Raw genomic sequence first — 57671 nt, 5'->3', positions numbered from 1 at the left:
TTTGCTGACCGTCCGGCAGCGCTGGATAAGTCTCGCTATGAAGCTTACGAACAGTTTTTATATAACAACAAGTTGCTCAAAAAAATCACACCGCTGACAAATTATGCGGTTGAACTGCAGTGAGTAACCCTACCGCTGACGGAACATTTTCCGTCAGCAAACCCAACGAAGCGGTAATTACCACCTGCTGATTTGTTTACCAGAAATTACACTTTTCTTGCGTTTACTGCGTTAAAAATAAGCAATATAAATCATATGGTTATCATTGATTTCAGCAATGTAAAAATAACGTAAAAATACCTCAATAAATAAAACGTTGAATGCAGATTTAAAAAGCCATATATTGTGCGCGCTTTATGAATGGCGATTCATTTTCTTAAACCAATTATTCAACCAGAGCTCAACCGTAGCGCTGGTTGTGGGAGTGATATGATGACGGATAAAGTCCGTATTGATACTTTAAGTGCAGATTTATTGGACGCTAACAACGAAACCTTTTTGGCCCGTCAGGCTGAATTCGAATCGAACGTCAGGAGTTACCCACGTAAGCTGCCGCTGGCGATTACTAAAGCGGAAGGTGTGTGGTTAACCGATGCGGATAACAAACAGTACCTGGATTGTCTTGCCGGTGCTGGGACCCTGGCCCTTGGCCATAACCACCCTGATGTGCTGCAAAGCATCCAAAGTGTCATTACCAGCGGCTTGCCGTTACATACTCTCGATCTGACCACCCCGTTAAAAGATCGCTTCTCCGAATACCTGCTCTCTTTGCTGCCTGGCGAAGGGAAAGAATATTGCCTGCAGTTCACCGGCCCGTCCGGCGCTGACGCCGTGGAAGCGGCCCTGAAGCTGGCGAAAAAATACACCGGTCGTTCTTCCGTTATCAGCTTCTCCGGCGGCTATCACGGGATGACCCACGGTGCGCTGTCGGTGACCGGTAACCTGTCACCGAAAGAAGCGGTTAACGGCATGATGCCGGAAGTGCAGTTTATGCCGTATCCGCACCAGTACCGCTGCCCGCTGGGTATCGGCGGTGAAGCCGGTGTGAAAGCACTGACTTACTACTTCGAAAACCTGATCAACGACGTGGAAAGCGGCGTGCGTAAACCGGCGGCGGTCATTCTTGAAGCCGTTCAGGGTGAAGGCGGCGTGAACCCGGCTCCGATTGAGTGGCTGCAGCGCATCCGTAAAGTAACTCAGGAACACGGCATTCTGCTGATCATCGACGAAGTTCAGGCTGGCTTTGCCCGTACCGGTAAGCTGTTTGCCTTCGAACACGCCGGCATCGAGCCGGACATCATCGTGATGTCAAAAGCCGTTGGCGGCGGTCTGCCGCTGGCCGTTCTGGGTATCAAGAAACAGTTTGATGCCTGGGAACCCGGTCACCACACCGGCACCTTCCGCGGCAACCAGCTGGCGATGGCAACCGGCCTGACCACCCTGCGTCACCTGAAAGATAACAACATCGCTGGCAAAGTTGCGGCACAGGGCGAGTGGCTGAAAGGCAAACTGGCCGAGATGCAGAAACGCTACCCGGTGATGGGCCACATTCGCGGTCTGGGCCTGATGATCGGTATCGAGATCGTTAACCCGAACGAAGCTCAGGATCACATGGGTTGCTACCCGGCTGACGGCGCGCTGTCTGCCCTGCTGCAGAAGAAATGCTTCGAAGCGGGTCTGATCCTTGAGCGTGGCGGTCGCGGTGGCTGCGTACTGCGCCTGCTGCCGTCCCTGCTGATCAGCGACGCTGAACTCGGGATTTTCCTCGACAAATTTGAACAGGCCATGCTGGCCGCCGGTGTAAAACCGGTCTGATGGAGCGAGTGACCGCAATGTCCAAATTGAATCCGATCCTTGCCGGTTCGCCGCAAAGTATTGAGGCCTACCAGCAGGTGATCGCCCAGACCAGCCAGGCCGTGGCGCAATGGCTGCAGCAGCCTGAGATGTACCAAGGGAAAAGCGTCGCCGAACTGCGCGAACGCATTACCCTTGAGTTCACCGAGCAGGGTCTGGGTAACCAGGCGGCGATTGAACGTGCGATCGAGTACTTCCTGAAAGACAGCCTGTCGGTACACCACCCGCAGTGCGTGGCGCACCTGCATTGCCCAAGCCTGGTGGTGAGCCAGGCGGCGGAAGTGCTGATCAACGCCACCAACCAGAGCATGGACTCCTGGGACCAAAGCCCGTCGGCCACCATCATCGAGATGAAGCTGATCGAATGGCTGCGTGCCCGGGTGGGTTACCAGTCAGGCGACGCCGGTGTCTTCACCAGCGGCGGCACCCAGAGCAACCTGATGGGCTTGATGCTGGCGCGTGATGCGTTCTTTGCACGTCAGGGCCACTCGATCCAGCAGGATGGTCTGCCGGGCGATATTCGTAAGTACAAAGTACTGTGTTCTGAAAACGCCCACTTCTCGGTGCAGAAGAACATGGCGCTGATGGGCCTCGGCTACCGTTCCGTCACGCTGGTCAAAACTGACCGCTTTGCGCGCATGGACGTCGAAGACCTGAAAGCGAAAATCGCCGAGGCGCAGGCCAACGGTGAGCAGATCATGGCTATCGTGGCAACGGCCGGTACCACCGATGCCGGTGCTATCGATCCGCTGCGCACCATTGCCGGCATTGCGGCAGAGCACCAGATCTGGCTGCACGTCGATGCGGCATGGGGCGGCGCGCTGCTGCTGTCCGAGCAGTATCGCGATTATCTGGACGGCATTGAGTGCGTGGATTCCATTACCCTGGACTTCCACAAGCAGTTCTTCCAGACCATCAGCTGCGGCGCGTTCCTGTTAAAAGATCCGCGTCACTACGAGCTGATGCGCTACCAGGCGGCCTATCTGAACTCCGAGTTCGATGAAGAGCATGGCGTGCCGAATCTGGTCTCCAAATCGTTGCAGACCACCCGCCGCTTCGATGCCCTGAAGCTGTGGATGGGCCTGGAAGCGCTGGGTCAAAAACAGTACGCGGAAATCATCGATCATGGTGTCACCATGGCGAAGCGCGTTGCGGAGTACGTCACGGCACAGCCTACGCTGGAGCTGGTGATGGAACCGCAGCTGGCAAGCGTGCTGTTCCGTTCACGTCCGCAGCAGATGGCCGACAGCGATGCCGCCGCCATTGCCCTGCTGAACCAACGTGTCGGCGACGCGCTGCTCGATTCCGGTCGGGCTAATGTCGGCGTGACCGAGCACAATGGCGTGACCTGTCTGAAGCTGACGCTGCTGAACCCGATTGTCACTCTGGATGACGTGAAGGTACTGCTGGATCTGGTTGAACGCACCGCGCAGGAGTTGCTGGCGAAATAAGGCGTCACCGAATGCCTGGCATTCGGGCCTGTTGTCGCAGCACCGAACAAAAAGCCGATAACTGTGGTTATCGGCTTTTTTATGTCTGATTTATGTCTGACACAAAACGTGACGCTGTCACATCTTCTCAGCTTCTGGCCTCCTGCAATAGCTGCTGGATAACCTGCTCCTGGTGGGCATAATCCCCCTCGCCAAATGCGGTGTAGCGCAGTTGACCGTGGGCATCAAACAGATAGTGGGCCGGCCAGTACTGATTACCGAAGGCATTCCAGATGGCATAGCCGTTATCCGCCACCACCGGATAGGTAATGTGCCATTGCGCGACCGCCTGACGCAGCGCCGGCAGCGAACGTTCCCACGGGTATTCCGGCGTATGCACTCCGACCACCACCAGGCCCTCGGCGCGATATTTGTTGGCCCACTCGCCCACGTGCGGCAGCGTATGCTGACAGTTAATACAGTCCCGGGTCCAGAAGTCGATCAGCACCACCTTCCCTTTCAGGTCTTCCGGGCGCAGCGGCGGACTGTTGATCCACCCGCTTCCTCCGGCCAGCGACGGTAACGCGCTGGAAGGCGGCGGCGTGACGGGTTGCAATACCGCCGCCGGCTGGACCGTCGGCAGACCGGTACTCAGCCGCTGCTCCAGCGCCTGAGTCAGACCGCTGGCCCCTTGCAGATAGCGATCTGCCCCGCTGGCAATCAACGTCACCGAACCGAGGATCGCCACTCCCGCCACCTGGCGCAGCCGCTGGCTGAACGCCAGTCCGCGCTGCAGACGCGCCACCAGTTGCGAACCAAACCATCCCAGTAGCGCCAGCATCAGCGCACAGCCGCTGCCGTAAGCCGCCAGCAGGACCCCGGTTGTGACCGAACTGCCGTTGAGAAAACCCACGCTAAGGATCGCCCCCAGCACCGGACCGGCGCAGGGTGCCCACAGCAGACCGATGGCTAGCCCTGCCAGCAGGGCCGAGGCGCCGCCCGTCTGGCGATAACTGCGATCGTTAATCCGATTACCCAACGCCACTAGCGGCGCGCTCAGGCGCTGGGCGATGCCGGTCGACAGCAAACTCAGGCCGACCAGCGCCAGAAACAGCAACGCCAGCCAACGACCCACTACGGTCAGAGTCACCACCCAGCTGCTGGTAACGGTCACCAGCAGCGACACGGCGGTAAACATCAGCACCATACCGCCGAGGGTTAGCAGTAGATGCCAGCGTTTCCCGCGCAGGCTAGCAAAAATAAGCGGAATGACCGGTAAGGTACAAGGACTCAGCAGCGTCAGCATGCCGCCGAAAAAAGCGATTAGCACAGACATCATATTCACCTCATCATCAACGCGTGGCCGGAAGTGGCTACGGGTCCATTACAGCAGGCGGATGTCGTGGCAATGTGTCTGAAATCGTGGGGTATTGTCAGCTCAGGTATCGCTTTCTACGGGAGATACAGAAGGATACAAAGCGGCGGCGTCGAGGCGCAGGCTGACCGTAAGTCCGCCCTGCTCACGGTTGCGTAGTTTCAGGGTTCCCTGCATCTGGTTCGCCAGATGCGCGGCAATCGCCAGCCCTAACCCGGTACCGCCGGTATCGCGGTTGCGCGAGTTTTCCAGGCGATAAAACGGCTGCAGGACCGCTTCGAGATATGCCTCCGGGATCCCCGGACCGTTATCACACACCGCAATAATGGCGTCGCCGTTGTCGCCATAGTTCAGGGTAATCGCGACAGATTCGCCGAACTTTAAGCCATTATCGATCAGGTTAGTCATGATCCGTCGCAGCGCCTGCGGCGGGACCTGCACCGGGGCATCGCCCGCGGCGGGCGTAAAGGTCACCGGTCTGCCGACGTCGGCATAGTCCAACGCAATGCTGTCAAGAAACGCATTCAGGCTCAGGTTCTGGCGTTTCTCCTCCAGCGGCTGCGCCGAACGGGCAAAGGCGATACCTTCCCTGACCAGACGGCTCATATTATCGAGATCCTGCAGCAGCTTATCGCGCAGCTCCGGCGCGTCGGCCATCTCGACCCGCAGCTTCATGCGGGTAATCGGGGTCTGCAGGTCGTGAGAGATGGCCGCGAGGATCCGCGCCCGCTCCTGAAGATGGTCGTGGATCCGCGTCTGCATCGCATTAAACGCCCGGGCGGCGTGTTGCACCTCCAGCGGCCCTTGCTCCGCCATGACTCCCGGAGTCGTGTCCGCCGGTTCAAGGGCATCAATCGCTTGGGTAAAACGGGTCATCGGGCTGACCACCTGACGCACGGCATACCACGCGCAGGCCAGCAGCAGCGCAAACTGAGCGAACAGCACCGCCGGGAGCCAGCGGGCAATGGCCGGTAAGCGCGGCCACAGGTCGATGCTCAACGGGGCGCCGTCGTGGAGGATGACGTGCGCCTGAATATGCTCCCGCGGCCCGGGCAAGGCCACAATACTGAGCGGATAGTGCCCGCTGAGCGCCTCCTGCAGCGAGCGCACCGCATCGCGGGAACGCCAGCTGGTAGGATACTCTCCGCTTGAACCGGCGGAGAGCTGATAGCGGTAGTTACCCCGTGCCAGCCGTGCCAGCCAGTGCGGGCGCTCAGCGGCGGGCAGCCGGTCGAGGATCGCCACGCTGGTGGCAACATCGTATTCGAGGTTGCCCAGCATCACGCTGCGGGCGCTGCTCATCCGCTCATACAGCAGCAGCGACAGCGTCAGGGCATTGGTCAGGATCAGGGCGAGAAAAATCATCACCATCAGCCGGGCGCGCAGCGAGGCGGGCCACAGTTTCATTCCCGTGCCTCACGGATCGCCACCGGCACCGACAGTACATAGCCTTCGCTGCGCACGGTCTTGATATAGGCCGGTTCTCGGGCGTCTTCGCGCAGCCGTTGCCGTAAGCGGCTGACCAGCAAATCGATTGAGCGCTCAAACAGTTCTGCATCACGTCCCTGGGTCAGATTCAGCAATTGATCGCGGTTAAGCACTCGCTGCGGATGGTCGAGAAAAACCCGCAGCAGGCGATACTCCGCCCCGCTGAGGGCCACAATGATGCCGTCGTGATCCAGCAGGTGACGTGCCGAGGTATCCAGCTGCCAGTCGCCGAAGGCGATCAGCCTGCCCGCTTCGGTAATTTGCAGATTGGGCGGCAGCGCGCGGGTGCGCCGCAGGATGGCTTTAATGCGCGCCAGCAGTTCACGGGCGACAAAGGGTTTAACCAGATAGTCATCGGCGCCCATCTCCAGCCCCAGAATACGATCGCTGTCGTCTGCCCGCGCGGTCAGCATCAGCACCGGGATGTTGTGCTGACCGTCGTTGCGCAGCTGGCGACAGAGGGTCAGGCCGTCGTCACCGGGCAGCATAATATCCAGCACGATCAGATCGACATACTGACTGTGCAACACCGACCACATTGCCTTGCCGCTGGCGGCTCCGGTGGCGCGATAGCCTGACTTTTGCAAATAGTCGCTGAGCAGTTCGCGAATATCGCGGTCGTCATCGACAACTAAAATGTGGTCAATATGTTCCAATGCCGGCTCCATTCAGAATGAGTACAACTCAAAAAGAATATGCGTTGTTGCCGGAAGCGCAACCCTACGCCCCCGGCGCAGGGGCTACAAACGGTCGGCATCGATCACCGCTTGCGCAAACTCCTGCGGATCTTCCTGAGGCGGGTTATGGCCGATGTTTCCGGTTAAGGTACGGTGCTGATATTTTCCCGTAAATTTCGCCCGATAGCTTTCCGGTTTCGGATGCTGCGCGCCGTTGTTGTCACCTTCAAGGGTGATGGTCGGCACGCTAATCGGCGGCAGCTGCGCCAGTTTTTGCTCATAGGCTGCATAGCGCGGTTCGCTTTTATCAATCCCCAACCGCCAGCGATAGTTACTCACCGTCACCGCGACATGGTCCGGGTTATCCAGCGCTTTGGCGCTACGGGCGAAGTCGGCGTTGCTGAATGTCCAGCCCGGCGAGGCCTGATGCCAGATCAGCTGCGCAAAATCATGGGTGTTCTGACGATAGCCCGCTTCACCACGCGCGGTGGCGAAATAAAACTGATACCACCATGACAGTTCCGCCTGCGGCGGCAGGGGTTTTTCACCCACCTGCTGGCTGCTAATCAGATACCCGCTCACCGAAACCAGCGATTTCACCCGTTCCGGCCACAGCGCCGCCACGATGTCCGCCGTCCGCGCGCCCCAGTCAAACCCGGCGAAATCGGCCTGTTTAATCTGCAGGGCATCCATCAGGTGGACAATATCTTCCGCCAGTGCCGAAGGCTGGCCGTTGCGCGGGGTGCTGGCGGAGATAAACTGCGTGCTGCCATAGCCGCGCAGGTAAGGCACGATCACGCGAAACCCTTTTTGCGCTAACGCTGGCGCCACCTTCTCGTAGCTATGAATATCATACGGCCAGCCATGCAGCAGGATAACCGGTTGACCATCGCGTGGGCCGATATCGACATAGCCGACGTTCAGGTCACCGGCCTTAATCTGTTGAATATGATTGAAGGCGTCGGCATCTTCCGCCGCACATACGCCCGCCGACCACAGTGCCGATGCCGCCAGCATCAGCGCGCTACCTTTACGGAACAGAGATATTGTGTTCATTAGCAACCCCACCTGTTAACGGAGAAATAAGAGAGTACGCCAACAGTTAAGCAGGGTTTTGTATATGGCATATGGTGGAACAGCTGGGTTTTTGTATCACTGTGTAGAGCGCGGTACGCCAGATACAATGTGGTACAAAGCCGTACTGAATGGCGACAGAAGAGCGCCCGGCCAGAAGCAGGCCGGGCGTTGGCGGGTTATTGCGCGTCGGCGCTGTCCACCTGCGGAACCTGAGGATCGGCCCTGGCAGCAACGTCCGGGGCATTGGCCGGATCAAAGATGTGGTCGAGGATAGCGCGCGCCGTCGGCCCTGCCACCACGCCATCGCCGCCGCCGTTCTCCAGAATCAGCGCCATCGCCACCTTCGGATGCTGATACGGCGCAAACAAGGTGTAGAAAATGTGGTCGCGCAGGCGCACCGGGATCATCTTAGCGTTGTAGGTCTGATTCTCTTTCAGGCTAAAGACCTGCGAGGTCCCGGATTTCGCTGCAATCTGATATGGCGCAGTATGGAACAGTTTATAGCCGGTGCCGTTCGGCAGGTTCGCCATCCCGTACATCCCGTTGCGCACGATGCCCCAGTACGGTGATTTCGGGTCGCCCACCTGCGGGGTATTTTCCGGCGGCTGATAGCGCTCGACTTTATTGCCCTGCTTCATTGAATACAGCAGATGGGGATTTTTCACCTTACCGTTGTTGATAAGCGTGGTCAGCGCTTTCACCATCTGGATCGGCGTGGCGATCCAGTACCCCTGGCCGATCCCCACCGAAATGGTATCCCCTTGATACCACGGCTTCTTGTGGACCCGTTGCTTCCATTCGCGGCTCGGCAGCACGCCGGCATACTCTTCGTTCAAATCGATGCCGGTGGACTGGCCGTAACCAAACTTGCTCAACCAGCTATGGATCCGGTCGATACCCATTTCAAAGGCCACCTGGTAGAAGAAGGTGTCGGCGGACTCTTCAATCGCTTTGGTCACATTCAACATCCCGTGGCCGCTTTTCAGCCAGTCACGGTAGCGCCGTTGGGTGCCGGGTAGCGTCCAGGTTGGCGCGCCAAAGAAGCTGGTGTTGGGCGTAATCACACCGGCGGAGAGCGCCGAGAGCGCCATATAGGGTTTTACCGTGGACGCCGGGGGATAGAGCCCCTGGGTAACGCGGTTGATCAACGGCCGATCCTGGTTATCGAGCAGCGAACGATAGGCTTTATAACCAATGCCTTTAACAAACGGATTCGGGTCATAGCTGGGGCTGGAGACCATCGCCAGCACGCCACCATCGCGCGGGTCGACGGCAACCACCGCCGCACGCTGGCCTTTCAGCACCCCTTCAATGTACTGCTGCAAATGCAAATCCAGGGTCAGATAGATATTCTTTCCGGCTACCGGCGGCACCTCTTTGAGCAGGCGCACGACGCGTCCGTGGTTATCCACCTCCACTTCCTGATAGCCGGTGGTGCCGTGCAACTGCTGCTCGTAATAGCCTTCAATGCCCTGCTTGCCGATGTTGTGGTCCGCGGCATAGTTCTCCGCCTCGCCGTTTTTCGCCAGCCGTTGCAGGTCGCTATCGTTGATTTTCGAGACATAGCCCACCACGTGGGCCAACTGCGCGCCATAGGGATAATCGCGTTGCTGGTAGTTCTCTACCGTGACGCCGGGAAAATGAAACTCGTTCACCGCAAAACGGGCCACTTCCACGTCGCTGAGATCCGACTTCAGGGTCACCGGTTTGTAGCGGCTGTTGTGGTGCATATCGTCACGGAAGCTGGCGATATCGTCCGGGGTTAAATCGACGATCGGCGTTAAGGCGTTCAGCAACGCTGTCATATCCGGGATTTTGCTGGGGATCACCTCTAAACGATACAGGGTGATGTTCTGTACCAACGGGATACCGTTACGGTCGAAAATAAGCCCGCGGCTCGGCGCGATAGGCACCATTTTGATGTCATTCTGGTTCGATCGGGTTTGATAAAAGTCATGCTGTTCAACCTGCAGGTGATAGAGGTTAAAAATCAGCACGCCAAAACAGACCACAACCAGTAGAAATGCGACCACGGCTCGACGAATAAACAGCATCTCTTCTGCTGAGTGATCGCGTATTTCATCTCTCAATTGGCTCATTAACGGCAATTCACTTGAGTTTCAATGGAAGGCTAAAAAAAGAAAAAGCGCAGCAGGATAGCCTTATCAAGGCGTTAGCCCTACTGAAAGGTTGCTAATGAATTAGGAGAAATGTTTCAGCATGTTAAGCAGAAAGGATAATGGTGCGAATTTACAGGTGACACCGTCACATAAGAGCCCCTGCCTGATGCAGGCAGAGGCCTCGGGGATTACTGGCGATTCAGCCAGGCGCGCCATCCGCCAAAGTCGGTAATATCGGTGGCGCCCTGCAGGCCATAACCCTCACAGATAAATCCGCTCAGCCAGCGGCCATCCGCCAGTTCAACCTTCCCCAGCCCCAACGGCGCGGGGATGGCCGCCAGCAGCGAACCCAGCTCCGCAGAGGGCAGATCCCAGACTTCCACGGCGATCGCCGCGCCCTGGTTGTTATCCCGGACCATGCCCGGACGTTTGCCGTCAGCCAGGGCGTACAGCCGATAATGGGCGGCGCTTTGCGTCGCCGTCAGCAGTCGTCCACCCCGCTCCCGCAGCTGGCCGTTCAGCGCCAGCCCGTCAAGATGGGCACCGCACACCACCAGAGAGAGGCGATCGTGACTGGCCTTGGTGACCGGCAACGCATCGGCAACCCGGTTACCACCAACCAGCGGCAGCGGCTGGATCCGCTGGAACGCATCCGCCAGCCCGAGCAGGTATTGATCGGTAAAGACCCGGCCAAACAGGGTTACGCCGGAGGGCAGACCGTTGTCCATAAAGCCGACCGGTACGTTGACCGCCGCGTAATCCAGCAGGTTCATAAAGTTAGTGTAGTAACCGAGGTCGGCATTGCGCTTCACCGGTTCGGCCTCCAGCTCCGCCAAGGTGACCGGGCGAGGATAGGTCGGCGTGAGCACGCAGTCCAGCCCCTCCAGCAGCGCATCGCACTGTGCCTTATAGCCCTGCAGCTGGTACATCGCTTTGAAGGTCGCCACCGCATCGGTCTGCGGCGCTTTTGCCAGCACGTCGCGGATCACCGGCAGGACCGCCTCCGGCTGCTGTTCAATCAACGGTCCTACCACCGCATAGCGTTCCGCTACCCACGGTCCTTCGTACAACAGGCGGGCGGCATCGAGGAACGGTGTCATATCGAGACTGACCGGCACCCCGCCGAGCGCCATCAACCGCGCTTTGGCCTGCATAAACAGCGCCTCGCTCTGCGGACAGCCGAGGAAGTTCAGCGTCTGCGGTACCCCGAAATGAAAACTGGCCGGCGGTGCGCCAAACGCCTGACGGCCGTTCCACTGCGGGTTACGACGGCTGTAGGCATCCCGCGGGTCATATTGCGCGGTCAGCGCCAGCAGCTGGCTGGCCTCTTCAGCGGTAGCGGTCAGGAAGGTGGTGCAGTCCAGCGTCCGACAGGCCGGGACGACTCCGGCGGTGGAGATCAGCCCTTTGCTGGCCTTCAGGCCAACCAGGTTATTCAGCGAAGCCGGTACGCGTCCGCTGCCAGCGGTATCGGTGCCGAGAGCAAAACTGGCAACGCCCAGCGCCACCGCCAGCGCCGACCCGGAGCTTGAACCACCGGATGGATAGTCAGCATGATAGGCATTGCGGCAGCGTCCGTACGGCGAGCGGGTGCCGTTCAGGCCGGTGGCGAACTGATCGAGGTTGGTTTTGCCGACCGGTATCGCGCCGAGGGCAATAAGCTGCGCCACGATTGTGGCATCCTGGGTCGCGGTGTGAGACCACGCCGGACAGGCGGCGGTGGTGGCGATCCCGGCCAGATCGATATTATCTTTGATGGCGAACGGTACGCCGTACAGCGGCAGCGTGTGCGGATCAACGCCGTCGAGCGCCGCCAGCCACGGCTCCTGCTCCTCGGCCGTCAGAATATGGATAAACAGTTGATATTCCGGGTTCAGCGCCTGCGCCCGCTGGCGCAGATCGGCCAGCAGCTCGCGCGGCGTAAAATCGCCGTGTTGATATGCCTGCGCCAGACTCGTCAGGCGTAAATCAAAGGTCTGCTGGCTCATACTTTTTCCTCCAGAATTACCGCTACGCGTTGCCCGGCGCGAACCGACGCCCCGGGTTGAACATTCACCTGCTGGATCACGCCATCGCACGGCGCCAACAGCGGGATCTCCATTTTCATCGACTCAAGGACCAGCAGCACGTCGCCAGCACGAACCCGGCTGCCTGCCACGGTCTGCACCTGCCACAGGTTGCCGGAAATGGGGCTTTCCACCCCCTGCTGTCCCCCCTCAAGCGGGATATCCTCGCCCTCTTCGCTCAGCGCTTCCTGGCTGTCGAAATGCGCCTGTCCGCTGGCGATCCAACGATCGCGTTCCTCGTTAAAAGCGCGCTGCTGATGTTCACGAAATGCGTCAATGCTCGCCGCCTCACGCGCGAGGAACTGCTGGTACTCCGCCAGACGCAAGGTACTGTGTTCGATGCGCAGCGGATAGCGCCCCAGAGGGAAATCGCGACGGATCTGCAGCAGTTCATCGGCGGACACCGGGTAAAAACGCAGCTGATCGAAGAAGCGCAGCAGCCATGGCTTGCCGGCAAAATCGGCAACGTCATGATAGCGATTCCACATCTGCAGCGTGCGGCCGACAAACTGGTAGCCGCCGGGGCCTTCCATACCGTAGACGCACAAATAGGCCCCGCCGATACCGACCGAGTTTTCCGCGGTCCAGGTGCGCGCCGGGTTGTATTTGGTGGTCACCAGGCGGTGGCGCGGGTCAAGCGGCGTCGCCACCGGCGCGCCAAGATAGACATCCCCCAGCCCCATCACCAGATAGCTGGCGTCGAATACCGTCTGCCACACCGCCTGCTCATCCGGCAGGTCGTTAATCCGGCGGATAAATTCGAGGTTGCTCGGGCACCACGGCGCATCCCGGCGCACGGTGGTCATGTACTTGTCGATGGCCTTGCGGCAGGCCGGGTCATCCCATGACAGCGGCAGATGCACCACTCGCGTCGGCACCTGTAGATCATCGCTGACGCACACCGTGGCCCACTCGCTCGCCACCCACGCCAGCAGCGTGTCGAGGGTCAGGGTTTCCGGCTGGAAATGCACCTGCAACGAGCGGATGCCCGGCGTCAGGTCGATCACCCCAGGTCGGGATTGGCCTTCCAGGGCCTGCATCAGGGCGTGAATGCGAAAACGCAGCACCAGATCCAGTTCCGGGTCCCCGGCTTCCAAAAGCAGGTGGGTATCGCCGGATAGCCGCGCCACCAGGCGTTTATCCGCCTTGCCGCAGCTCATCACAATCGGCGAACTCAGGGGCGCGGGTTGCCAGGCGACGTCGGCTGCCTCAAGGGTGGCCAGCTCCGCGTGGTAGCCCGCCGCCAGCTGACGGGCGGTAGGCAGATCCACCGCCACAAAGCGGACTTTATCGCCGGCTTTCAGCTGGCCGAGCTGCCACAGGTCGGCCTCAATGACCGTCACCGGGCAGACAAACCCGCCGAGACTCGGCCCGTCGGGCCCGAGGATCACCGGCATGTCGCCGGTGAAATCCACCGCGCCGACGGCATAGGGGTTATCGTGAATATTCGACGGATGCAGCCCTGCTTCGCCGCCGCTGTCGCGCGCCCATAACGGTTTAGGGCCAATCAGCCGTACTCCGGTGCGGCTGGAGTTAAAATGCACCTCCCAGTCGGTGGCAAAAAAGGTGTCGATATAGTCCGCGGCAAAAAACTCCGGCGCGCCGTGTGGGCCATAAATGACCCGCAGCGTGCGGGTCTCTGCGAGAGGCGCCGCCAGCGCCGCAGGCAGCGTGGCGTCCGGCACCGTCTGGGTATCTGGCGCAAGATGTAACACATCCCCGCTGCGTAGCGCGCGTCCGGCATGGCCGCCGAACTGCCCCAGCGTAAAGGTGCTTTTGCTACCGAGATACTCGGGAACCTGGATCCCGCCGCGCAGGCAGAGATAGCTGCGCACGCCGGCGTCGGCCACGGCCCCGATTTTCAATGTCGCGCCAGCGGGGATGGTAAAGACCTGGTGCATCACCTGGGCAATGCCGTCCAGCGTCACCGCTATCTCTGCCCCGCTAACTACCGCTTGAGTCTGGCAGTTAAATTTCAGCGTCGGCCCGTTAAGGGTGATCTCCAGCGCCGCCTCACCTTGTGGGTTGCCCAGCAGGCGGTTGCCCAGACGCAGCGCCCGGTCGTCCATCGGCCCGGATGGCGGGACGCCAACCGCCCAGTAGCCCAAGCGACCGGGATAATCCTGCACGCTGGTTTGCGTCCCGGCGCTGAGGACCTCGACGGTCGTGGCCCGGTAGCGCAGCTGATCCAGACAACGTGTCCAGGGTTCACCGTCGGCAAATGGTGCGAACGCCAGAATTTGCTGCAGGTACAACCGGTTGGTTTCGACGCCATACAGTCGGGTCGCCGCCAGCGCCTGCGCCAGTTCAGTTATTGCCGTGTCGCGGTCATCCGCGTAAGCGATCACTTTTGCCAGCATCGGGTCAAAGAAGGCCGGTACTTCGCAGCCGGCTTCCACCCAACGGTCGATACGCAGGGTCTTGCCATCCGCCGGCGGAAACGCTACTTCGGTCAGCAGCCCCGGCGACGGCTGGAACTGGCGGCCCGGATCTTCGGCATACACGCGCGCCTGAATGGCGTGGCCGTGCGGTTTCAGCCTGTCCAGCAACGTGGACAGCGGTGGCAAATCACCCGCAGCCAGAGCAATCATCCATCCCACCAGGTCAACGCCCCAGACCTGCTCGGTGACGCCGTGCTCCACCTGCAAACGGGTGTTCACTTCGAGAAAATAGAAACGCTGCGCCGTGCTGTCGTAGACAAACTCCACCGTCCCGGCGCTGCGGTAGCTCACGGCTTTACCGAGGGCAACCGCCGCATCACACAGGGCCTGCGCCATGCCTGCCGGTAAGCCGGGCGCCGGGGTCTCTTCGATCACTTTCTGATTACGCCGCTGGATCGAACAGTCGCGCACCCCGAGGGCGATCACCTCGCCGCGTCCGTCGCCGAAGATCTGCACTTCCAGATGGCGGGCGCGTTCAATGTATTTTTCAACGAATACGCCGGCATCGCTAAAGTTGTTCTTGCCGAGGCGCTGGACGGTTTCAAAGGCTTCCGCCAGTTCGGCTGCGTCATAGCACACCCGCATCCCGATACCGCCACCGCCGGCGGTGCTTTTCAACATCACCGGATAGCCGATAGTTTGTGCCGCGCGGCACGCTTCGCCACTGTCGGCCAGCAGGCCGGTACCTTCCAGCATCGGTACGCCCTGTGCTTTAGCCAGCGCTCTGGCGGTATGCTTCAGGCCAAAGGTTCGCAACTGCTCCGGGGTCGGACCGACAAACACCAGCCCGGCGGCTTCGCAGGCTTCAGCAAACGCGGCATTTTCCGACAAAAAACCGTAGCCGGGATGAATCGCCTCGGCCCCGCTGTTAAGCGCGGCGGCAATGATCTTGTCGGTCACCAGATAGGTTTGCGCCGCCGGGCCATCGCCGAGGCTAATGGCCTCATCGGCTTCGCGAATGTGCAGACTGCTCAGGTCCGCATCAGAATAAACCGCCACGCCTTTCACCTGCATGGCGCGTAAGGTCCGCAGAATTCGACAGGCAATGGCGCCACGGTTAGCAATTAGTAAGGTCTTGAACATACACGGGACTCACATCGTGGCGGGTCGTCCCGCAGCAAAAGAATCAGCCTCCCCAGGGTCGTCCCCGGGGCGCGCAAGGAGTCAGGACTTACGCGTGGGTGTACTTGCCAGACGTTCGGCACGTACGGCAAACAGGCGGTAGGCCAGCAGGCGCCAGCGTTGCCAGCGGCTCAGTTCCATACCAGCACCTCTGCCGGCGTTGGGTTCCAGCCGTTGCAGGGATTATTGAGCTGCGGACAGTTGGAGATCAGCACGATGATGTTGCATTCGGCGCGCAGTTCAACGTACTTCCCGGCGCCGGAGATCCCGTCTTCGAAGGTCAGGCCGCCCGCCTCGGTCACCGGCACGTTCATAAAGAAGTTGATGTTGGCAGCGATATCGCGCTTATGCAGCCGGCCATCATGCAGGCAGGCGCACAGGAAGTTGTCCCGGCAGCTGTGCATGTAGCGCTTGTCCAGTGAATAACGCACGGTGTTGCTCTCCTGGGCGCAAGCACCGCCGAGGGTGTCGTGACGCCCGCAGGTATCGGCCACGATGGTCAGCAACGGGTTGCCGAGATTGGAGTACAGCACGCTGCCGGTTGTCAGGTAGACATTGCCCTGACGGCGCAAGGTGCGCTGTGCATCGTAGCGTTCACGCGGGTTATCGGCATGGTAAAACAGGGTATCGACGGCCTGATTGCCTTCAAGGTCGAGCAGGCGCAGGGTCTGGCCCTGTTTGATTTCAAACATCCAGGGCTCGCCCGCCGGGATCTCGTGGCGATAGACGGCATCAGCCGGGTTACGGGTACTGGTGACAAGGTTCATCGCAGACTCCTTAAAGGGCAAACAGCTGGGTGTTGGTAAAGGCGCGCTGGTTCTCATCGCGGGTAAACAGCGACTCCACCGTGGCCTGCTCGTCGTCGGCCTGGTACCAGCTCAGCTGGACCGGGCGTGGCGCGTAGTCGGTGGCGGGATCCAGCGGATGCGGCATCGCGGTCATCACCATCAGCACATCCATCGGAGCAAACAGTTCCACGTAGCTCCCCGGCGCGGAGTGCGCGGTGCAAAACGCGAAACGCCCCTCGTTATCGACGGTCACTTTGCTGAAGAAGTTGACCACCATCAACAGATCCTCGAGGCCGAGATCCCATTTGCCCATTTCAACCAGCAGGTTGTCGGTGCCGTTGCGATGAAACGCGTTGCGCAGCTCCTGGTAGCGGCCGGGACCATATTTTTCTGCCGTCTCCTGGGCATTGAGCACGCCGCCAAAGGGGTCGTGCCAGCCGCAGCTGTCGGCGACGATACCGGCCAGCACCCGTCCCATATCGGAGTAGAAACAGTGGCCGCGTGTCAGGCGCGCGGTGTGTTGTCCTTTGAGGGTATCCGGCAGGTTCAGCCGTTCGCTCTTTTCATGCGGGTTAAGCATCATCATGCTGACGTTAGCGCCGCCATCGAGGTCGGTGAGCCGCAGGATCTGTCCACGACGCAGAATAAACGAGGTCTGCCCCCCGCCCGGCAGGCGCTCTTCGCGCAGGCTCGGTGAAGTGTGTAAAAGCGTGGTCATCAGGCTATCTCCTTAAGGTGTAGACGTTGTCATGGGTGCCGGTACCGAGCATTTGCGACATTCGGGTCTCGTTGAGCGGAATATCGTAGGTAATGCGCGCGCCGTAGGCGTTAGGGGCCTGCGGGTCGTGGCGTACTTTGTCGAAAACCAGCAGTCGGGTGCCGAGGTTGAACCCTTCGGCCAGGTCGTGGGTGACCATAAAGACCGTCATCCGCGTCTCACTCCACAACTGGAGCAACAGGCCGTGCATATCTTTGCGAATGCCGGGGTCGAGCGCGCCGAAAGGTTCGTCAAGCAACAGTACCCGCGGCTGCATCACGAACGCCTGGGCGATCGCCAGCCGTTGCTGCATCCCACCGGAAAGCTGCGCCGGGTAGCGATCAAACGCATGGGAAAGGCCGACCTTCTCCAGCATCTGCGCCGCCTGTTCGCGGGCCGCGCGTTTGCGGGCGCCAAACAGACGCCCAAAGCACGGAGCAGCCGGCAGCTCCAGACCGACCGCAACGTTGTCCAGCACGTTGAGGTGCGGGAAAACGGAATAGCGCTGAAACACCACGCCACGGCTGCGATCTGGCTCGGCAGCCAGCGGCTGGCCATCAAGGGTAATCTGCCCCCGGGTCGGCGTCTCCTGGCCCAACAGCAGGCGTAAGAACGTCGATTTTCCGCAGCCGGAGGCCCCGACCATCGAGCAAAATTCCCCTTCTTTCACCGTTAAATTGATGCGTTCCAGCACCACGTGGTCGCCGTACTCCTGCCAGATATTCTTGATAGAGATAAAACTCATGCCCGGCCTCCTTCGGCCCACGGGAAGCAGACTTTGTGCAGCTGGCGCAGCGCCAGATCCATCAGCCAGGCCAGCAGGGTTATCCAGATGACGTAGGGGATAATCACGTCCATCGCCATGTAGCGGCGAACCAGAAAAATGCGGTACCCCAGCCCGGCGGTGGCGGAAATGGCCTCCGCCGAAATCAGGAACAGCCAGGCCGAACCGAGCAGCAGGCGCAGCGAAGTGATTAAGCGCGAGAGCAGTTGCGGCAACACCACCCGCAGCACCACCGTCCAGCTGTTGGCGCCGAGGGTCTGCGCCTTGATAAACAGCTCCGCCGGGATTTCCCGCGCCCGTTGCTCAAGGTCACGAGCCAGCATCGGAGTAATGCCGATCACAATCAGCATCACCTTCGACAGCTCATCAAGGCCAAAGACAATAAACAGCACCGGCAGGATCGCCAGCGGCGGCACCATCGACACCACGGTCATCAACGGTGACAGTGCGGCGCGATAGACCGGAAACACCCCGGCGACGATGCCGATGCTCAGGCCAATCAGCGCCGACACCGCCAGCCCAATCAGCAGGCGGGTCAGGCTAATCAGGGTGTCGGCCCACAGCAGGTATTCGCCGCTGCGTTTGTCCGGCATAAACGCCATCCGTTCGACCGCGGAGGCCATCTGCGATAGCCCCGGCAGCAGTTTGTCCTGGGGGTTTGCCTCAAGACGTATGGCAGAACCAAAACACCAGGCGGCAATCAGTAACACAAAGGGCAACAGCATCAGCATCAGCCGCATGCCCTGCTGTGGATGGCGGTTAATTTGTCGCATGGCGATCACTCCCGTGGTCAAGGGTCAGAGCTGGCCTGCGGCGGCCATTTTCAGGTAGCTGTCGTCAAAGCGCAGGCGGATGTTGCCGCTGTCGCCGACGGTGGCGTTGCCCGGGAAGCCCATGCCGATGAAGTCAGCGCTTTGCGCCCCCTCGCCGAGCAGTCCTTTATCAAAGGAGAACTGCGCCACGCGCTGCATGGTTTTTGCCAGCTCCGGGTCGCTGATAAAGGTCAACGTCTCTGCCGGAGTCCAGAACAGATGGGTCGTTTTCAGCTGCGCCTGGTAACCGGCAAGATCGGTCCCGGAATCTGCCGCCATCGCGTTCAGCGCAGGCTTATCGCCGGCGTGCATTTTGCTCATCATTTCAAACCAGGCTCCGGTCAAGGCTTTACCCAGCGCCGGGTTATCTTTCAGGGTTTGGGTATTGACCACCATCATGTCGATAAGCTCGCCAGGCACCTGGGCGGAGCTAAAGACTTCAGTGGTCTGTGGGGTCTTTTTGATGGCCGACAGCTGCGGGTTCCATGCCACGGTGGCGCGGACGCTGTTGGTACCGAAGGCCGAGACAATATCGGCGTCGGAGGTGTTCACCACCTTGACATCTTTTTCCTGCAGACCCGCCTTTTCAAGGCCGCGAACCAGCAGATAGTGCGATACCGACAGTTCCGGAAGATACACCTGCATCCCTTTCAGATCGCCGAGCTTTTTGTCGACGCCTTTCAGCACGATGCCGTCATTGCCGTCGGAATAGCTGCCGGTGATCAGCGCGGTAGTGTCGACGCCCCCTGCCGCAGGAATGGTCAACGCATCCATGTTGGTCATGGTGCAGCCATCAAACTGGCCGGCGGTATATTGGTTAATCGATTCGATGTAGTCGTTGAGCTGAACGATATTGATTTTGATGCCGTACTTTGTGGCCCATTTATCAATGATTTTTTCGTTACTGATGGCGCCCCAGGGCATCCAGCCGGCATAGATAGTCCAGCAGACGTTGAACTCTTTTTTGACGGCGGCAAAGGAAGGAGAACTGGCCAGCAGCGCCAGCGATAACACGAAACTACGGATGACGCGGGATCTCTTCATGATGAACCTCTGGTTGGCACAAAAATAACAGGAGCAGCGCGACACCTGACGGTGCTGCTGTCTCCCGGGCTTTTGTCCCGCCGTGTAACCTCGCAGAGGTCGCCAGCTCTCGGACCAGACATTCACTCACATGAACCGGAACCCTAGCCAGCTATTGGTCATCTCAATTGTATGTTGCGCTGCCTTCTTCTAGGTTAAAAGCAAAGTGCATGCCAGAATATCCCCGTCATACTTCAAGTTGCAGGAGCGTTGGCTTTCCTCGTTCACCCCAGTCACTTACTTCAGTAAGCTCCCGGGGATTCTTTGCGTCGCCGCCTTCCTGTAACTCGAATTATTTAGGGTATATAAAACGCAAAGATTCAGGAATATGCCTGAGAGTTGTGGGGAATCACACCACAATGGGGAGTAATTTTGGGGCAATGCGTCGATTTGGTGCAGGCCGCCCGCCCCGCAAAATAACCGTTGGGAATAACGGTGGGATAAACGCAATAAATCAGTCCTCCCGGCGGGCAATTTCTCCTTTCCTGCCTCTGTAAGCAGTAACTCACCGTAATTCACATGCTTAGCTTTTATGTAAGTGCTGCTTTTATCGCCAGACGAGTCGCGGCAGTGTCCTATACTCATTAACTAATGAGAATGTCCGTAAGCGGGTTTACGTATTTTGCGCTTACCCACAACTATTCTATGGATTTCTTTATCGCCCATTGTTAAAAGGATATAACTATTAATTCCGTAGATTCATTCGAGTATCAGTTATTGGAAGCAATGTATATCGTAATGGCATTCACAAAAGCAAACGGAGCCTGATATGAGCACGTCGAACGATCCATCGAACAACGCATCCGCCGGGAAGTGCCCTTTTCACACAGGGACGCCCACACAAAGTGCCGGTGGCGGCACCGGCAACCGCGACTGGTGGCCGAATCAACTGCGCGTTGATCTGCTGAGCCAGCATTCCAACCGCTCAAACCCATTGGGTGAGAATTTTAACTACCGCGAAGAGTTTAAGAAACTCGACTACGCCGCGCTGAAAGCCGATCTGCGCGCGCTGCTGACCGACTCACAAGAGTGGTGGCCAGCAGACTGGGGTAGCTATATCGGGCTGTTTATTCGTATGGCCTGGCACGGCGCCGGTACCTATCGTACCGTTGACGGGCGTGGCGGCGCGGGTCGCGGTCAGCAGCGTTTTGCACCGCTGAACTCCTGGCCGGACAACGTCAGCCTCGATAAAGCACGTCGCCTGCTGTGGCCGGTGAAACAGAAGTATGGCCAAAAAATCTCCTGGGCTGACCTGTATATGCTGGCCGGTAACGTGGCGCTGGAAAACGCCGGTTTCCGCACCTTTGGTTTCGGCGCCGGTCGTGAAGACGTCTGGGAACCGGATCTGGATGTTGACTGGGGCCATGAGAAAGCCTGGCTCGAACACCGTCACCCGGAAAGCCTCGCGCAACAGCCGCTGGGTGCCACCGAAATGGGTCTGATTTACGTTAACCCGGAAGGCCCGAACGCCAGCGGTGACCCACTCTCCGCCGCCGCCGCCATTCGTGCCACCTTTGGCAACATGGCGATGGATGATGAAGAGATCGTCGCCCTGATCGCCGGTGGTCATACCCTGGGTAAAACCCACGGCGCCGCAGTAACCAGCCACGTAGGCGCGGAGCCGGAAGCCGCACCGATTGAAGCCCAGGGCCTCGGCTGGACCAGCAGCTTCGGCAGCGGCGCTGGTGCCGATGCCATCACCTCGGGTCTTGAAGTGGTCTGGACCCAGACCCCGACCCAGTGGAGCAACTACTTCTTCGAGAACCTGTTCAAATACGAGTGGGTCCAGACCCGTAGCCCGGCTGGCGCTATCCAGTTCGAAGCCAAAGACGCGCCGGATCTGATCCCCGATCCGTTCGATCCGGAGAAAAAACGTAAGCCGACGATGCTGGTCACCGACCTGACGCTGCGCTTCGACCCGGAATTTGGCAAAATCTCCCGCCGTTTCCTGAACGATCCGCAGGCCTTCAATGAAGCCTTTGCCCGCGCCTGGTTCAAACTGATCCACCGTGATATGGGGCCAAAATCCCGTTACCTCGGCCCGGAAGTTCCGAAAGAAGATCTGATCTGGCAAGACCCGTTACCGGCAGCCAGCCATAACCCAACGCCGGCAGATATTGCCACGCTGAAAACCGCTATCGCTGATGCGAACCTGTCGGTTAGCGAGCTTGTATCGGTGGCCTGGGCCTCCGCTTCCACCTTCCGTGGCGGTGATAAACGTGGCGGAGCCAACGGCGCGCGTCTGGCACTGGCACCGCAAAAAGACTGGCCGGTCAACGCCGTTGCGGCACGCGTACTGCCGACACTGCAGGCGATTCAGAAAGCCTCAGGCAAAGCGTCGCTGGCGGATATCATCGTGCTGGCCGGTGTGGTGGGCGTTGAACAAGCTGCGGCAGCCGCCGGGGTTCAGGTCAGCGTACCTTTTGCACCGGGTCGCGTAGATGCCCGTCAGGATCAGACCGATATCGAATCTTTCGATCTGCTGGAGCCGCTGGCGGATGGTTTCCGTAACTACCGCCGCATTGAAGGTGGTGTATCGACCGAAACCTTATTGCTTGATAAAGCACAGCAGTTAACCCTGACCGCACCGGAAATGACGGTACTGGTCGGCGGCCTGCGGGTGCTGGGTGCCAACTATGACGGCGGCCAGCACGGCGTCTTTACCGATCGCGTCGGCGTTCTGAGCAACGACTTCTTCGTGAACTTACTCAGCATGTCGACCGTCTGGAACGCCACCGACGAACAGGGTGAACTGTTTGAAGGTCGCGATCGTAAGAGCGGCGAAAGCAAGTACACCGCAACACGTGCCGATCTGGTCTTCGGCTCCAACTCGGTACTGCGCGCTCTGGCGGAAGTTTACGCCTGCCAGGATGCACAGCAGAAACTGGTGAAAGACTTTGTTGCCGCCTGGACCAAAGTGATGAACCTCGACCGTTACGATCTGTAATCTCCCTCCCCGGCCGGCGCCTTGCCCGCCGGGGTTTTTCCTTCCGGGTCACCCCTTCCGATGCTGCCGCTAAAAAACGGCTGACCAACATCAACATATTAAAGTCTATTAAAACAACGTAATAGCGTTGTGCTGCTGCCTTTTGTCTGGCAGGCATTACACAGAAATACAGCGTTATATATTGACATACACAGCGATATTCTTTATTTTTTTGTCATACAAATAAAAACCGTACCCTTCAGACTGAGACGAGGACTTCCCCGCCTTACTCCGCTTTCATTCGTCTGAACTTAAATTAATGCGCTCATATAAACTCGTTTTATTAACCGGGATGATTCCCTGTTCCCCCGTTTTGCTGGTAACCCCGGCATATGCAACAGAAACCATGGTTGTAACCGCTACACCGCAAACGGCATCCCTTGATGATGTGACGCCTGCTGCTGAGCAGCAAGCTACATTGGGCAACCTCGGTAAGCAGAAACTGATTAACGTTCCGTGGTCCGTGCAGACGCTGTCGGATTCTCTGACTCGCCAGGTACAGGCCAGCAGCGTCAAAGATATCTATCGCTATCTGCCCTCAGTCCAGGGAGATGGCGTTCGCCCGCAGACCCGCGGCATGCAGGGTAGCGTCGTCCAGAACAACATGATTGATGGCCTGAACGCGGTGTCCACCACCGAATATCCCGCCGAACAGTTTCAGCGTATCGAAGTGTTGAACGGCATGGCCGGCGCGCTGTATGGCCCGGCGAACCCGGCAGGGATGTTTAATCTGGTGTCAAAACGGCCCACCGATGTGCCGTTGCGCAGGGTAACCGTGGGCGGCGGGACCGCTTCCGGCGCGAATGCAGCACTGGATCTCAGCGGCCCGCTGGACGCGGGCGACAGAGTAAAATACCGTCTGAACCTGCTGGATCAGGACGGCAGCAGCTATACGCACGGCAGCCGCCAGCGCAACCAGTATGCGGGTCTGGCGCTCGATTTCCAGCTAACGGACCAGACGGTGCTGGAGAGCAATTTCAGCTACTACCACTTCTATCAAAAAGGACTTCCTGGCTCCTTTGCTCTGGCAAAAGGCACCCACTTCCCATCGCCGCTGGACCCGACCAAAAGCAAATATGGTCAGTACTATGCCGGTAACGATGACACCACCACTACCGCAAGCCTGCATATTAAGCATGATTTTGACGGTAACTGGCTGCTGGACGTCGGCGTGCTGCGCCAGATTGCCGACCGTGAATCCACTACCGTGACCAATACGCTCACCGATAATCACGGCCATTACACCACCACAACGGCAAACTCTGCCGCCAGTCGATTTACCATCAATAGCTACCTTGCCAATCTCACCGGTAGCGTGGAGACAGGCTGGCTACAACATGACCTGGCGGTGGGTATGCGCGGTTTCGTATGGAAAAACTATAATCCGCGCGATGGTGGCACCCAAACACTGGGACACTCATCGCTGGAAGAATCTCCGGATTACGCCCGGCCCGCCTATCCTGACTTTACCGACCGCTATCATTCGGCGACCACCACGCAGCACGTTTTTTTACTGAGCGATACCCTGACGTTCAACCCGCAATGGAGTTTGCTGCTTTCAGGCAGCGAAAATCTGTTTACCGTTGACAACTACAATAAAAGTGGCAATCGCAGCAGTAACCATAATGACCGTGGCGCCAGTGGCTCCGCTAGTCTGATGTATAAGCCGGTAGAGAATGTAACGCTCTATACGACCTGGGCAAACAGCATGCAACAGGGCGACACGGCCCCGGCCGGGGCGAAAAATGCCGGAGATGTTCTCGACCCGTATCGTAGCCATCAGGTAGAGTTCGGCGCGAAATATGCACCACACCGCGACCTGCTCTTAACCGCCGCGCTATTCCAGGCCGAACGCCCCTTCGCCTACACCAACGATAGCGGTGAATTTGCGCAAGATGGTACGCAAAAGAACCGCGGTCTGGAGTTGATGGCTGATGGCCACGTCACTCGCAACCTGCGGCTACTCGGCGGCGGGACCTGGCTCGACCCACGTCTGCATGACACCTCCAGCGCTGATGCAGATGATAAGCAGGTGGTCGGCCTGCCGCGCTTTACCGCCAACATGCTGGCAATTTACAGCATCGATTCGCTCCCGGGACTCGACGTCAACGGCAATATCCACTATGTCGGGCGTCGTGCCACCGATAATGCCAACGACAGCTGGGTCGCCAGCTATACCACCGTTGATATCGGCAGCAATTATCGCACCCGAGTGTTCGGCACCGACACGACCTTCAGGTTAGCCGTCACTAACATCACCAATCGTCACTACTGGACCAACATCGTTCCCGGTGCGTTGACGGGCTATACCGGCGCCGGTTACGCCAGTGCCCAACTCGGTGCACCGCGGGAAGCAACGGCTTCGGTTCAGTTTGATTTCTGAGGAATAGCATGAAAAAAATCGCCGCCAGCCTGTTGATGTTGCTGCTTGCATTTCCTGCACTGGCCGAACGCCAGGTCACGGACGACGCCGGAAACCGGGTGATTCTGCCGGATCGGGTGACTCAGGTGGCGGAAGGCTGGTTTGCCCACCACTCGCTGCTGATGACGCTTGGCGTCGGTGACCGTATCGTGGCGACGGTTAATCGTCCGGATAGCCGTCCATGGATGTTCTATCTCGACCCCAGGCTTACTCAGGCGCTGATAAGTCGCGGCCCGCACTTCACCAGTGAGGCACTGCTGGCGCGCGGTGCTCAGGTGGTGTTCGTGGCGCAGGGCAACGGCGATGCCGACGCTTACCGCCAGGCAGGATTAGCGGTGATGGAAATGCGCTTTACCGACTACCCGTCGCTGGCCCATGCCGTGGAAACCACCGCTGAGGTCTTCGGTACGCCCGAGGTGCAGGTCAGAGCGCGGGCCTACAACCAGTATCTGCAGCAGGTTATTTCCCATGTTGAGGAGCGTACTCGGGATTTGCCCCCTAACGAACGGCCGCGCGTGTTGCATATCCAGTCGCTGAAACCACTCAAGGTTGACGGCAGCAATACGCTGATCGATACCTGGATTCAGCTGGCCGGTGGGCAAAACGCCGCCACCGGGATCGTCGGCAATATGCAGGAAATCTCCCCGGAGAAAGTCCTTGCCTGGCAGCCAGATGCGATCATCCTCGGCCCCGGATGCGGCGATTTGGCGCATTCGCTGTATGGCCAAATCTTCTCAACGCTACAGGCGGTGAAAAACGGCAAGGTCTGGCAGAATCCAGCGGGAGTTTTTCCCTGGGATCGCTACGGCACTGAAAGCGCGTTGCAGATCCAATGGGCGGCAAAACAGCTTCAGCCGCAGCGCTTCGCCGATCTGGACATGATCGCCACCACCCGGGATTTCTATCAACGTTTCTTTGATTACCCGCTGACTGAGTCACAAGCTAAGCGGATACTGCAGGCGTTGCCTCCGGAGGGGAAATAATCGCCGAGTGGCCCCGCTAAAACGGGGCCATTTGGTTTCAGTGCCGTCCCTTCTCATTCTGTCCGATTCCCCCTCTCGCTAAGTCATATCCTTCAAATTCACCGGTTCAATCTGACGCAAACCAGTTCACTTCTCCACAACCTCTCGATACGACCAGATTTTTCGCTGAAGAATGTTAATGAGAAGAGCAATTAAAAATTTAAAACCATTAACAATCCAATAACATTAGCAAGCAAACATTTTATCTGAGGAAAATAATAATATGTCTACCACCCAGGTTCTGGGAGAGGCGCCTTTTGCGTCCCCAGGACAGCCCCACACCAGCTTAACCCAGCGTATTGATGCCCTGCCTGCCTCATTCGGCCTGTGGTCGTTTATTACGCTCCTGGCGCTGGGCGGCTTCTTTGAACTCTACGATCTGTTCCAGACCGGCTATATCAGTACCGGACTGCTGGCCGAAAACATCTTCCATACCGGCCAACAGGGGATTTTTGGCATTTCGGATCAGGCGGCGTTTGCCTCGGCCACCTTCTTCGGATTGTTTATCGGCGCCAGCCTGCTGGCACCGCTGGCGGACAAGCTGGGACGTCGCCTGACCTTTATGTTTGCCCTAGCGTGGTATGGCGTGTTTTCGCTGCTGATGGCCTTTCAGAACAGCGCCGAAGGGGTGATCTTCTGCCGCTTCCTGGTGGGCATCGGGCTGGGCATTGAGCTGGTGACCATCGATACCTACCTGAGTGAATGGGTGCCGACGCACCTGCGCAACAAAGCCTTTGCCTTCGCCTTCTTTATTCAGTTTCTGTCGGTGCCCGCCGTGGCGTTGATGTCGTGGATGCTGGTGCCGATCACCCTCTTCGGCCTCACCGGCTGGCGCTGGGTGATTATTTTCGGCGCCCTGTGTTCGCTGATCATCTGGGTGATTCGCAAAAAACTGCCGGAGTCCGCCCGCTGGCTCGAAGTCAAAGGCCGCCATCAGGACGCCCACGCGGTGATGAGCGAGATGGAACAACGCTGCGGTATCGCCCCTTCGGCACCGCATCAGCCCGACACCAGCCAGGCCCAGCGCAAAACCGGCTCGTTTAAAGCCATCTGGGCGCCGGAGTATCGCCGGCGCACAATCATGCTCATGGTGATGAACTTCTTCCAGGCGATTGGCTTCTTTGGTTTCGGCAACTGGCTGCCGGCGCTGCTGTCCGGCCAGGGCGCCAGCATTACCCACAGTCTGCTGTACGCCTTTTTCATTACCCTCGCCTACCCGATTGGCTGCCTGTTCTGTACCCGTTTTGTTCACCGCTTTGAGAACAAATGGCAAATCGTGCTTTCAGCCCTGATGACGGTGGTATTCGGTACCCTGTTTGCGCTGCAAAACAACCCGGTGATGCTGGTGATCTGCGGCTTTATGATCACCTGGTCCAACGCCTGGTTGACCATCAGCTACCATGCCTATCAGGCCGAGGTGTTCCCGACCCATATTCGCGCCCGCGCGGTTGGCTTCTGCTACTCCTTCAGCCGCCTGTCAACGGCGATAACCAGCATTCTGATCGGTATTATTCTGCAATACGCCGGGGCGCCGGGGGTGATTAGCTTTATCGTGGTTAGTATGCTGATGGTGATGCTGTCGGTGGGTATTTTTGGTCCGAAAACCCGCGGCATTCAACTGGAAGATATCTGATAACCGCGTGCCGCGCCGCCGGGTAATGCCTGGCGGCGCGCTGCCAGAAAGCAAAGTAGCTTAATTGCGCGATACCGATCACTATGTTATTACTCCTGTCAGCTGTTTTATCCCCATGACAAGGAGCGTCATCATGTTTATCAATGGAAAAAGAAAGTTCGCCGCACTTCCCAACCGGCTGGTTCTGGCGTTAATCGCCGTTCTGTCAACGTCTGCTCTCGCGGCACAATCAGCACCGCTGCCGAGCGATAAAATCAGTGCCGCCGTTTATTTCTCCCGCGGTGCTAACGGTTTTATGGCACACAACAATGATGAACAACAGGCGCTGGCCACCATCGTCGCCTCTGCTGATGCCGTCAATACTCTGGTGACGGTGGCCCGGATCGCGTCAACCACGCCTGCCGGCAAACTGTACGCCGCCTGCGGGTTGCGCCAGCTCAACTACCCCGATCTCAACGCCCTGTTTGCGCCCTCATTTGATCTCAAGGTCTCGGTGCTGCAAGGCGATATTCTGCACGAAGAATCGTTTAAAACGCTATTTACCCGTCTCAATCAGGATGGCTGCAAATAAGTCGTCGGTATGCTAAAGGCTACACCTTAAAAATCTGCCGGGCATCGGCAAAACATTTTTCCGCCAGCGACGACACCGGCTCTTTATTACGCATAATCAGCGCCAGCATGGAATCCACTTCGGTCTCGGCGATGGGAATAATGTCGAGATTATCGCTTAGCGCCTCCAGCCCATTGTTGAGTGGCATAATCGCACAGCAGATCCCGGCCTGTACCGCCTGGATTATCTGAAAGGTCGAGTCGCTTTCAAACACCGTTTTCGGCGTCAGTCCTTTGCCCTTAAAGCTCATCTCGATAGATTCGCGGTAGTACATCCCTTTGGTGAGAAAACCGAGCGGCAAGGCTGCCAGTGCCTCCCAGTCCGGGGTGCCCTGGGCAAACTGGAAATGGCGTTTATCGTGCAGCAGCCCCATCCGCGTGGCCGGGAGCCACTGCACATGGAAAAGCTGGCTGTCGACATGGTGCAGATAACAGATCCCAAGATCGAGCTGGTTGCGGCTCACGCCGTCGATAATCTGCTCAGAAGTCAGCGACAGCAGGCTGAACTGCAGCTCGGGGTATTTTTCACTGAGCGGTTTAATCAACTGCATTGGGTTAAGGCTGGCCAGCGGCACCATCCCGACTCGCAGCTGCCCCACCATCTGGCCGCGGCAAATCGCTGCCTCCGCTTCCAGCCCGTCATGGGCCGCCAGCAGCGCCCGCGCCCACGCCAGAATGCGCTCGCCCTCCGCCGTAAAGCCCTCGAAGCGCTGTCCACGCTGGATCAGCACCAGATTCAGCTCCTCTTCCAGACTGCGGATACGCATGGATAAAGTGGGCTGGGTGATATGGCAAAGCGCCGCAGCCTGACCAAAGTGACGGGTTTGGTCGAGGGCGATCAGGTATTTGAGCTGTTTGATATCCATGGTTGACCCGGTGTAGAACCGTCCGCTAATGACGAACCTCGCGACGATGCAGACCTCGTTCGTCGCGGAAAAAAAGACATGTTAGCTAAATGTTACGTTCCGCACCGGCCAAATACAAGCCGCGCCGGGAATACGCAGGCGATACTGAGCTGTTCAGTACCGGTGATTGGGGGGATATCAATGGTAACCGTCCGACCGTCGGTGGGTACCGGCAGCCGGACGGGAGGGATTAGCGTACTCCTGCGAGCGGCAGGATCTCTTTTGAACGCAGGGTCAGACGAATCGGCACCGATTTATACGACGGCGTGCCGCTTTCTGGATCGATATAGTCCAGCGGAACCAGCACGTTAGCTTCCGGATAGTAGGCGCCAACGGTACCGGGAGCGATACTGTAGGCCACCAGGGTTATATCCTCCAGCCGCAGGTCGCTGTCCGGCAAGGCGGTGGTGATATCCACCCGATCGCCATGCTCCAGCCCCTGTTTTGCCATATCCTGCTCGTTCATAAACAGCACGTCGCGGCGGCCGAAAATACCGCGGTAGCGGTCATCCATGGCGTAAATGGTGGTGTTGTACTGGTCATGGCTGCGTAAGGTCACCAGGCGCATCACCTCGTCGCCTTCGACCTGCACATTTTCATGAACCCCGTGGAACACCGAGAACATCGCTTTACCGCTCGGGGTCGGCCAGATACGCTCCGTCGGCGGCAGCGGCATCCGGAAACCACCCGGGTGGCGAATCCGCTGGTTGTAGTTATCAAAACCGGGGATGGTCCGTTCGATCAGATCGCGGATACGGTCGTAATCCGCCACCAGTGAAAGCCAGTCGATTTTGCTGGCGGGCAGCACCGCCATCGCCATGCCGGCTACGATCGCCGGCTCCGAGCGCAGGTGCGGCGAGGCCGGTTTCAGCTTGCCCGACGAGGCGTGGACCATCGACATCGAATCCTCCACGGTTATCGACTGACGCCCGGTCTCCTGCTCATCCAGCTCGGTACGCCCCAGGCACGGCAGAATAAAGGTCTCTTTCGCCACCAGCAGATGCGAGCGGTTGAGTTTGGTGCCGACATGCACGCTGAGATCCAGCCCGCGCATCGCCGGGAAGGCCCGCTCATGATCGGGCATCGCCACCGCAAAGTTTCCGCCGAGGCATAACAGCACCTTCGATTTGCCCTCGATCATCGCCTGCAGCGCTTTCACCGCATCATGGCCATGTTCCTGCGGCGGTTCGAAACCAAACTCCGCCTGTAACTTCGCGAGGAAGCTGGCACTCGGTTTCTCGGTAATGCCAACGGTGCGGTTTCCCTGAACGTTTGAGTGACCGCGCAGCGGGCAGATCCCGGCGCCGGGTTTACCGATATTGCCGCGCATCAGCAGCAGGTCGGCGATCAGCCGAACGTTCGAGGTCCCTTTATTGTGCTGGGTGATCCCCATGCCGTAGGTGACGATCGTCGCCTTCGATGCCGCATAGGCCTGCGCCACCCGCTGCAGGTCCGCGCGGGTCAGGCCGGATTCACGCTCGATATCCTGCCACTGGGTGGCGAGTAAATCGTCGGCAAAGGCCTGAAAATTCTGGGTATGATCGGCGATAAACTGCAGGTCGAGAATGTTACCCTGCGCCTCTTCCATCTCCAGCAGCGCCCTGGCAATACCCTTCAGCGCCGCCGCGTCGCCACCCGCTTTGACCTGGAAATAGGTTGAGGCGATATCCGTGGAGCTGTAGGTCGCCATCTCGATAACGTTTTGTGGATCGGCAAAGCGCTCCAGCGCACGTTCTTTCAACGGGTTAAAGACGATAATCGGCACCCCACGGCGTGACAGCTCATGCAACGTGCCCATCATGCGCGGGTGGTTGGTGCCGGGATTATGACCGATAGAAATCACCAGTTCGGTGGCGTCAAAGTCATCCAGCGACACCGTGCCTTTGCCAATCCCGATCGACTGCGGCAGCCCGACGCTGGTCGATTCATGGCACATATTGGAGCAATCCGGGAAGTTGTTGGTACCCAGTTCACGGGCAAACAGCTGAAACAGATACGCCGCTTCGTTAGAGGCACGACCGGAGGTATAGAACTCGACTTCGTCCGGCGCCATGGTGCTGACCACTTCGCCGATACGCGCGAAAGCCTGCTCCCACGAGGTTGGACGCAACGTGTCGCTGTCCCGGTCGTAGACCAGCGGTGTGGTGATACGCCCGTAGCCTTCCAGTTCAAAATCGCTTTTTGCCAGCAGAGAGCTGACGGTGTTTGCCGCCAGAAATGCCGGGGTCACGCGCTTGCTGGTCGCTTCCCAGGTCACCGCTTTTGCACCGTTTTCACAAAACTGGAAGGTCGACTTGTGCTCTTTGTCCGGCCACGCGCAGCCGGGGCAATCAAAACCATCCGGTTGGTTGGTGCGAAGCAGGGTTTGCGGCGCAACGAGGGCATCCATTTGAGTACGTACAGCGATGGCGGTCGCTTTCAGCGCGCCCCAGCCGCCGGCCGGACCGTCATAGGGATGTACGCCAGGCACTGCGCGTCTTTTCATGTTCATATCTGCTCCTGAATGCCCGTCGAACGGCGGGTCGACGTAAAAACGATACGTCCGCCGCGATAACCGCAGGCGGACGTTTTGTTAACGAAAGCATAACAATCAGGCGCAGAACTGTATAATCAATGTTATCTATCACGCGTTAGATTTAACTTATTTAACAGCCGCGCCCGGCAGACGATCAGGTCAGGTTGTAGTAACGGTCGGGACGCAGCGGCTCCGGCAGCGGCCCCTGGTCGGTCATATCCAGCAGGTTACGCTCAATGGTGTTACATATGGCGTTGAGGGGTAAATCGTTCGCCGCAGTGCCAAAGGGATCTTCCAGCTCTTCCGCCAGCGAATCCCAGGACAGGAAGGTGTACGAGATAAATACCGAGACAAACGGAGTCATATAGTGCAGATCCCCCACCAGGGCGAACGGCAGCAACGAGCAGAACAGGTAGACGGTGCGCTGCAAAATCAGGGTATAAGCAAACGGCACCGGCGTGCCGGCCAGCCGCTCGCAGCCGCCGAGCACATGGGCCAGCTCGTCGAGCTTATTGTCCATCAGGCCGTAGGTGATATCGCTGACCTGACCCGCGGCCCGCAGTTGGCCCAGCTCATGCCCCACCAGCACCAGGATGCGGTTAGTCGGCATCGCGCTGCGGAGGATCTCCGCCACCGTTTCTGCGGGCAACAGCCGGTTGAGGTCGGCCTGGGGATCGGTTTTTCGCAGCTGGTGTTTCAGGCTCCAGCCGAAGGCGACCAGATAGCTGGCGATTTTTTGATGGGTGTGATGCTCTGCCGGCAGGATGTTTTTCAGCTGCCGCATCAGGGTGCGCTCGGCAATCAGCACCGTGCCCCACAGATTACGCGCTTCGACAAAACGGTTGTAGCCGGCGCTGTTACGAAAGCCGAGGAAAATGGCGATGGCAATCCCCAGCAAGCTAAACGGCGCCACGGTCAGGTGGATCCCCAGTTGTTCATACCACTGATAGCTGATGATGGCGGTAATCGACATCAGGACATTCAGCAGCAGGCGAAAAACGATTTTTGACAGCACGGAACCGTGCCAGTCAAACAGGCGAAGAAACCAGTGTTGTTCTGGTCGGATGATCATGAGCTAACTTCCTGAATGCCGATTCTGGTAATAGCCTAATGCTATTAACCGATTGGCTTATTGTATTGATAGATACCCGGCATACTGCACGTTGCATGCGCGTTGGTGAATAACCATAAACCAGCGATGGAATAATGGCGGATCAAGTATGGTCCTTTTTTCACTTTCAGGCAATCCTCCGCCAGCAGCACGTGGGAACAGCTATCATGCGGCATCGGGTGCCGTGTTGGCGACAGACAGGAAATAACGGTCGTTTTCTCCCCAGCGTGGAAAATAACGTCGGCGCGCGTTGCGGCTCCCGAAATAATACGTTTGCGTGGGCGAAATATATGCTAACGAAATAAAGTACGGAATCAGGAAAATAGCATCATCATGGCGCATATCGCGCCAGAAAATAATTAATACACACTTATTTATATATGTTAATTAATGCTCGTTCATGCGGCGCATCGCACAATGATAAGCCCCATTACGCACCGAAGCCCGCAGCACTCTGGCCACCCCATGCACCGCCAGCCTCGCGGTGTGTCGCGTCACAGGATGCTGGCGCAGCGACAGCATCTCCTGCGCCCAGGGCGGCAGCAGGTCTATTCCGGCACGCATCAGCAACTGCCCCACCGGCTGACTCAGGCGGCTGGGTAAACGGGTGTTCAGCAATACCTCTGCCACTTCTCGCGTGCGTTCATCGCAGCGCAGCGACGGGCGCATATCCTGCAGGTACTCCGCCACCTGCCGTGGGGTCAGCGGAATATCCCGCGCCCCCAGACGGCGGGCTATTTCCGCCGCTTCATGAAAATATTGCGTCTGCTGCGCCTCGCTGACCACGGTGCGTTTATAGCGCAGGTGCGAAGCCATAAAACTGCTGCACTCCGCCACATGCACCCAGGTCAGCAGCGCCGGATCGCTGGCTTCATAGGCGGTACCGTCTTTGTCCCAACCGCTGATCCGCAGATGAATGCCGCGCACTTTGGCAATCAGGCGCTCGGCGTCAGGCGTGGTGCCAAAGGTGGTGGCAGAAATAAACTGGCTGGTGCGCCGCAGGCGGCCAAAGATATCGTCACGAAAGTTGGAGTGATCCCAGACGCCGGCCAGCGCCAGTGGGTGCAGCATCTGTAACAGCAAGGCGCTGATGCCGCCGCACAGCATCGAAGTGAAATCGCCGTGTACCTGCCAGATGGCGGAGGACGGACCAAACAGCCCCGGCTCCCCTTTCGGCTGCTCAAAATCAATCTCTTTTAATGCCATACCGGTGAGACCCAGAACCTGGGCTTCGATCGCTTCTCGTATGCGGGTCATTGCTATGCCTGATGCTGTCCGTGACGGCAAAAGATACCATTATCTGGCGCGAAACTGGCCCGAAATTTAACCCGGATGATGATATTCCGCGTAACGCGATGGAGAAAGTGCCCGCAGCAAACGGGCACCGGAGGCTCAAGGATTAAGCTGGTAGTCGAGACTAATTTCGGCGTTGAGCACCTGCGATACCGGGCAGCCGGCTTTTGCTTTCTGAATAATGCCATCAAAGGCCGCCGCATCAATGCCCGGCAGAACTATCTGGCTCTGCAACGCCACCTGAGTAATGGCAAAACCGCCGCCGGATTTATCCAGGGTCACCACGGCAACCGTGTCAATCGACGTGGCCGTGTACCCCTCTTCGCTCAACATCAGCGACAGCGCCATCGAGAAACAGGCGGCATGCGCCGCGCCAATCAGCTCTTCGGGGTTGGTCCCCTTCCCCCCTTCAAAACGGGTATTAAAACCATAAGGCTGCTGGTGCAACGCGCCGCTTTCGGTCGATACCGTCCCCTTCCCGCTTTTCAAATCCCCTTCCCAGTGCGCCTGACCTTTCTTATGGATTGCCATCGATTCGCTCCTGTTGAGATGTCGAATCCTGAGTATAGATGGCGTAGGCGAACTCGGGTCACGATTCGGACAATTCTATCGAAAACAAAACGTTAACGCAGCACACGCCGCGGGCCAGTTTTTAACAGCTTAACGACAATGATTAACATTCGCGCAACAGATCACATTTTCATCATTGCGAGATAGCGAATTTTTTCGGCTCATCTACTATCAGTTCATTGCGCGATATATCGTAATAAAAGATATATCTCAATTGAGCATTGTCTTGATCAGCACAGGCGACCGCAGAGTCGCCACCTATCCGATACCTGAAGTGATGACTGAAAGAGAGAACCCTACAATGCAGCACATAAATGAGATCGTCGGCCAGCCCCCCTTCAACGTGACGCGGGCCAGCCATGTGGTTCTGAACGTACGGGACCTGGAGGCAAGTAAACATTTCTATAGCGAGCTGGTTGGCCTGATCGTCAGCGATGAAGATGCATCCACCGTCTGGTTACGTGGCCTGGAAGAGCGCGGTCACCACAGTCTGGTACTGCGTAAAAGTACGCAACCGGGCTGCGCGCGTATCGGCATGCGGGTCCATAGCGATGAGGACATCTTGCGGGCGATGGCGTACTTCAACGACCAGGGCATTGATGCCCAACTGGTGGATGTTCCCTGGCAGGGATTAACCCTACACGTCAATGACAGCATCGGCGTACCGCTGGAATTCTGCGCCAGCATGGAACCGCGTGAGCGGATGTTCAAGCAGTACGATCGCTATCGCGGCGCCTGCGCTCAGCGGCTTGACCACTATCAACTGCAGGCCAGCAACGTGCGTACCGCCTTCGACTTCTATCAGCGCCTGGGATTTCGCACCAGCGAATACACCTGGTCCGAACTGGAAGGTGAAACACAGCTGTGGGGCGTGTGGATGCAGCGCAAAGGCAACCCGCACGACATCGTCTTTACCAACGGCGTCGGCCCGCGCCTGCACCACTTTGCCTACACCATCCCGGATACCAACGACATGATCCGTGCCTGTGATGTAGCCGGCGCGCTGGGCTATGCCCCGCAGCTGGAGCGCGGCCCAGGACGCCACGGGATCAGCGGCGCGCTGTTTATCTATTTCCGCGACCCCGACGGCCATCGCATCGAGCTGTTCAACACCCACTACCAGCATATCGATCCTGAACCGGCGATCGGCTGGGATCTCGCCGACCCGAAACGGGCCGACCAGTGGGGGCTGCCGGCACAGAACAAGTGGTTTACCGAAGCCACCACCTTCGTTGGGGTCACCCCGCAGCCGCCGCGCCTGCGGGTGGAGCCGCCGGACCTGGAACGCTTCCTGGCCATGGCCAACGACGCCTGATTTTGCACATCGTCACACGCTGTACCTCATCGCTCCCGGCGCCGCACGCGGCCTGAGAGCAAACTTAACAGCATCCAGGAGTACGATTGTGGCTACATTTTTTCAAAATGCTTACCTCAGAATTCTGGTGACCTACGCCCTCGGCGTGATGGCGGCAATGACCGTCAGCGAGGCGGTGACCGAGCTGGGCGCCATTGCCAGAGAGTTTCAGATCAACGGGCACGGCCAGGTGGGGCTTATCATGTCGCTCCCTTCCTTGATGGTCGCCCTCGGCGCGTTGCTGGCGGGCTACACCGTCGACCGTTTTGGTGACCGGGCTGTACTGCTGATTGGTGCACTGGCGATCGTCACCGGCGATCTGCTGGTGGTTGCCTCTCCCACCTTCAAGCTGTTGCTTATCTGTCGCGCGATTACCGGCGTCGGCTACGTCCTGACGGCGGTGGCCGCAGTGACGTTGCTGATCCGTATTACCACCGGCAAACAGCGAACGATGGCCATGGCGCTGTGGTCGACCTTTGTCCCCGCCAGCTTTCTGCTGCCGTTCCTGACCGCTGGCCTGGCTGAGCACTTTGCTGACTGGCGAGCGGCGTTCCTGGCCCACTCAATACTGACGCTACTACTGGTGGTGCTGGCGCAGCTGTGCCTGCCACGACGCAGTGCGGAAGAAAAGGTCATGTTCTCCCGCACCCGGGGCCTGCGCGATGTTCTGAAAAGCCCGCTGCCGTGGCTGCTGGGGATCTCCTTCGGTGCTGATGCATTTTTGCAAACGGGCGTTATCACCACCCTCGCACCCTGGCTGGCCAAAAGCTATGGCGTGGATGTGCTGGCGGTCTCGCGCTGGAACGTGGTGGCGATGGTCTGTAACGGTATCGGCTGTCTGATGGTCGGCGCCCTGCTCAACCGCGGGGTCCGGGCGACGCTGATTGGGGCGATGGGGATCGTGCTTACGGGCCTACCGGCGCTGATGATCTTCAGCCTGCAGTTGGGACTGTGGCCTTCGCTGGTGGCGTCGTGGGTCTTTACCTTCGGCAGCGGGCTGCTGGTGGGCATGTGGGCACTAGCACCGGTGGTGGCTCCTTCGCGGGACAGCATTGGCGCAACCAGCGGGCTTATTACGCAACTGACATTAATCGGCGTATTTCTCGGGCCACCGCTGTTCTTCAATGCGCTGCACAACCATACCGGTCACTCGCTTTCATTGCTGGTAATAGGGGGATTGGTGGTGTGCCTGGTCGGTATCCCCGTCTGGCTCCGCGATCCGAACCATAAATCAACCGTTGAACATCGCGCCACCGAAAGCGCAGGCATTAACAAATCGTCCGTGAACTAGCCGTTTGTGAACTAACGATGGCAGGCCATCAGGCCTGCCGATAAAACACACTGAGGAAGTCATTATGTTGGATATCGTCATTATTGGTGCCGGTCCGGCAGGGCTGGCTACAGCCCTGCGCTTACACCAGCAGGGATTTACCCCACGTTTATTTGAAGCCGTACCGGAAATTAAACCGTTGGGCGTTGGCGTGGATATCAAACCTTATGCGGTGAAAGAGTTAACAGAGCTGGGGCTTTACGAGGAGTTTTGCGCGATCTCCGTCGAGGCCCAGGAGTCCATTTTCTACACCGGCTACGGTCAGCAGATTTTCGGTGAACAGTGCGGTCGCCATATGGGTTATGAGCATGACCAGCGTTTTGTTCACCGTGGTCATCTGCAGATGATGCTCTACCGTGCCGTGCAGGAACGTCTGGGTCCCGACGCCATTACCCTCGGTTGCCGCTGTGTAGATTTCACCCAGGACGATCACGGCGTGACTGTGAACTTCGATAACAGCCACAACCCCGCCGCGCCGCAACAGGTACGCGCCGATGTGGTGATTGGCGTTGACGGCATTCGTTCTGTGGTACGCAGTCAGCTGCTGCCGGCATCCGAGCGCAGCCACTTTTCCGGCCTGACGCTGTATCGCGGCGTCACGGTGATGCCGCCAATCAAAACCGGTGGCTCAATTTTGCACATTGGCGACCCGATCCGTCAGGGCACCCTGATCGTCTACCCCATTCAGGACAACGTCGATGGTCAGGGTAATCAACTGGTCAACTGGGTGATTGAGCAGGCGGAAAAACCGCAAAGCGAAGAGGACTGGAACCAGCAAACCGGCGTGAAAGAGATTGAGCATGTGTTCGACGACTGTCAGCTCGGTTTTCTCAACGTCAGCGAGATGATCCGCCAGGCCCGTGAATGCTACCTGTTCCCGCTGATCGATCATGACCCGCTCCCCCAGTGGTCGTTTGGCCGGATCACTCTGCTCGGCGATGCCGCCCACGCTATGTATCCACGCGGCGGCAACAGCGTGTGCCAGGCGTTCGTAGACGCCCGGGTGCTGGCGGAAAAACTGAGCGCCATCAGCGACCCGGTTGCCGCCCTTCAGGCCTACGAACAAGAGCGCCGCGAAAAAGTGAACTGGCTGGTGCTGGCCTCCCGTGGCGAAGGTCCGGAAGTGGTGCGCCGGATTGTCGAGGAGCGCAGCGGTGGTAAACCGTTTGACGATATCGAAGCTATTTTCCCCCATGAAGAGGCACTGGCGATTTTTAGCGAATATCACGCCAAAGCCGGGATGCGGATCCCCGGACAGAAAGAGAACGCGGCACCCGGAAAATATCAGTCCGTTTTTGCAACAGAACAGAAATAACAACACCCCAACGTCATATCAAAAACAAAAGGAAAGTACAGATGACTAAAATTATCGATGCCAACATGCACTGGCTGCCAGGCGACCTGTTTTCTGACCAGAAACTGCTGAACGCGTTTCTCGACTGCGTGCCGAAACAGTACGGCGTGCACACCCGGGTTGAGCAGATTGAAGGTAAACCGCTGCGCCAGCTGATCATCGAACAGCCTAAAGGCTATGTGAACCTTAACTACGCCGAAGGCCAGTACACCCTTGAAAGCCAGCTGGCGGACATGGAAAAAGCAGGTATTGACCATGCGATTTTCCGTCTGCCGGTGTGGCAAGAGTGGCTGGATCTTGAGACCTGCAAAAAGGTCAACGACCGGATGGCCGAGTATGTAAAACGCAGCGGCGGCAAGATGTCGGCGCTGGCGGTGGTGCCGCCGTGGGGCACCGAAGATTGTCTACGTGAAGTGGATCGTTGCCTGAATGAACTGGGTTTTCGCGGGGCGCAGATTGTCGCGCACTACGGACAAATCTACCTTGACGATCCGGCATTCCGCCCTTACCTGCGCTACCTGAACTCGCTGGAAGTGCCGGTGGTGGTTCACCATACTCCGCTGCCGGTGGACTACAATTCCGTGCTGCCGTACACCAACCAGCGTCGCCAGTTTGGCCGCTGTATCGACCAGGCTACCGCCGTCGGGCGCGAACTGTTCAGCGGTATGTTTGATGAACTGCCGAACCTGCGCTTTATCCACTCCATGCTGGGTGGCGCATTCTACGCCTTCGCCGATATGCTGGTGCCGCCGCAGCATCAGTTCAACGATGCCGTGGATCGTTTCCAGACCGGGACCGGCAATCTGCGCGCGCAGTTAAGCAACAATATCTTCTTTGACACTTCCGGCGCACCGCAATGGGGTAAAGCCCAGCTGGAAGCCGCAGTGAAGGTGATCGGCGGCAAAAATATCATCTACGGCAGCTCCTACCCGATCCGTAAAGACTGGTTCTTCCAAGGGGTAGATACCATTCAGAGCCTGGATATTTCAGCGGAAGATAAAGCCAATATCCTCGGCGGTAATGCGGCGCGGATGTTCCATCTCGACTAATCCGTTGGTAGTGAGGGGGACAGGACATTCCGATCCCCCTCGTTTTGCACCAAAACATCTACACCTACACTATAAAAAAAGGGTTCATAAACAACATGAACCCTTTTTCGTGCGCCACCCTCAGAGCTACATTGCTAACATCAGCTCCGCTGCCAGCGAATATCTAAGGTCTCACGCACCGCCGCCTCTGCCAGATGGCGTTCCAGAATGGTTTCCATCTCCGCGAGATCGTCGGTCTCCGACGCGGTCAGCGTAATCTGCAACGCGTTATCCAGCACATCCAGCCGCACATCGCCGATGCTCAGGCGAAACTGCCCGCTGTTCTCGTCGCTGACCACCGGCGTACGATGTTGAAAATGGCTGCACAGCCGGCGCATAAAGCGCGGCGCATTTGGCGTCGTGATATGGGCAATACTCGAATGCAGCCCTTCAGCAGGTACCGGGGTAGTCAGCAAATGCTCAATCCGCTCGGCGGCCAGATGAATCGCCTGCGCCAGGCTGTCAATCATCCCGGCGGGCAGCGGCTCATACTTAATCCGCAGGCTCAGCGCCCGCTTCAGATGATCCATCGCGTCAACCATCGCCGGCGGTGATTCGCGGCTGGCCTGCGGCGCCACCCGCGACTTAAGCATATCCATCACCGACTGATTCGCCGTCAGCCAGGCCTGCCCTTCATCGGTGATGCTGTAGCGTTTGCGACCGCCCTTTTCCAGGTCGATCACCGCATAGTTACGGTCGTACAACCAGGTCAGAGTCGGATAGATAACGCCAGGACTTGGTTTATACAACCCGCCGAAACGTTCTTTAATATCATGAATGAGTTCATACCCATGGCTCGGCTGTTCAGACAGCATCGCCAGGAGCAGCACGCGTAGCTCACCGTAATCGAATACCCGCCCACGACGCCCGGTCTGCCCCGCATTCTGCGGGACAGCCGAGGTTTTGGTGTCGGCGGACTTTTTTCCGGAGCGTTGTGTTTGTTCCATCGTCGACTCCATTTTTTCATCCACTGCAACATAACTAAACTTTAAATATATCGTAAAGCGATGATGCCGGTCTGAATTTTGTTCGCGTACGGAATAAGAGTGGGTCCTGCGGAGAAAATGTCAGTGATAAGGTGGTTAAAGTACGGCAATAAAATCGCACTGCACGCGAATGTTGCCGCTGAGTACCGCATCAATGGCGTAGCGGGCCGGGCGCGATGCCGGGTCAGGAAAATAGCGTAGCCAATGCGGGTTAACCCGCTCCCGCTCGCTTTTATCCGCCATCCATAGCGTCAGCCGGGCGATATTGTCCAATGAGCCACCGGCATCCTCAATCACGGTTTTGAGATTAGCGAACATCAACGCGCACTGGGCATCGATATCGTCCGGGACGACCCGGCTTTGCGGATCGCGGCCATAAATCACGCCGGAAAACACCATATTGCCAATCCGACAGGCCGCCGGCACGGGGTTACTGTGGACAAAGCCCTGACTATAAATACTGCTTCGGTCACTCATGTTTATGCTCCTGTCAGGATCTGCCGCTACGGCAGATCCTGCTGACAATTAATAATCGTTATCCGGCATCATTGCGCCAAATTTATACACCAGGCGCAGACGTTCGGCATGATAATCACCGGTAACCGGCGATGGTGAGTCAATATAATCAAATTCAAACTCGGCATGTAAACGCGGCGTCAGGTTATAGCCTAAGATCATAAACCCGGCATTAATATCTTTGGCGGCAATCGGATAATAAATACCGCTGGAGTCTTTCAAATCCAGCCGCGTATAGCCGATAACCGCCAGCGCGTTTTGATTATGATAAACATAGCGCAATGCCAGCGCGTCGCCGGGCTGATTACTGGTAATCATCGACGCCAGCGGCTGCCCGGCCTCAATGGGGGTGGTGTCATAAATACCAAAATTATATGGCGCAAAATAGGCGCCATTTAAAAATGCATTATCTTTACTCGGCACATGGGTGGCAATTACCGAGAAGCTGTGCTGCCGTGAACGAATACCGATGCGTGCGGAATAGAGATCGGTATCAATGTTTTTATACGGCCAGGATTGATCGGAAGCATCCCATTCATGCAGATATTGCGCGCCAAAAAACGGCGTCCAGTCGCCGATGCTCAAGCCACGTACCGGCAGTTCAGTCCCGGCAAAAGCCATCTGCGCCCGTTTATCGAAATGATAATACCAGGCTTCGGCCTGAGCATCGTACAGATGACCATAACGCAGCCCGAAGGTAGAAAAACCATCGCTGTCCACCGACGGGATAGAGGTATCGTCTACTTCAGGTGCGCCGGTATCGCCTTTGCCAAAGGTATCGGAACTAAAGGGCTTGAAGCGATATATCCGGTAGCCGTACAGCTTCAGCTGCTGCTTATCCAGCAGGCTGTAGTCGCCGCCAAACCCTTCATACAACGCCGGGATCATCGTCCGGCCTTCACCGCCGTTGGCAAAAGGCGTATCCAGGGCGATGCGCCCGCCCTGCAGATTAAAACCATATCCGCGGTAGCGTAAATAGGCTTTACCCAGCACATTAATATTATCCGCTGGCAAATAGCCTTCAGTTTTTTCACTATTATCGGGATTCAATCCCAGGTTCCATGAACCATATTCCGCGACGCCGAAACTAAAACCATAAAACTCGGGACTGACATATTGAATATCACCACCGAAGGCGTGGGTTTGTTTATCGGCGACGGTGCCAGTATACTCCTTAAAAAATTGCATGGTTTTGACTTCGCCATAGATATTACCTTGCGCGAGCCAGTCGTTGAATGAATCAGAATCATTGCCGATGGGGACGGTGTTAGCGTAAGCGCTACTGCATAATAACGCCAACGGGAATAACGCCCGCGCCGGGACTCTGAATGAACCGTTTAATTCCATTGCCAGATAACCTCATTACAGGGGACAGAGATATTTTTTATTTACCGCTTATTACCGCTTAGTGAGTGGCGCGTCAGTGCGCCCACCCGCGCCGTGAATAATAGTCACGGCGACAGGTGATATTGACAGAAATGAACTGCACAGCTTACGGCTGAATCTGTTTCAATAACGCTTTACCATAATCATTGCCATTGGGAATACGCGTAATCGTATGGATATGAAAACGCGCCGGCTGTTCGTTGGTCAGCCACATCCCGCTATGGTGGTCGAACTCCAGCATCACTACCGGGCTCTGGATACGGTAATAAAAGACGTCGTCATTGCCGCAGCCGCCGATCCAGCACCACCAGGTGTCCGCCAGGTGTTGTTCGATTAACGCCAGCCGGTGTTGTCGCGGGGCATCGGGTAGAAAATCCAGGAAACAGGCCACCGTCGCCATTAACAGCGCCCGCTGTGCTGGGGTAAATTCCGCCGCGCAAATCCCTTCATAGGGAATAATGCGGTTATCCTGGAATGCGCCGCCAAGATGACGCTGGTCGGCAAAATTAAAGCGTTCCGCCGGCATCGCCGGGTCTTCCATGTGCTGGAAAATCGTCGCCCGTGCCTGCTGGTCTGGCGTCAGTGCCTGCATTAATTGCAGGCCGCAGCGTTCTTCTTCGGTAAACAACACCCCGTCGCTTTCATCGCCGCGGTCGATAACGTTGGGTTCCACGCCCATAAAGGTCGGGGCAATGGTCAACTGACGTCCGATGATAAAGCAGCAAAAGGCGACGTGGTGGCCGTATATATTCCAGCCCCAGGGCTTATCGACGGAAGGTTCGCCAAACAGCATAAAGTGAAAGCTCCAGCGATTCATGATGTTGTTAAGATCGTACAGCTCGCCGAGAAAATGGTTGGCATCCATCAGCCGGGTGACTTTGCTAAACCCGCTGTCGCTGGTACAGGTTCGTAGCAGTCCGAGAAACGCCTCCCGCGTCGTCGGGCCGGTATCTTCGAGGCGCACGCCATAGTCATTGAACGGGATTTCCGGGTTGTACCACGCCCGCCACTGCGGGGCGTCAATGGGCTGACAGACTCGTTCTCGGGCGCTGGCGTCCAGCGTCTCCAGCAAAACCGTAGCGGCGGCAACCGCCTCTTCAACGGCAAAACCTTCATCCGCTAACGGGAACAATCCGTCGCGAACTGCCCCGTCAGTGGTGATCCCGCGAAACGTCTCATCCAGTTTCGCCTGCCACTGTGCTTGCAGATCGCGGGCTTTCTCCGTCGCCAGCATCCTCGCGCCGTAGGTAGCGACGTCAACATTGCGGGCCGCCAGGATCCGTGGCGCGTCGGCGGGCAGCAGATAGTCGCGAAACAGGTGTCGGCTCATCTTGCCTCTCCTGTCGCCGCGTCAGCGTCTTCGTCGGCGACAACGCGATGGGTCATCGATCCCAGGCCATCGATAGTCAGCTGCATCACATCTCCCGGCTGCAGGAAGCAACCGCGCAGCGCACCGATACCGGAAGGTGTACCGGTGGCAAGCACGTCGCCCGGTTCCAGCGTCATCACCGAAGAAAGATATTCAATTTGTTGATAGATGTCGTAAATCATATCGCCGGTGGCCGCCTGCTGGCGGCATTCATCGTTCACCGTCAGCGTCATGTTCAGCGCCATCGGGTCGGCGATCTCATCGGCAGTGGTCAGCCACGGGCCAAGCGGGCCGTGCGTATCAAATGATTTTCCCAGTGTGAAGGTCGGCGATTTTTTCAGCCAGTCCCGGGCAGAGAGATCGTTGACGATCAGGTAGCCGGCAATCACCCCCTGCGCTTCACTGGCGCGGACCTGGCGACAGCGGCGACCGATAACGACACCAAGCTCGATTTCATAATCCATCTGCTCGCTTAGGCGCGGCTTCACCACCGGGTCGAACGGGCCGTTGATGCAGGACACCTGCTTGTTAAACCACAGCTGCGACGACGGGATAGCAATGCCCGCCTGCCGCGCCTCCTCAGCATGCTTGCGGTAGTTCATGCCGATGCCGAGAAATTTTTGCGGATCGATAATCGGCGCCTCGAGGTGGACATCCTCCAGCGCCACTGCCGGGCTGCTCGCCTGTTCGAGCCGCGCGCGGAGCGCCGGCAGATCGTTGAGCAACTGGCGCATCGAATGCTCGATACCGGCAACTTCGGACAGATCGACAACCGTGGAACCGACAACTTTTCCGAGACGAGTTCGCCCCTGGTGGGTATAGCGCACGAGCTTCATATCACTCCTTTTTATGCCGCAAAGGGCGTCATTTGTGACAGCACAATCTGCCAGCCCTGCAGGGTACGACGCAGCACCAGCGTGGAAAAACCGTGGCGAACCCGCTCGGCGCCATCGCTCAGCGAACGCACGATATTGCAGGTTTCACCGCTGATAATGGCAATATCGCCCAGCAGCCGGATCTCCGGCGTTGGCCGCTCAATAGCGACAAAACCGCCCATTCTGGCCACATGTTCGAGGAAGGCGTCTTTACTGTGCGCCATCCCGGTGCTGTGAATATGCAACAGATCGTCAGCCAGCAGCGGTGCGAGACGTTCACGATCGCCGGCAACCAATGCCCGCTGGCGTTCCGTCTCCAGCGCCAGCAACGCCTGGATATCGGCGTTCATAGCAGCCCCTCGTAGGATCCGCCGTCGAGCTGCAGGTTTTGCCCGGAAATGTAGGAGGCCTGATGGCTACACAAAAAGGCGCAGGCGGCAGCAAACTCGTCCGGGCGACCGAAACGACCGGCGGCGATGGTGGCTTCATTACGGCGGCGCGCCTCCTCCAGGCTAATGCCCTCTTTGGCCATCAGGCGCTCCAGCATAAATGCCTGGCGTGGCGTATCGATGCGCTCCGGCAGCAGGTTATTGATGGTCACGTTGTCGGCGACCACCTCACGACTAATCGCTTTACAGATCGCCGTCAGCGCGGTGCGTGCCGAGGTGGAAAGCCCCATCATGTAGTGCGGTGCCTTAACCATGGCCGAGGTGATATTGACGATCCGCCCGAAGCGCCGCTGCTGCATACCCGGCAGCCAGGCCCGAATCAGCTGCACCGCCGGAATGAAATTGGCCGCCATCGCCGACAGCAGCGCCTCTTCATGCCAGTCGGTGAGTGCCCCGGGCTGCGGCCCGGCGTTGTTGGTGACCAGAATGTCGATCTGCGGGTAAGCCGCAAGGATCGCTGCCCTGCCTTCCTGCTGCGTCAGGTCGGCGACGATCGTCGTTACCGCGATTTGCGGAAAACGCGCGCACAGCTCCGCCGCTGCGCGCGCCAGCTTCTCTTCATGACGCCCGTTAAGGACGACGTTTACCCCTTCAGCCGCCAGCGCCGTCGCACAGGCGAGCCCCAACCCCTGCGATGATGCGCAGACGAACGCCAGCCTGCCGGCAATCCCCAGATCCATTCTCCGCTCCTGAATGTTAATCATTGGTAAAATAATGTACATATATTGATATATCTCAAATTACGATATGTCTAGATTTGCCAGGAGGATTAGAATGAAAGTCGGAGATGGCTCACGAAAGAGAACCGTACAGACAGTACCCGTTACACCAGATTGCAGACAGGAACCGGCCTGCAGACCGCATGATGTGGGGTCCGCAGGGTATTGACTGGCGGGAGCGTCTATCGCTAACTGATTTGCGCTAGCTGCTGCTGGATCTCATCGAGGAACAGCGGCAGCGCGCTGGGCTGGTAGTCCCGGGAAAGGTAAATGCCGTAGACGCTCAGCGCTTTCGGGGTCCAGGCGGGCAACACCGGCTTGAGCGCCCCGCTGTTCAGAGCGCGCTGCGCCTCAAGGACCGGCAGCATCGCAATACCGCATCCGGCCACCGCCGCGTCCAGCAGTAATGAGGAGATCCCGGCGCTGAGATTACCGGAAACCGCCACCGACGCCACCTCACCCTCGGGATCGGTAAACTGCCACTGCGGGGCGGCAAAATGGCTGTAATGCAGGCAGTTGTGCTGGCTCAACTCTGCCAGAGTCTGCGGCTGTCCGTGCAGCTGTAGCCAGCGCGGGGAGGCACACAGGACCGAGCGACATACCCCGAGACGGCGGGCAATGGCGCCAGGCTCCGGGTTGTCGGTAATGCGAATGGCCACGTCGATACGCTCACCAATCAGGCTCACCGGATGGTTATTGATATCCAGCTCCAGGCGAAGCTGCGGGTAACGTGCGAGAAAATCAGGCAACAGCGGCGAAATCAGCTGCATTGCCGTAAAGTGAGCGCAGGCGACGCGCAGCGTCCCGCTGGGCACCGCCCGTTCGGTTTGACCGGCAATTTCGTCCGAAAGCTGGGTCAGGCTACGGGTTTTTTGCAGCACTTTCTCACCGGCGGCGGTTAACGTCAGTTTACGGGTTGAACGGTGGATCAGCCGGGTTCCCGCCCAGTGCTCCATCTGTTCCAGGTAGCGGCTGACCATAGGCCGCGACATGCCCAACGCGCGGGCGGCGGCACTCAGGCTGCCCAGTTCGCAGATCCGCATGTAGACCTGCGCGGCGATAATTCTGTCCATCTGACACTTCCATCTGCACGATTTATGAAACTCAGCATCTCTTTTTTCAGGAATTTTCGCAAATCAGGAAATCCGTAAAATAGCGTCATTCACCTGATACTGAGAAAAACACCATGAAATTATCTGCCCTTGCCATTGCCACCGCCCTGTTCAGCAGCGCCGCGTTTGCCGCGCCCTTAACCCTCGAAACCTACAACCCGCAGGATAAAGGGATTTTCGCCGTTAACTCGACGCTGGTCTCCGGCCCCCATGAAGCGGTGCTGTTTGATGCGCAATTTAGCGTGAAGGACGGTGAAAAACTGGTCGAGATGATCCGCAACAACGGCAAACCGTTGACCCGTATCGTGATAACGTCCGGTGACCCGGATTTTTATTTTGGTCTGGAGCCGCTTGTGAAGGCCTTCCCGCAGGCGAAAGTGGTCGCCACCGCCGAGGTGGTGAACCATATTAACGCCACCAAAGCGGCGAAGCTCGCCTGGTGGGGTCCGCAGATGAAAGATGGCGCGCCGAAGCAGCTGTACACCCCGCAGGTGATCGACGCTACCACCTTCACCATCGACGGCGAAAAAGTGGAGATCCGCCAGCCGCAGCACTATGCTGCCTTCGTCTGGATCCCGGGCAACAAGACCCTCCTCGGGGGAACCGGCGTTGCCTGGGGGATGCACGTGTGGACCGCTGATACCCAAAGCGCAGCAAGCCGCCAGCAATGGCGTCAAACCCTCAACGATATGGCCGCTCTGCACCCGCAGCGGGTGATCCCGGGCCATTACCTCGGTCCACTACCGGCCGGTGACCGTGCGATTACCTTCACTCGCGACTATCTGCAGCAGTTTGAGCAGGCATTGAAGACGCATCACGATTCCGCTGGCGTAATCGGCGAAATGAAACAGCGCTGGCCGGGACTAGCGGAAGAGAGTTCGCTGGAGCTGAGCGCGAAGGTGAATACCGGCGAGATGAAGTGGTAACAGGCTCCAGGCTGACGGGCATCATGACGATCGTTCATCAGGCAGTTCAGTATCCTGCTGGCTTGCGTTATGATGCCAGGCTTCAGGTGGCTGTCGACTACAGACGGCCACCGCACACTGCCCGTCGGAGGGAACTTGAGAAGCGACACACGGTTATCACGCGTTTTGCACATACTGGTTCATCTGGCCTGCGACTCCGCAAACTATACCTCGCAACAGCTGGCTGACATGCTGGATACCAACGCCGTTCTGGTGCGCCGGACTATGGCCGGGCTGCGCGAAGCCGGTTATGTACGTTCAGAAAAAGGGCATAACGGCGGCTGGTCATTAAGCTGCGACCCGCACCAGGTCACCCTGCTGGATATTTATAAAGCCCTGGGGATTACCCATCTTTATAACCTTGGGATTAGCCGGGATAATCCCCATTGTCTGATTGAAAATACCGTTAATGCAGAACTGGACGACGCCTTAAACCAGGCAGAATTATTGCTCATGAACCGCCTGAATGAAATAACGCTCAGCTTCCTTTGCGATAAGTTTAAAGAAAACAATCGCTAAACACTTTATTCACCAGCGTTTCCCCACCCGACATTTATCGATATGTGCTTTCGTTTTCACGATGCCCAGAGCGTCGTGTTGATTTTGTCTGATTTAGATCGTACCTTTTGTTGTTACATGAGTTACTCACACTATCAGGAGTTGTTGTGCAACAGATTATTGATCCATCTACACTTCAGGCATTATGGTCCTGCATCGTGCTCAGCGTTGCTGCTGCCAGCATTTCATTTACCATCACCCAGACCGAACTTTTTGTTCCGCTGCGTAATTTTGCTAATAAAATCGGCCATATGACCGGCTATCTGTTCCACTGTTTTTATTGCATGAGTCACTGGGTAGTCCTTGCCGGGGTTCTCATTTATCGCCCGCTGATTATCAGCAGCGGTAATATTTATATTGACCTCATTATTACTCTGTTTTTCACCATCACCCTCGCCACGTTCGTCAGCGGTTTTATGTTCCGCTCTTTTATTTATGTCATGGACAAAAAGATGAAAGAGAGTGAGCTTAAAGAGATGATGAACAAAAACAGTCAAAAATAAAAAAAGGCGATCGTTGAGATCGCCTTCTTCGGATAGCTTAACCTTGCTGGTCAACGTTATTCGGGATTATTTCGCCAACAGTTCCTTGCGGATTATCTCGGCGCCGGCGCTTAACGCCTGCAGTTTTCCTCTGGCGACCTGACGCGATAGCGGCGCCATGCCACAGTTGGTTGACGGATAGAGTTTGTCGGCATCAACAAACTGCAGCGCTTTGCGCAGAGTGTTGGCCACTTCGTCCGCCGTTTCAATAGCGTTGGTTGCCACGTCAATTGCCCCAACCATCACTTTTTTACCGCGAATCAACTCCAGCAGATCCATCGGCACCCGCGAGTTATGGCACTCCAGCGAGATGATATCGATTTTCGAAGTTTGCAGTTTCGGGAACGCTTCTTCATATTGCCGCCACTCGGAACCCAGCGTCTTTTTCCAGTCGGTGTTGGCCTTGATACCGTATCCGTAGCAGATATGTACTGCGGTTTCACATTTCAGCCCTTCAACCGCTCTTTCCAGCGCGGCGATTCCCCAGTCATTAACTTCATCGAAGAACACATTAAATGCTGGCTCATCAAACTGGATAATATCCACCCCGGCCGCTTCTAACTCTTTGGCTTCCTGATTGAGGATCTTCGCAAATTCCCATGCCAGTTTTTCGCGGCTTTTATAGTGGTTATCATACAGCGTATCGATCATCGTCATCGGCCCCGGCAAGGCCCATTTAATCGGCTGGTCGGTGAGCTGGCGTAAATATCGCGCATCGTCGACAAAGACGGGCTTTTTACGGGCAACTTCACCCACCACGCTCGGCACGCTGGCCTCATAGCGGTTACGGATTTTAACCACCTGACGGTTCTCAAAATCCACGCCGTCAAGGTGTTCAATAAAGGTGGTGACAAAATGCTGGCGCGTTTGCTCGCCATCGCTGACGATATCAATACCCGCCAGCTGTTGTTCCTGCAGCGCCAAACGCAGGGCGTCCTGTTTCCCCTCAACTAAGATCTCATCCTGTAATTTCCACGGTGACCACAGGGTTTCGGGCTGCGCAAGCCACGAAGGTTTCGGTAAACTGCCCGCTGTTGACGTCGGTAATAATATTTTCATAATAGAGAACCTTTTTATTTTGTTAATTACAGCGCGCAGCTAGCGGACCATTGTTCAAGAATATTTTTATAGGGCTGGATGAAGTTCTGTTCCGTAAACTTGCCCTGCTCAATCGCCAGGTGACTCCGCTCTTCGCGGTCGTAAACAATTTTGGTTAACGAGTGATCCTGGTTACTCAGGTTTGGCTGATAGTATTGCCCGGCGGCGGAGTTGGCGTTGTAAATTTCCGGGCGGTAAATTTTCTGGAAGGTCTCCATGGTGCTGATGGTACCGATCAGTTCCAGACTGGTGTAATCACTCAGTAAATCACCGGCGCAAAAGAAAGCTAACGGCGCGACGCTGTTTTTCGGCATGAAGTAACGCACCTGCAGACCCATTTTCTTAAAATACTGCTCAGTCAGCGAAGAGTCCTGTTGCTGATACTCATCCCCCAGTACCGGATGCTGATTCCCGGTGCGGTGATAGATATCTTTGCTGGACACGCTCAGGCAGATCACCGGTGATTTGCTGAACTGCTGGTGGTATTCATTCGAATTGACGAAATGTTTGAAGATGTTGCCGTGTAGCTCGCCAAAGTTTTCAGGAATACTAAACTCAGGCTTGTTTTTATTGTGTTCCAGCAGCAACACGCTGAAGTCATAGTCACGGACATAAGACGAGAAATTATTGCCGACGATGCCTTCAATACGCTCGTTGGTTTTTTTGTCAATAATATTGGTTTTCAGTATTTCAATGACCGGGAAGGCATCGCCCTGCGCTTCAACGCTCATCTCAACCGAGATGATTTCCAGCTCAACAGAATAACGGTCGCCTTTAAGATTATCCCAGTACGCCAGGGTATTAAAACGATTGTTCATCATCACCAGGGTGTTACGCAGGTTCTCCTGGCGGTTCTCTCCCCGGGCTAAATTGGCGAAGTTAGTGGTAATACGCGTATTATCCGAAGGGTTATAATTCTCATCGAAACAACTGCTTTTAATTGTAAAGGTGAAGTCTTTGCTCATGATGTCTTGTACCTGCGTTGTGCGATGAAAGCTGAATTTATTGTTTGAACAACAGGAATAACCACTTATTATTTACGGGCTTTCCCATTTAGGGAGCTTTCATTTTGGCTACCGTTGATGAGGTATATTTTATGCCAGAGCCCTTAGAGCAGAGAAAGCGACTTAATTTCATCACAACATGAGCCATTTTCATGGTCAGGGATTAATGCGGACAGCGGAGGGTTGCGCAAACGGAGGGGTTGATGGAATTGGCCTGTAAAACACAAGGTTATTCTGGTATTGGATGAGTCAGAGACCGTATCCACGCCATCATACATTGCATCAAGATGGAACAAACCTCCTCCCGGTTATCTATGCGATATTTCGCACCATCGATGAAATCATTTCTTTTGTTTTTTGTGGTCCTTAATACGGTGCTTAATGACAATTATTACTCATCCGAGTTTAGGAACAGATCTTTTAATTCGGAAGTTATGAGCATTGTTGATAAGCGTCAACTTCTACTTTTTTGCGCAAAAATAACCATAGCGTGGAATTTTTCCCTTTCCCTAAAACAATGGCTCTGTGGTTTCTTAGCCTATCATCGTGACCAATTAAATATAATCCATTGATTTACATAGTGAATAACCCATTGACAAAGGTTCCATTATCTCTATTGACATACTTCCATTCCAGTCGTAGGGTAAAAAAAGCACTGTTTTTATAAACAGTGCTTTGCCAATAATTTTCGCACTTAATCAGCAAAAAGGAACTTACAATGGCTGACCAAAAAAATAATGCCCTGGTACTAAATGGTGTCAACGATGACATTAAAGAACTCAAATCTCTGAGTAAACTACGCGAGCGACTTGTTAGCGACCAGGAAATCGTGTCAAAAGCTGCAAACGGATTCCGGCTCTCGAACGGCAATACCGGTGTCATTCTCCGTAACGATGGCAGAGATTTTTACGCCCTGACCACCGCCAGCGGCCAGGCTCAGGACGGGGGGTGGAATACCCTCCGTCCGTTTTCGTTCAGTCTGTCCACAGGTCGCGTCTCTCTGCGCAACGGTGTCGATATTTCGGGTGGGGCAGTGGTCTCACATAACGCCGGCATCAGTACATCAACCACAGGCCCCTCCCCCCTCATCTCAGGCCAGATTTATAATGCCGCTTCTCTCTTCACCGACTTCACAACAGGGAATATCACGACGAGAATGTTGATTGGGTCAAGGATTAATCCCGGGAAGGAGGAATGCGGCCTGATTTCATATCGTGACCAGGGCGGAAAATGGAACGAACTACAGCTGAAACCCAATGCCGAGCTGACTGTCGGTCAGATTAAAAAACGCAATCCTGATGGCTGGTTCTGGGCGGAGGGAAACAAAAATAACAGCAGCACTGAACGGGTGACGAATGGGGTTCATCTGCAGGGCGCCGGTGACCTGTTTGCCAACGTCTATCACTATGAGCGTATAGGAAAAAACCATTTCATGGGGGTCCATGTTGGTAATGGTAGTGCTAATGGCTGGTACGAATTTCGCCAGGATGGTAACGCGTTTGCCAATGGCGGATGGCACAGCAGTTCTGATGCCCGCATGAAAACGGATATCGAAAAAATCGACAATGCGCTGGACAAACTCGGCAGCATCGGCGGTTATACCTATATCAAACAGGGCGTGCCGGAAGCCGGCGTGATTGCCCAGGAAGTGGAGGAAGTACTGCCACAGTCCGTCACACATACCACGCTAACGCTCAATGATGGCAGCATGCTTGAAGATGCTCGTGCCGTTAACATCAACGGTGTGGTGGCCCTGCTGGTTGAAGCGCTCAGAGAAGAGAAACAGGCCAGACAGTCGCTTGAGCGACGTCTGGTAGCGCTTGCAGAACGTGTGGGCCGGGAGGACTGATTCATGGATAAGTATGAATACAATAATGGTGTGAAGCCGGTGTCGGGGTGTTTCCGACTGTCGACAGATGAAAACGGAGCGAGCTGTCGGGTTACCCCTGTCGATGAAAAACAGATAAAGGCAGAACACTATGGCAACTGAACTGAATGGACCGGGACATATTGCCGGGGATTATAAAGGTGGTTCTGGCGCTAATCTTAATGAACAGGGTGACAGTTCAACTCCGGGGGGAAGTAATAATGGCAATTCCGGTAACCATGACCCGAATACGGCCTCCTCATTTGCTGCGGGTAAACAGATTGCTGCCGTAAAAAGCGACCCAAAAGTACGCCAGAAACTGTCGGATTTAATTAAAGGTGCAAAAGCAATTAATCCGAATGCACGCCTTTTTATCAGCGATCTTTCGCAAAACGGCATGTTGACTATCGGAATCGATGGTTTAACGGTTGAGCAAACGTCTTCTCTTGGTCTGAGTGGAATAATTACCATCACCGGCACTGACGGCCCTCATTCCTTTGGCAGTTTTGACACCGGGCATAAAGTCAGGGATTTCGATAGCCGGCCGGATAGCAATAATGGTACTGCAGAAAATCTGGCAGAAAACAAGACTTCACTTGAGACCTATGCCTCTGTCATGCAGGGAGAAATACCCAAGGGATACTGGCTTGATAATGAAAAAATCAAGACTGAAGTCATTGTAACATTCGAAATTAACGGCGGAGGCAAAGGCAACGACCGAACGGGCTACAGAAAAGAAAATGCGGAGGTTAAATCGCTGACTGAAGCATATAAAAACTGGAAGAAAATAAAAGGCCAAATTGCAGAAGAGGCTCGTAAAGCAGAAGAAGCTCGCAAAGCAGAAGAGGCTCGTAAGGCAGAAAAGGCTCGTAAAGTCTTGTTTGCAAAAGCGGGTATCCTGGATGCCCCGGTTTACACGCCGGGGATGGTGAAAGCGGCGAATGTGGCGTTGTCTGCAGAAAGCGCGATGCCGTTAAACCGGGCTCCGGGGATGATACAGCTTTCTGCGGGGGCAGCGGGAGTGCTTCCCTTTAACAGCGAACTGGCAGGATGGGAGGCTGGAGCAATCTGGCGCGGAGTGACAGAACTGGCCAATTCACGGGCTGTTTCTGCTCTGGCTGGAGGCGTCATGGTTGCCATGGCACTCACCGTTATCAGAGCTGCACTTGATATTCCGGAGGCAGGTAAAGGCAGTGATAAAGTTCCCGGACGTGATATCAACATGCTGGCTGTTCAGGCCAGTCTTCTCAACACAGAGAAAGTAAACATCGAACCGGGAATGACAAGTGTTAACCTGCCCGTGAGAGGCTTTATCACCACGGACAGTGACGGGAGACAATCCGTGATGCTGGTGAAAACCGGCACCGGCAGTGTGTCTGCGACGGTGCCGGTACTCAGCGCTGTACGTGATAAGACGACCGGCCTTGATAAAATCACGGTGCCTGCGGTAGCTGGTGCCCCGTCTCGGACCATTCTGGTGAACCCGGTGCCGGTCGGTCCGGCGGCGCCGTCCCATACCGGCAACACTACTCCGGTTCCGGTGACGCCGGTACATACTGGTACGGAGGTGAAACAGGCAGACAGTATCGTCACCACAACGTTCCCGGCTGCGGACCTTCCGGCGTTGCAGGACTTCATCTACTGGCAGCCCGATGCGACCGGAAGCGGTGTTGAACCTATTTATGTGATGCTGAACGACCCATTGGACTCGGGAAGGTTTACGCGCAGACAGCTCCAAAGGAAGTACAAACACGCCATTGATTTTGGTATCAATGATACGAAGATAAACAGTGAAACGTTGACTAAATTCAGGGATATTATTGAATCTCACCTTACTGATAAGGACACCGTCGAAAAGGGTACGTACCGGAGAGATAAGGGATCAAAAGTTTACTTTAATCCCAAAACAATGCGTGCTGTTATTATTCGGGGGAATGGTGATTTTTTATCTGGATGGAAAATAGACCCAATGGAAGAGAATGGTAAAATATATCTAGATACGGGGATTTTATGAGTAGGTTAAAACTAATTGAATTAGGTCGGGATTTTTTAAATAAAAAAATCAGTGCGGATGAGTTTGTATTAAGCATCGTGATAGCAAGAAGGGAATCATATGGAAGCGAAGAGATAAATAAAGATATAAATCATTGTGGAGGAGAGCTATTTACTATTGCAGACTGCTATAACCCTGAATCCGATAGGGAAAATTATGAGCTCGACGAGCAGGGCTTAAGAAAAGAAGTAAAAGCCATCCTGGAAAAGTTTAACCTTCTCTAATTCAATAAATTTTAAAATACAGAATGTTAGAGGTTCAGTACCTGAACCCCTAACATTCACGATGGCTTTGTTGAATAAATCGAATTGTGGGCGGCTGTAACTTCTATGTGGGTTACCTTGCCATTGCCGACAAAATGGACCACGATAGATAGCGCGGTATCCAACAGGTGCCGTTCTTAGGGTTACATTTCGTCCGGTGACGCCGGGCTTGTCCTTGAAACAGAAGTGGATTAAGGAGTAAGAATGAAATCGAACCACCATGCACGTCATCTTCTCGGTCTGAACTATAAACTCTCCCAGCAGAAAAAAGTGGTGCTGGACGGCGAGAGTGAAACCACCATTAACCATGCTCATGCCACCGGGCGCAAACGCCGCGCTGGCTAACTCTTCAGCTGAGTGATGATAAAAACACCGTCCTTTCGTCAGGATGGTGTTTTTTTAACACAATTCCCCCTCTTTGATAGCATCTGCTCTATAATCTGCCCCGCTGCTTTCCCTGCCAGCCCGCACGCTTATCGCCGCGCCCGGTCTGAAGTGAACATCAAGGAGTTAGTGCGATGCAATTCACCCATAAAAAAAACCGTTCTCTGTATATCCCTTACGCTGGCCCCGTTCTGCTCGAATTTCCCCTTCTCAACAAAGGTAGCGCCTTCAGCATGGAAGAGCGCAGCAGCTTTAACCTGCTGGGCTTGCTGCCAGAAGTGGTTGAGACCATCGAAGAGCAAGCTGAACGTGCCTGGATCCAGTACCAGGGATTTAAAACTGAGATCGATAAACACATTTACCTGCGCAACATTCAGGACACCAACGAAACGCTGTTTTACCGCCTGATCGGCAACCATCTCGACGAGATGATGCCGGTTATCTATACCCCGACCGTCGGCGCGGCCTGTGAACGTTTCTCCGAGATCTACCGCCGATCACGTGGGGTTTTCATCTCCTATCAAAACCGCCACAACCTTGACGACATCCTGCAAAACGTCCCGAACCACAACGTCAAAGTTATCGTCGTTACCGACGGTGAACGTATTCTCGGTCTTGGTGACCAGGGTATCGGCGGGATGGGGATCCCGATTGGCAAACTGTCGCTGTATACCACCTGCGGCGGTATCAGCCCGGCCTATACGCTGCCGATCGTGCTGGATGTCGGCACCAACAACCAGCAGTTGCTCGACGATCCGCTGTATATGGGCTGGCGTCATCCGCGTATTACCGACGACGACTATTACCAGTTTGTCGATGACGTGATCCAGGCGATTAAACACCGCTGGCCGGACGTGCTGCTGCAGTTCGAAGATTTCGCGCAGAAGAACGCCATGCCGCTGCTTAACCGCTATCGTAATGAAATTTGCTCATTCAACGATGATATTCAGGGTACCGCTTCGGTTACCGTCGGCACGCTGATTGCCGCCAGCCGCGGCGCGGGAAGCCAGCTGAGCGAACAGAAAATTGTCTTCCTCGGCGCCGGTTCTGCCGGATGCGGTATCGCCGAGCAGATCATCGCACAGATCCAGCGTGAAGGACTCAGCGAAGAAGAAGCACGCCAGCGCGTGTTTATGGTTGACCGTTTCGGCCTGCTGACCGACGCGATGCCTAATCTGCTGCCGTTCCAGAGCAAGCTGGTGCAGAAGCGTGACAACCTGCAGCAGTGGGATACCACCAACGAAGTCCTGTCCCTGCTCGATGTGGTGCGTAACGTCAAACCGAATATTCTGATCGGCGTGTCTGGCCAACCAGGTCTGTTCACCGAAGAGATTATTCGCGAGATGCATAAGCACTGCCCGCGCCCGATCGTGATGCCGCTGTCGAACCCGACTTCGCGGGTGGAAGCGACGCCGCAGAACATCCTGAGCTGGACCGACGGCGAAGCGCTGGTTGCAAC

47 protein-coding genes and 1 riboswitch (2 of these 48 cut by a window edge) are annotated in these 57671 nt (G+C 56.6%); of the genes, 20 read left to right on the top strand and 27 right to left on the bottom strand.

Features of this window, described 5'->3' with window-relative positions:
- From ACMYSO_RS01600 to ACMYSO_RS01590, 3 genes are all read left to right on the top strand, one after another.
- Positions 1-123, top strand: partial view of an ABC transporter substrate-binding protein gene (locus ACMYSO_RS01600; RefSeq protein WP_434668949.1) — the 3' end only. 813 nt of this gene lie to the left of the window's left edge; 123 of the gene's 936 nt are visible here — the last part of the coding sequence; the start codon falls outside the window, past its left edge; it ends in the stop codon at positions 121-123.
- A 306-nt stretch (positions 124-429) separates the two neighbouring features.
- The gene (locus ACMYSO_RS01595; RefSeq protein ID WP_434668948.1) at positions 430-1815 is read left to right on the top strand and encodes a diaminobutyrate--2-oxoglutarate transaminase; all 1386 of its coding nucleotides are present in this window, start codon (positions 430-432) and stop codon (positions 1813-1815) included.
- Between the two features lie 8 nt (positions 1816-1823).
- Positions 1824-3305 (top strand): pyridoxal phosphate-dependent decarboxylase family protein, encoded by a 1482-nt coding sequence (locus ACMYSO_RS01590; RefSeq protein ID WP_434668947.1) that lies wholly within the window; start codon positions 1824-1826, stop codon positions 3303-3305.
- A 127-nt stretch (positions 3306-3432) separates the two neighbouring features.
- On the opposite strand, the gene ACMYSO_RS01585 is transcribed toward ACMYSO_RS01590, so the two are convergent.
- From ACMYSO_RS01585 to ACMYSO_RS01530, 12 genes are all read right to left on the bottom strand, one after another.
- Positions 3433-4620 carry a cytochrome c biogenesis protein/redoxin gene (locus ACMYSO_RS01585; RefSeq protein WP_434670708.1) on the bottom strand — a complete coding sequence of 396 codons (1188 nt, stop codon included), beginning with the start codon at positions 4618-4620 and terminating at the stop codon, positions 3433-3435.
- Positions 4621-4722: 102 nt separating this feature from the next.
- Positions 4723-6066: a HAMP domain-containing sensor histidine kinase gene (locus ACMYSO_RS01580; RefSeq protein WP_434668946.1), complete on the bottom strand. Its 1344-nt coding sequence runs from the start codon at positions 6064-6066 to the stop codon at positions 4723-4725.
- Complete coding sequence (locus tag ACMYSO_RS01575; RefSeq protein ID WP_434668945.1) at positions 6063-6803, bottom strand: response regulator; 741 nt, start codon at positions 6801-6803, stop codon at positions 6063-6065. The genes ACMYSO_RS01580 and ACMYSO_RS01575 overlap by 4 nt, the downstream gene beginning before the upstream one ends.
- A gap of 84 nt (positions 6804-6887) precedes the next feature.
- The gene (locus ACMYSO_RS01570) at positions 6888-7880 is read right to left on the bottom strand and encodes an alpha/beta fold hydrolase (protein ID WP_434668944.1); all 993 of its coding nucleotides are present in this window, start codon (positions 7878-7880) and stop codon (positions 6888-6890) included.
- A gap of 197 nt (positions 7881-8077) precedes the next feature.
- A complete protein-coding gene (gene mrdA, locus ACMYSO_RS01565; RefSeq protein WP_434668943.1) occupies positions 8078-10000 on the bottom strand; it encodes a penicillin-binding protein 2 in 1923 nt (640 codons plus the stop codon).
- Between the two features lie 209 nt (positions 10001-10209).
- Positions 10210-12009 (bottom strand): allophanate hydrolase, encoded by a 1800-nt coding sequence (atzF, locus tag ACMYSO_RS01560; RefSeq protein ID WP_434668942.1) that lies wholly within the window; start codon positions 12007-12009, stop codon positions 10210-10212.
- A complete protein-coding gene (gene uca / locus ACMYSO_RS01555; RefSeq protein WP_434668941.1) occupies positions 12006-15611 on the bottom strand; it encodes an urea carboxylase in 3606 nt (1201 codons plus the stop codon). The genes atzF and uca overlap by 4 nt, the downstream gene beginning before the upstream one ends.
- Positions 15612-15781: 170 nt before the next feature.
- On the bottom strand, positions 15782-16417 hold the full coding sequence (locus tag ACMYSO_RS01550) for an urea amidolyase associated protein UAAP2 (protein WP_434668940.1): 636 nt from the start codon (positions 16415-16417) through the stop codon (positions 15782-15784).
- A gap of 10 nt (positions 16418-16427) precedes the next feature.
- Positions 16428-17156, bottom strand: a complete 729-nt coding sequence (locus ACMYSO_RS01545; protein WP_434668939.1) for an urea amidolyase associated protein UAAP1 — start codon at positions 17154-17156, stop codon at positions 16428-16430.
- Between the two features lie 4 nt (positions 17157-17160).
- Positions 17161-17940, bottom strand: a complete 780-nt coding sequence (locus tag ACMYSO_RS01540) for an ABC transporter ATP-binding protein (RefSeq protein ID WP_434668938.1) — start codon at positions 17938-17940, stop codon at positions 17161-17163.
- Positions 17937-18752, bottom strand: coding sequence for an ABC transporter permease (locus ACMYSO_RS01535; RefSeq protein WP_434584844.1), 816 nt, complete (start codon positions 18750-18752; stop codon positions 17937-17939). Before ACMYSO_RS01535 ends, ACMYSO_RS01540 begins: the two co-directional genes overlap by 4 nt.
- Before the next feature lie 24 nt (positions 18753-18776).
- Positions 18777-19835 carry a putative urea ABC transporter substrate-binding protein gene (locus ACMYSO_RS01530; RefSeq protein WP_434668937.1) on the bottom strand — a complete coding sequence of 353 codons (1059 nt, stop codon included), beginning with the start codon at positions 19833-19835 and terminating at the stop codon, positions 18777-18779.
- A 59-nt stretch (positions 19836-19894) separates the two neighbouring features.
- Positions 19895-19993: riboswitch (guanidine-I (ykkC/yxkD leader) on the bottom strand.
- Positions 19994-20643: 650 nt separating this feature from the next.
- On the opposite strand from ACMYSO_RS01530, the gene katG reads away from it, so the two are divergent.
- From katG to ACMYSO_RS01505, 5 genes are all read left to right on the top strand, one after another.
- Entirely contained in the window at positions 20644-22821 is a 2178-nt protein-coding gene (gene katG, locus ACMYSO_RS01525) for a catalase/peroxidase HPI (protein ID WP_434668936.1), read from the top strand.
- A 298-nt stretch (positions 22822-23119) separates the two neighbouring features.
- Positions 23120-25243, top strand: a complete 2124-nt coding sequence (locus tag ACMYSO_RS01520) for a TonB-dependent receptor (RefSeq protein WP_434668935.1) — start codon at positions 23120-23122, stop codon at positions 25241-25243.
- 8 nt (positions 25244-25251) lie between these two features.
- On the top strand, positions 25252-26265 hold the full coding sequence (locus ACMYSO_RS01515; RefSeq protein ID WP_434668934.1) for an ABC transporter substrate-binding protein: 1014 nt from the start codon (positions 25252-25254) through the stop codon (positions 26263-26265).
- Between the two features lie 262 nt (positions 26266-26527).
- Positions 26528-27937, top strand: coding sequence for an MFS transporter (locus ACMYSO_RS01510; protein ID WP_434668933.1), 1410 nt, complete (start codon positions 26528-26530; stop codon positions 27935-27937).
- 133 nt (positions 27938-28070) lie between these two features.
- Positions 28071-28508: a hypothetical protein gene (locus ACMYSO_RS01505; protein ID WP_434668932.1), complete on the top strand. Its 438-nt coding sequence runs from the start codon at positions 28071-28073 to the stop codon at positions 28506-28508.
- A 19-nt stretch (positions 28509-28527) separates the two neighbouring features.
- Here ACMYSO_RS01505 and ACMYSO_RS01500 read toward each other — a convergent pair whose 3' ends face one another.
- The 5 genes from ACMYSO_RS01500 to ACMYSO_RS01480 form a co-directional block, all read right to left on the bottom strand.
- Entirely contained in the window at positions 28528-29412 is an 885-nt protein-coding gene (locus ACMYSO_RS01500) for a LysR family transcriptional regulator (RefSeq protein WP_434668931.1), read from the bottom strand.
- Positions 29413-29641: 229 nt separating this feature from the next.
- Positions 29642-31942, bottom strand: a complete 2301-nt coding sequence (locus tag ACMYSO_RS01495) for an FdhF/YdeP family oxidoreductase (RefSeq protein ID WP_434668930.1) — start codon at positions 31940-31942, stop codon at positions 29642-29644.
- A 178-nt stretch (positions 31943-32120) separates the two neighbouring features.
- A complete protein-coding gene (locus ACMYSO_RS01490) occupies positions 32121-33038 on the bottom strand; it encodes a bestrophin family protein (protein ID WP_434668929.1) in 918 nt (305 codons plus the stop codon).
- A gap of 426 nt (positions 33039-33464) precedes the next feature.
- A complete protein-coding gene (locus ACMYSO_RS01485) occupies positions 33465-34334 on the bottom strand; it encodes an oxygenase MpaB family protein (protein WP_434668928.1) in 870 nt (289 codons plus the stop codon).
- Positions 34335-34469: 135 nt separating this feature from the next.
- Positions 34470-34901 carry an OsmC family protein gene (locus ACMYSO_RS01480; RefSeq protein WP_434668927.1) on the bottom strand — a complete coding sequence of 144 codons (432 nt, stop codon included), beginning with the start codon at positions 34899-34901 and terminating at the stop codon, positions 34470-34472.
- A gap of 340 nt (positions 34902-35241) precedes the next feature.
- Here ACMYSO_RS01480 and hpaD point away from each other — a divergent pair, with 340 nt between their 5' ends.
- The 4 genes from hpaD to ACMYSO_RS01460 all read left to right on the top strand — a co-directional run bounded on the left by hpaD (position 35242) and on the right by ACMYSO_RS01460 (position 40027).
- Positions 35242-36255 (top strand): 3,4-dihydroxyphenylacetate 2,3-dioxygenase, encoded by a 1014-nt coding sequence (hpaD, locus tag ACMYSO_RS01475; RefSeq protein ID WP_434668926.1) that lies wholly within the window; start codon positions 35242-35244, stop codon positions 36253-36255.
- 88 nt (positions 36256-36343) lie between these two features.
- Positions 36344-37585: an MFS transporter gene (locus ACMYSO_RS01470; RefSeq protein ID WP_434668925.1), complete on the top strand. Its 1242-nt coding sequence runs from the start codon at positions 36344-36346 to the stop codon at positions 37583-37585.
- Between the two features lie 64 nt (positions 37586-37649).
- Complete coding sequence (locus ACMYSO_RS01465; RefSeq protein ID WP_434668923.1) at positions 37650-38939, top strand: FAD-dependent monooxygenase; 1290 nt, start codon at positions 37650-37652, stop codon at positions 38937-38939.
- A 41-nt stretch (positions 38940-38980) separates the two neighbouring features.
- The gene (locus ACMYSO_RS01460; protein WP_123754284.1) at positions 38981-40027 is read left to right on the top strand and encodes an amidohydrolase family protein; all 1047 of its coding nucleotides are present in this window, start codon (positions 38981-38983) and stop codon (positions 40025-40027) included.
- Between the two features lie 140 nt (positions 40028-40167).
- On the opposite strand, the gene ACMYSO_RS01455 is transcribed toward ACMYSO_RS01460, so the two are convergent.
- The 8 genes from ACMYSO_RS01455 to ACMYSO_RS01420 form a co-directional block, all read right to left on the bottom strand.
- A complete protein-coding gene (locus ACMYSO_RS01455; protein ID WP_434668921.1) occupies positions 40168-41013 on the bottom strand; it encodes a DUF2218 domain-containing protein in 846 nt (281 codons plus the stop codon).
- 135 nt (positions 41014-41148) lie between these two features.
- Complete coding sequence (locus tag ACMYSO_RS01450; RefSeq protein WP_434668920.1) at positions 41149-41529, bottom strand: RidA family protein; 381 nt, start codon at positions 41527-41529, stop codon at positions 41149-41151.
- A gap of 48 nt (positions 41530-41577) precedes the next feature.
- Positions 41578-42915: a hypothetical protein gene (locus ACMYSO_RS01445; RefSeq protein WP_434668918.1), complete on the bottom strand. Its 1338-nt coding sequence runs from the start codon at positions 42913-42915 to the stop codon at positions 41578-41580.
- A gap of 145 nt (positions 42916-43060) precedes the next feature.
- Positions 43061-44284 carry a DUF3500 domain-containing protein gene (locus ACMYSO_RS01440; RefSeq protein ID WP_434668916.1) on the bottom strand — a complete coding sequence of 408 codons (1224 nt, stop codon included), beginning with the start codon at positions 44282-44284 and terminating at the stop codon, positions 43061-43063.
- Positions 44281-45159: a fumarylacetoacetate hydrolase family protein gene (locus ACMYSO_RS01435; protein ID WP_434668914.1), complete on the bottom strand. Its 879-nt coding sequence runs from the start codon at positions 45157-45159 to the stop codon at positions 44281-44283. Before ACMYSO_RS01435 ends, ACMYSO_RS01440 begins: the two co-directional genes overlap by 4 nt.
- An 11-nt stretch (positions 45160-45170) precedes the next feature.
- Positions 45171-45548, bottom strand: a complete 378-nt coding sequence (locus ACMYSO_RS01430; protein ID WP_434668912.1) for a nuclear transport factor 2 family protein — start codon at positions 45546-45548, stop codon at positions 45171-45173.
- Positions 45545-46327, bottom strand: a complete 783-nt coding sequence (locus tag ACMYSO_RS01425) for an SDR family oxidoreductase (RefSeq protein ID WP_434668910.1) — start codon at positions 46325-46327, stop codon at positions 45545-45547. Before ACMYSO_RS01425 ends, ACMYSO_RS01430 begins: the two co-directional genes overlap by 4 nt.
- Positions 46328-46554: 227 nt before the next feature.
- Positions 46555-47439 (bottom strand): LysR family transcriptional regulator, encoded by an 885-nt coding sequence (locus ACMYSO_RS01420; protein WP_434668908.1) that lies wholly within the window; start codon positions 47437-47439, stop codon positions 46555-46557.
- Positions 47440-47552: 113 nt separating this feature from the next.
- On the opposite strand from ACMYSO_RS01420, the gene ACMYSO_RS01415 reads away from it, so the two are divergent.
- The 3 genes from ACMYSO_RS01415 to ACMYSO_RS01405 all read left to right on the top strand — a co-directional run bounded on the left by ACMYSO_RS01415 (position 47553) and on the right by ACMYSO_RS01405 (position 49504).
- On the top strand, positions 47553-48404 hold the full coding sequence (locus ACMYSO_RS01415) for a Vmh family MBL fold metallo-hydrolase (protein WP_434668906.1): 852 nt from the start codon (positions 47553-47555) through the stop codon (positions 48402-48404).
- A gap of 165 nt (positions 48405-48569) precedes the next feature.
- A complete protein-coding gene (locus ACMYSO_RS01410) occupies positions 48570-48962 on the top strand; it encodes an Rrf2 family transcriptional regulator (RefSeq protein ID WP_434584876.1) in 393 nt (130 codons plus the stop codon).
- A gap of 146 nt (positions 48963-49108) precedes the next feature.
- Positions 49109-49504, top strand: coding sequence for a DUF1360 domain-containing protein (locus ACMYSO_RS01405; RefSeq protein ID WP_434668904.1), 396 nt, complete (start codon positions 49109-49111; stop codon positions 49502-49504).
- A 66-nt stretch (positions 49505-49570) separates the two neighbouring features.
- Here ACMYSO_RS01405 and ACMYSO_RS01400 read toward each other — a convergent pair whose 3' ends face one another.
- A complete protein-coding gene (locus ACMYSO_RS01400) occupies positions 49571-50602 on the bottom strand; it encodes a methionine synthase (protein WP_434668903.1) in 1032 nt (343 codons plus the stop codon).
- A gap of 26 nt (positions 50603-50628) precedes the next feature.
- Positions 50629-51606 (bottom strand): DUF1852 domain-containing protein, encoded by a 978-nt coding sequence (locus ACMYSO_RS01395; protein WP_434668901.1) that lies wholly within the window; start codon positions 51604-51606, stop codon positions 50629-50631.
- Positions 51607-52363: 757 nt separating this feature from the next.
- Between ACMYSO_RS01395 and ACMYSO_RS01390 the strand changes: the two genes are divergently transcribed.
- The 5 genes from ACMYSO_RS01390 to ACMYSO_RS01370 all read left to right on the top strand — a co-directional run.
- Positions 52364-53494, top strand: coding sequence for a tail fiber domain-containing protein (locus tag ACMYSO_RS01390; RefSeq protein WP_434668900.1), 1131 nt, complete (start codon positions 52364-52366; stop codon positions 53492-53494).
- A 130-nt stretch (positions 53495-53624) separates the two neighbouring features.
- Positions 53625-55526, top strand: a complete 1902-nt coding sequence (locus tag ACMYSO_RS01385; RefSeq protein WP_434668899.1) for an S-type pyocin domain-containing protein — start codon at positions 53625-53627, stop codon at positions 55524-55526.
- Complete coding sequence (locus tag ACMYSO_RS01380; protein ID WP_434668898.1) at positions 55523-55789, top strand: colicin immunity domain-containing protein; 267 nt, start codon at positions 55523-55525, stop codon at positions 55787-55789. The genes ACMYSO_RS01385 and ACMYSO_RS01380 overlap by 4 nt, the downstream gene beginning before the upstream one ends.
- Positions 55790-56032: 243 nt before the next feature.
- The gene (sra, locus tag ACMYSO_RS01375) at positions 56033-56173 is read left to right on the top strand and encodes a stationary-phase-induced ribosome-associated protein (protein ID WP_123754269.1); all 141 of its coding nucleotides are present in this window, start codon (positions 56033-56035) and stop codon (positions 56171-56173) included.
- A 173-nt stretch (positions 56174-56346) separates the two neighbouring features.
- On the top strand, positions 56347-57671 hold the 5' portion of the coding sequence (locus ACMYSO_RS01370; protein ID WP_434668897.1) for an NAD-dependent malic enzyme. 373 nt of this gene lie beyond the right edge of the window; only the first 1325 of its 1698 coding nucleotides appear in the window; it begins with the start codon at positions 56347-56349; the stop codon falls past the right edge of the window.

It is taken from the genome of Klebsiella sp. B345 (genome assembly GCF_051131735.1).
Classification (GTDB): Bacteria; Pseudomonadota; Gammaproteobacteria; order Enterobacterales; family Enterobacteriaceae; genus Klebsiella.
Note: the sequence above shows the minus strand (reverse complement) of the source record. Positions and strands in the feature narration are given on the sequence as shown.

Bases quoted from the DNA above. Each gene is read 5' to 3' on its own strand.
- ACMYSO_RS01595 (WP_434668948.1), top strand. From the start codon at position 430: ATGATGACGGATAAAGTCCGTATTGATACTTTAAGTGCAGATTTATTG.
- ACMYSO_RS01585 (WP_434670708.1), bottom strand. From the start codon at position 4,620: ATGTCTGTGCTAATCGCTTTTTTCGGCGGCATGCTGACGCTGCTGAGT.
- ACMYSO_RS01580 (WP_434668946.1), bottom strand. From the start codon at position 6,066: ATGAAACTGTGGCCCGCCTCGCTGCGCGCCCGGCTGATGGTGATGATT.
- ACMYSO_RS01570 (WP_434668944.1), bottom strand. From the start codon at position 7,880: ATGAACACAATATCTCTGTTCCGTAAAGGTAGCGCGCTGATGCTGGCG.
- mrdA (WP_434668943.1), bottom strand. From the start codon at position 10,000: ATGAGCCAATTGAGAGATGAAATACGCGATCACTCAGCAGAAGAGATG.
- atzF (WP_434668942.1), bottom strand. From the start codon at position 12,009: ATGAGCCAGCAGACCTTTGATTTACGCCTGACGAGTCTGGCGCAGGCA.
- uca (WP_434668941.1), bottom strand. From the start codon at position 15,611: ATGTTCAAGACCTTACTAATTGCTAACCGTGGCGCCATTGCCTGTCGA.
- ACMYSO_RS01550 (WP_434668940.1), bottom strand. From the start codon at position 16,417: ATGAACCTTGTCACCAGTACCCGTAACCCGGCTGATGCCGTCTATCGC.
- ACMYSO_RS01545 (WP_434668939.1), bottom strand. From the start codon at position 17,156: ATGACCACGCTTTTACACACTTCACCGAGCCTGCGCGAAGAGCGCCTG.
- ACMYSO_RS01540 (WP_434668938.1), bottom strand. From the start codon at position 17,940: ATGAGTTTTATCTCTATCAAGAATATCTGGCAGGAGTACGGCGACCAC.
- ACMYSO_RS01535 (WP_434584844.1), bottom strand. From the start codon at position 18,752: ATGCGACAAATTAACCGCCATCCACAGCAGGGCATGCGGCTGATGCTG.
- ACMYSO_RS01530 (WP_434668937.1), bottom strand. From the start codon at position 19,835: ATGAAGAGATCCCGCGTCATCCGTAGTTTCGTGTTATCGCTGGCGCTG.
- katG (WP_434668936.1), top strand. From the start codon at position 20,644: ATGAGCACGTCGAACGATCCATCGAACAACGCATCCGCCGGGAAGTGC.
- ACMYSO_RS01520 (WP_434668935.1), top strand. From the start codon at position 23,120: ATGCGCTCATATAAACTCGTTTTATTAACCGGGATGATTCCCTGTTCC.
- ACMYSO_RS01515 (WP_434668934.1), top strand. From the start codon at position 25,252: ATGAAAAAAATCGCCGCCAGCCTGTTGATGTTGCTGCTTGCATTTCCT.
- ACMYSO_RS01510 (WP_434668933.1), top strand. From the start codon at position 26,528: ATGTCTACCACCCAGGTTCTGGGAGAGGCGCCTTTTGCGTCCCCAGGA.
- ACMYSO_RS01505 (WP_434668932.1), top strand. From the start codon at position 28,071: ATGTTTATCAATGGAAAAAGAAAGTTCGCCGCACTTCCCAACCGGCTG.
- ACMYSO_RS01500 (WP_434668931.1), bottom strand. From the start codon at position 29,412: ATGGATATCAAACAGCTCAAATACCTGATCGCCCTCGACCAAACCCGT.
- ACMYSO_RS01495 (WP_434668930.1), bottom strand. From the start codon at position 31,942: ATGAACATGAAAAGACGCGCAGTGCCTGGCGTACATCCCTATGACGGT.
- ACMYSO_RS01490 (WP_434668929.1), bottom strand. From the start codon at position 33,038: ATGATCATCCGACCAGAACAACACTGGTTTCTTCGCCTGTTTGACTGG.
- ACMYSO_RS01485 (WP_434668928.1), bottom strand. From the start codon at position 34,334: ATGACCCGCATACGAGAAGCGATCGAAGCCCAGGTTCTGGGTCTCACC.
- ACMYSO_RS01480 (WP_434668927.1), bottom strand. From the start codon at position 34,901: ATGGCAATCCATAAGAAAGGTCAGGCGCACTGGGAAGGGGATTTGAAA.
- hpaD (WP_434668926.1), top strand. From the start codon at position 35,242: ATGCAGCACATAAATGAGATCGTCGGCCAGCCCCCCTTCAACGTGACG.
- ACMYSO_RS01465 (WP_434668923.1), top strand. From the start codon at position 37,650: ATGTTGGATATCGTCATTATTGGTGCCGGTCCGGCAGGGCTGGCTACA.
- ACMYSO_RS01460 (WP_123754284.1), top strand. From the start codon at position 38,981: ATGACTAAAATTATCGATGCCAACATGCACTGGCTGCCAGGCGACCTG.
- ACMYSO_RS01455 (WP_434668921.1), bottom strand. From the start codon at position 41,013: ATGGAACAAACACAACGCTCCGGAAAAAAGTCCGCCGACACCAAAACC.
- ACMYSO_RS01450 (WP_434668920.1), bottom strand. From the start codon at position 41,529: ATGAGTGACCGAAGCAGTATTTATAGTCAGGGCTTTGTCCACAGTAAC.
- ACMYSO_RS01445 (WP_434668918.1), bottom strand. From the start codon at position 42,915: ATGGAATTAAACGGTTCATTCAGAGTCCCGGCGCGGGCGTTATTCCCG.
- ACMYSO_RS01440 (WP_434668916.1), bottom strand. From the start codon at position 44,284: ATGAGCCGACACCTGTTTCGCGACTATCTGCTGCCCGCCGACGCGCCA.
- ACMYSO_RS01435 (WP_434668914.1), bottom strand. From the start codon at position 45,159: ATGAAGCTCGTGCGCTATACCCACCAGGGGCGAACTCGTCTCGGAAAA.
- ACMYSO_RS01430 (WP_434668912.1), bottom strand. From the start codon at position 45,548: ATGAACGCCGATATCCAGGCGTTGCTGGCGCTGGAGACGGAACGCCAG.
- ACMYSO_RS01425 (WP_434668910.1), bottom strand. From the start codon at position 46,327: ATGGATCTGGGGATTGCCGGCAGGCTGGCGTTCGTCTGCGCATCATCG.
- ACMYSO_RS01420 (WP_434668908.1), bottom strand. From the start codon at position 47,439: ATGGACAGAATTATCGCCGCGCAGGTCTACATGCGGATCTGCGAACTG.
- ACMYSO_RS01415 (WP_434668906.1), top strand. From the start codon at position 47,553: ATGAAATTATCTGCCCTTGCCATTGCCACCGCCCTGTTCAGCAGCGCC.
- ACMYSO_RS01400 (WP_434668903.1), bottom strand. From the start codon at position 50,602: ATGAAAATATTATTACCGACGTCAACAGCGGGCAGTTTACCGAAACCT.
- ACMYSO_RS01395 (WP_434668901.1), bottom strand. From the start codon at position 51,606: ATGAGCAAAGACTTCACCTTTACAATTAAAAGCAGTTGTTTCGATGAG.
- ACMYSO_RS01390 (WP_434668900.1), top strand. From the start codon at position 52,364: ATGGCTGACCAAAAAAATAATGCCCTGGTACTAAATGGTGTCAACGAT.
- ACMYSO_RS01385 (WP_434668899.1), top strand. From the start codon at position 53,625: ATGGCAACTGAACTGAATGGACCGGGACATATTGCCGGGGATTATAAA.
- ACMYSO_RS01380 (WP_434668898.1), top strand. From the start codon at position 55,523: ATGAGTAGGTTAAAACTAATTGAATTAGGTCGGGATTTTTTAAATAAA.
- sra (WP_123754269.1), top strand. From the start codon at position 56,033: ATGAAATCGAACCACCATGCACGTCATCTTCTCGGTCTGAACTATAAA.